This window comes from Paraburkholderia sprentiae WSM5005 (assembly GCF_001865575.2).
GTDB lineage: Bacteria > Pseudomonadota > Gammaproteobacteria > Burkholderiales > Burkholderiaceae > Paraburkholderia > Paraburkholderia sprentiae.
In genome coordinates, this window is the sequence record NZ_CP017561.2 from 3,034,253 (window position 1) to 3,090,435 (window position 56,183).

Genomic DNA, 56,183 nt, shown 5'->3' on the forward strand with positions numbered 1-56,183 from the left:
GTTCGCGCATTGCTCGACGCATCTGCATTACCTCGTGCGTCGCTGGCCGTTTTCGACCGCGCATCTGGTCGACGCGGACGTGTCGATCGATTTCGCCAAATACACGACGCCCGAAGACCGCGTCGCGGTGATCGCGACCAAGCCGCTGACCGACAACGAAGTGTGGACCGCGTTCGAGCCCGGCGATCTGCTGATGTTCCAGCATGGCGACGTGATCGGCCGCGCCAATATCCCGGTGCCGCAGTCGGTGCTCGACAAGTTGCGCAATCCGGCGCTCGACGCATCGGCGTCGGCTACGACGATCGCGGCGTCGAGCGGCGCGCACGCGGTGAGCACCAGCGGAACCACGCTTTCAGCCGACAGCGAAACCGATCTCGAAGCCGCCGATGACGCGGCAGCGTTCGGGTCGTAACCCGCAGCCGTCACCTACGCCGCAAAAAAAAACCGCTCACACTGAGCGGCTTTTTTTCGTCCCGCGCGGGCCCCGAAACGAGGCCTGCGCGCCAACCCTCAGTGCAGAATCTTCGCGAGAAAATCCTTCGCGCGATCCGACTTCGGATTCGCGAAGAAGTCTTCCTTGCGGTCGTCTTCGACGATCAAACCCTTGTCCATGAAAATCACGCGATGCGCGACCTTCTTCGCGAAGCCCATTTCGTGCGTCACGCACATCATCGTCATGCCTTCCTGCGCGAGTTCGACCATCACGTCGAGCACTTCGTTGATCATCTCCGGATCGAGCGCCGAGGTCGGCTCGTCGAACAGCATCGCGATCGGGTCCATGGACAGCGCGCGCGCAATCGCCACGCGCTGCTGCTGACCACCGGACAACTGCGCCGGATACTTGTCCGCATGCGCGCGCAAACCCACGCGCTCGAGCAGCTTGAAGCCCTTCGCGGTCGCCTCGTCGTTCGAGCGGCCGAGCACCTTCACCTGCGCGAGCGTCAGGTTCTGCACGATCGACAGATGCGGGAACAGCTCGAAGTGCTGGAACACCATGCCGACCTTCGAGCGCAGCTTCGACAGATTGGTTTTCTTGTCGGTCAGCGACTGGCCGTTGATGACGATCTCGCCTTTCTGGAACGGCTCCAGTCCGTTGACGGTCTTGATCAGCGTGGACTTGCCCGAACCGGACGGCCCGCACACCACGACCACTTCGCCCTTTTTGACTTCCGTCGTGCAGTCGGTCAGCACCTGGAACTGGCCGTACCACTTCGAAACATTCTTGATAGAGATCATCTTGCGACCTTTTTCTGAAGACCTTTGACGAGGCTCGACGCGATCACGCAGATCACGAAATAACACGCGCCCGCGAACAGTACCATCTCGACGTTCGTGCCGTCACGATCGCCAATATTCGTGGCCGTGCGGAAGAAATCGGCGAGGCTGATCACGTAGACGAGCGATGTGTCCTGAAACAGCACGATACCTTGCGTGAGCAGCAGCGGCACCATCGCGCGGAACGCCTGCGGCAGCACGATCAGGCGCATCGCCTGCCCATAGGTCATGCCGAGCGCGAACGACGCGTTGACCTGGCCGCGCGGCACCGCCTGAATGCCGGCACGGATGATCTCGGAATAATACGCGGCCTCGAACAGCGAGAACGCGACCATCGCCGAGGCGAGCCGGATGTCGATGTCGGCCGACAGACCGAGCACGCTTTGCAGCACCTGCGGCACGATCAGGAAGAACCACAGCAGCACCATCACGAGCGGGATCGAACGGAAGAGCGTCACGTAGCCCTTCGCGAACCATTCGAGCGGCTTGATCGACAACAGTCGAAACAGCGCGAGAATGGTGCCCCAGATGATGCCGAACACGATTGCGATCAGCGTGATCTTGAACGTGATGATCGCGCCGGTCCATAGCGTAGGCAGCGCGCCCGGAATACCGCTCCAGTCGAAATGATGCATCACTTGCCTCCGATATAGCCGGGCAGCCGGGTCTTCGCTTCGACCCAGCGCATCAGTTGCATCACGATCAGATTGATCAGCATGTAGGCGACCGTAACCGCGATGAACGACTCGTAAGTTTGCGACGTGTAGTCGACGAGCTGACGCGCCTGCGCGGACAGATCGAGCAGACCGATCGTCGAGGCGACCGCGGAGTTCTTGAAGATGTTCAGAAACTCGGAGGTGAGCGGCGGCACGATGATCCGGTACGCGACCGGCAGCAGCACGTAGCGATACGTCTGCCATTGCGTGAAGCCCACCGCGAGACCGGCTGCGCGCTGGCCGCGCGGCAACGCGTTGATGCCCGAGCGCACCTGCTCGCATACGCGCGCGGCGGTGAAGAGCCCAAGACACACGATCGACGACGAGAAGAATTGCGCGCCCGGCGGCAATTGCTTGAACCAGTTGCCGATCGACACAGGCAGCAGCTCCGGTATCACGAGATACCAGATGAAGAACTGCACGATCAGCGGAATGTTGCGGAAAACCGCGACGTAGACGGTGCCGACGGCCGACGCCCATTTGTTCGGCACCGTGCGCAGCACACCGAACAGCGAGCCGACGACGAGCGCGATCACCCATGCCGACAACGACACGGTGACCGTCACCCACAGCCCCGACAGCAGCCAGCCCAGGTAGGTGGTCGGCTCGCCCGTGGAGACGGGACTCAGCAGAATGCCCCAGTTCCAGTGATATGACATGACCAAGACTCCGGCAAAAAGAAACGGAAGAAGCGCGTGGCCCCTTCCGTTCCGTTCAGCGTTTCGAAAGTGTCGAAAAAGCAGCTACGTTAGTCGATTGCCTTGTCGTTGGGATTCTTGAACAGCGCACGCATGTCGTCGCTCATCGGGAAGTTCAGGTTCAGGCCCTTCGGCGGGATCGGCGATTCGAACCAGCGCTTATAGATCTGTTCGCCTTCGCCCGACGTCTGCACCTTCGCGATCGCGTCGTCGGCGACCTTCTTGAAGTCGGGGTCGTTCTTGCGCAGCATGCAGCCGTACGCCTCACGCGATTGCGGCGTGCCGACGATCACGAAATCGCCCGGATTGTTCGACTTCGCGCGCTCGCCGGCGAGCAACGCGTCGTCCATCATGAATGCGGCGGCGCGGCCCGTCGACAGCGTCAGGAACGACTCGCCGTGATCCTTCGCGCTGATGATGTTCATGCCCATGTTCTTGTCCTGATTCATCTTGCGAAGCAGGCGTTCGGACGTGGTGCCGGCGGTCGTCACGACGGTCTTGCCCTTGAGGTCGGGGAAGTCCTTGATGCCGGAGTCTTTCTTGGTCATCAGGCGCGTGCCGATCATGAAGATGGTGTTCGTGAAGGCGGCCTGTTGCTGGCGCTCGAGGTTGTTCGTGGTGGAGCCGCACTCGATGTCGACCGTGCCGTTCTGCACGAGCGGAATGCGGTTCTGCGACGTGACCGGCACGAGCTTCACCTTCAGGTTCGGCATGTTCAGCTTCTGCTTGACGGCCTCGACCACCTTCATCGCGTAATCCTGCGAGTAGCCGATCACGTTCTGCTTCTCGTCGTAATAGGAAAACGGAATCGACGATTCGCGATGACCCAGCGAAATGACGCCCGTATCCTTGATCTTCTTCAGCGTGCCCGAGTCTTGCGCGTGCGCGCCAACCGTAAATAGTCCGAGAGTCGCGAGCAGCAGCGCAGCTTTTTTAATCTTCATCTTGATCTCCTTGGCAAGAACCGGCGCCAGTGTAACAAAGTAATTTTTCTGAAAGTATCGCTATTAACCATTCTGTTGCGCGTACGCCGCGATGGATCGCGGCGCCGTCGTGCAGCCGTTTCGCATATGAGAAGGCGGGCGGCATCGATAGGATGCCGCCCGCCGGTCAAACACGCCGTCTTGTGGACCGCGCTGATGCACAAAATGGCGGCGATTGTGCCTCCCGGCCCGCAAACCGGGCCGCGCAACCGCCGTTTGAAACAAGATAGGACAGAGTCGATCAGGGATATAAGCCGCGCATCTCGCGCGCTTGCAGAATCCGCTTACACGCGACGATGAACGCCGCGGTGCGCACCGACACGTTCTGCTCGCTCGACACCTGCCACACCGCCGCGAACGCTTCGCGCATCACACGCTCGAGGCGCTCGTTGATCTCGTCCTCGGTCCAGAAGAAGCTCGAGAAGTCCTGCACCCATTCGAAATATGACACCGTCACACCGCCCGCGTTTGCGACCACGTCCGGAATCACCAGGATGCCGCGGTCGTGCAGGATGTCGTCGGCCGCCGTGGTGGTCGGGCCGTTCGCGCCCTCGACGATGATCTTCGTCCTGATCTTGCCGGCGTTCTTTTCGGTGATCTGGTTTTCCAGCGCCGCCGGAATCAGAATGTCCGATTCGACCGTCCAGAACTCTTCGGTGGCGATCGCGTCGGCTTCGGCAAAGCCGCCGACGCCGCCCGTCTTCGCGACGTGAGCGAGCAACGCGACCGCGTCGATGCCGGTGGACTTGTACAGCGAGCCGGTGTGGTCCTGCACCGCGACAACCTTCGCGCCCGCTTCCTGGAACAGACGCGCGGCGATGCCGCCGACGTTGCCGAAGCCCTGCACCGCGATACGCGCGCCTTCGATGTCGAAGCCGATGCGCCGAGCCGCTTCGCAGCCCACCACGAATACGCCGCGGCCGGTCGCCTCGCGACGGCCGAGCGAGCCGCCCAGCGTGATCGGCTTGCCAGTCACGACGCCGGTGGCCGTCTGGCCCTGATTCATCGAGTACGTGTCCATCATCCACGCCATGATCTGCTCGTTCGTGTTCACGTCCGGCGCGGGGATGTCGGTATTCGGTCCGATGATGATGCCGATTTCGCTCGTATAGCGGCGCGTCACGCGCTCGAGCTCGCCGCGTGACAGCGTGCGAGGATCGACGCGGATGCCGCCCTTCGCGCCGCCGTACGGCACGTTCACCGCCGCGTTCTTCACCGACATCCACGCCGACAGCGCCATCACTTCGGAGAGCGTAACGTCCTGGTGATAACGCACGCCGCCCTTGCCCGGACCGCGCGACACGTTGTGCTGCACGCGATAGCCCTCGAAGTGGGCGACCGTGCCGTTATCGAGTTCGATCGGCACATCCACGATCAGAATGCGCTTCGGGCGCTTCAGGGTTTCGAGCCAGCGCGACAGCGAACCGAGATACGGCGCGACCCGGTCGACCTGGCGCAGATAGTTGCCCCAGGGGCCGAGGTCTTCGCGATTGAGGTAGGAGGGAACGGACTGCAACGTTGAGGCGGCTTGAACCGATTCTGCGGCGTGTTGCTGGGATGACATGAACGCTCCGGCGTTTGATCGAATACGGGCATTGTGGAAAAACGCCGTATCGAAATCCAATGCCGTTTCCTTATCCCGTTATGTTTTTCTTGCATAACGTTCGGAAAGCTGCAAATTCGCGTCGTCAGGCGGCGCCCTGCCTGAGCTCCTCCGACACCACGTCCCATAACTGCCGCACGAGGATCTGGCGCGCGTCGTCGCTTTTCGCGGCGAGCTTGTCGCGATACAGGCGAATCTCCATGCTGAGCGTTAGCTGGCCTTCGGGCGTGCCCCGCGTCGCGCGATCGAGGCGGATCAGCCGGCCTTCGGCTACCGCGTCTTCGACCGCGCTATGCGGCAGGAACGCGACGCCGTGACCGGCGAGCGCCATCGCCTTGAGCCCCTCGGCCATGTCGGTTTCGTAGAGCCGGTCCAGGTATAGGCGCTGCGGCGCGTTCGCGAGAATCACCTCGGTCATGCGCCCGAGGTACGCGTTCGGCGTGTACGACAGATACGGCGCGGGCGCATCGGCCGAGCCCGGCAGCGTATGGCGCGGCCTGCCCGCGCGGGCCGGCGCCGAGAACGGGCTGATCGGCTCGTGGCCGAGCGTCAGCATGTCGTAGCGTGCCGGGTCGAGCGCGACCGGGTGGCTCGGATGGTGATAGCCCATCATCAGATCGCAGCCGCCTTCCACCAGCGAGAGCGCCGCGTCATGCACGTTCAGCGCGCGCAGCCGGGTATGGATCGGGCCCATCTGCGCCTCGATGCGCTGCAGCCAGCGCGGAAAGTACGTCAGCGACAGCGTGTGCGGGACCGCGAATTCGATGGTCGCCTGCGGCGTCGCCGTGTGGCCGCGCAGCAACGCGCGCGCCTCGTGGAATTGCGACAGCATCGCGAGCGCCTGCTCGTTGAACACCTGACCGGCGGCCGTGAGCCGCGTCGGATAAACAGAACGATCGATCAGTTCCGTGCCGAGCCACGCTTCGAGCGCCTGGATGCGGCGCGAGAAGGCAGGCTGCGTGACGTGGCGCAATTCGGCCGAGCGGCTGAAGCTACGCGTTTCCGCGAGCGAAATGAAGTCTTCGAGCCATTTCAGTTCCATGCGATTGCGCTTGCCGGCGAGAGGGAGGAAGTCTGCATTCTAGCGGCGCGAGGCGTGGCCGGCGCATCCGGGCGGCCGCCTCGGATCGCGGTGGTAAAATCCACGGTTCCCTCCGTTTCCGATCCGCTCGCTGAGCGCTCAACGCCTCAACCCGGTCCTCACCATGTCCGACACCCGCCCCGACACTCTGTTCGCGCTGAACGCGCTCTCCCCGCTCGACGGCCGCTATGCCGCCAAAACCGAAGCCCTGCGCGACTGGCTCTCGGAAGCCGCCTTCATGCGCAATCGCGTGACGGTCGAAGTCCACTGGCTGATCGCGCTGTCGCGCGCCGGCTTCGCCGAAGTGCCGCGCTTCTCCGACGCGTCCGAGCAGTTCCTGCTGCAATTGGCCGAGCGCTTCACCGCGCACGACGCCGCGCGCATCAAGGAAATCGAGCGCGTGACGAACCACGACGTGAAGGCGGTCGAGTACTGGCTGAAGGAATCGGTCAAGGGTCAGCAAGAACTGGAGCGCGCGAGCGAGTTCATCCACTTCGCGTGCACGTCCGAAGACATCAACAACACCTCGCACGGGCTGATGCTGGCCGGCGCGCGGGAACACGTGATCCTGCCGGCGCTGCGCTCGGTGCATCAACGCCTCGTCGCGCTCGCGCACGCGCAGGCCGCCCAGCCGCTGCTGTCGCGCACGCACGGTCAGCCGGCCAGCCCGACCACGCTCGGCAAGGAACTCGCCAACGTCGCCGCGCGTCTCGCGCGCGCGATCGAGCGTATCGCGAAGGTCGAGCTGCTCGGCAAGATGAACGGCGCGGTCGGCAACTTCAACGCGCACCTATCCGCGTATCCGGAATTCGACTGGGAAGCGTTCTCGAAGGACGTCGTCGAAAACCGTCTGAAGCTCACGTTCAATCCGTACACGATCCAGATCGAGCCGCACGACTACATGGCCGAGCTGTTCGACGCGATCTCGCGCGCGAACACGATCCTGCTGGACCTGGACCGCGACGTGTGGGGCTACATCTCGCTCGGCTACTTCAAGCAGCGCACGAAGGCCGGCGAGATCGGCTCGTCGACGATGCCGCACAAGGTCAACCCGATCGACTTCGAAAACTCCGAAGGCAACCTCGGCCTCGCGAACGCGACGCTGCGTCACCTCGCCGACAAGTTGCCGGTATCGCGCTGGCAGCGCGACCTGACCGACTCGACGGTGCTGCGCAACATCGGCGTCGCGTTCGGCTACTCGCTGCTCGCGTACGACTCGCTGATCCGCGGCCTCGACAAGCTCGAAGTGAACGCGCAGCGTCTGAACGACGACCTCGACAACTGCTGGGAAGTGCTGGCCGAGCCGGTGCAGACCGTGATGCGCCGTTACGGCATCGAGAATCCGTATGAGCAGCTGAAGGAGCTGACGCGCGGCAAGGGCATCACGCGCGAGGCACTGCGGAGCTTCATCGGCGGCCTGGCGATTCCGCAGGACGCGAAGGACCGCCTGCTCGCGATGACGCCTGGCTCGTACATCGGCAAGGCCGTCGAGCTGGCGAAGCGGATCGGCTGATCGGCTGGCCCAGTTTCAGCGCGCAAAAAAGCCGCTCCGGGGAGCGGCTTTTTTTTCGTCCCGCGGTCGAGGCCGGAACGCGGAGAAATTAAAGCATCAGCGCGCTTCGACCTGCGCGAGCACCTGGTCGACGATCTGTTCCGGCGTCAGCTCGATGCTGACCGTGACCGCCTCATCGTCACCGGGCTCCTCGAGCGTATCGAGCTGGCTTTGCAGCAGCGACGGATCGAAGAAATGCCCGGTGCGATGCCCGAGACGCTCGGCGAGCACCTCGCGCGAACCCTTCAGGTAGACGAAGCACACGTCCTTGTCGCCGTCGCGCAGTACATCGCGATACGAGCGCTTCAGCGACGAGCACGTGAATACCGCCGTCTCGCCCGCCTTCTGCTTTTCCTCGATCGCCGCGCGGATCGTCTTCAGCCACGGCCAGCGGTCCTCGTCGGTGAGCGGGATGCCGTGGTGCATCTTCTCCTTGTTCGCCGCGCTATGGAACGCGTCGCCGTCGGTGAACGCGCAATGCAGGCGCTCGGCCAGCATTTCGCCAATCCTCGTCTTGCCGGCGCCCGACACGCCCATTGCGATCAGAATCATTTGAAACTCCTTACAGGACCGCCGCGAGTGCGAAGGTCAGGCCCAGCCCCATCAGCGAGATGATGGTTTCGAGGAGCGACCACGTCTTGAAGGTCTGCCCCACCGTCATACCGAAATATTCCTTGATCAGCCAGAAGCCGCCGTCGTTCACGTGCGAGAAGATCAGCGAGCCCGAGCCGGTCGCGAGCACCATCAGTTCCGGCTTCACCTGCACCGCGCCCGCAGCCGCGATCGGCGCGACGATGCCGCAGGCGGTCGTCATCGCGACGGTGGCCGAACCGGTCGCGAGACGGATCATCGCCGCGACGAGCCAGCCGAACAGCAGCGGCGAAAGATGCACCGCGGTCGCCACGTTGGTGATTTCCTTCGAAATGCCGCTATCCATCAGCACGCGGCCAAAACCGCCGCCCGCACCGACGATCAGTGTAATGCCGGCGATCGGCGCCAGACATTCGCCGCAGAACTTCTGGATCTGCTCGCGCGTAAAGCCGCGGCTCGCGCCGAAGGTCCAGAAGCTGACCAGCACGGCCGTCAGCAGAGCGACGTCGGTATTGCCGAAGAAGCGCAGCAGATCGTTCGGCACGGTCTTCGGCGCGAACACCAGGTCGGCCCAGCTGCCGACCAGCATCAGCACCACCGGCAACAGGATCGTCGCCAGCGTGATGCCGAAGCCCGGCAGTTCGCGCTTCGGTGCGGCGACCTTCGCGGCGTGACCACTTTGCACGCCGTTGGCGTCCTTGACGTCGCTACCCAGAAACTGCGCGGCCAGCGCATTTTCCGTCGGCAACTGGATATGGCGGCTCACCAGCAGCGCGAACAGCGGACCGGCGACGATCGCGCACGGCACGCCGACGATCAGACCGTAGGCGATCGTCTTGCCGATATCCGCGTGATACGCCTGCACGGCCAGCAGCGCGGCCGGGTGCGGCGGAATCAGCCCGTGCACGACGGACAGACCCGCGACCATCGGCAGCCCGACCAGCAGCAGCGACTTGTTGGTGCGCCTGGCGACGTTGAACGCGATCGGAATCAGCAGCACGAAGCCGACTTCGAAGAACACCGGCAAGCCGACGATGATCGCTACGACCATCATCGCCCAGTGAATGTGCTTCTCGCCGAACCAGTTGATCAGCGTGGTCGCGACGCGTTCGGCGCCGCCCGATTCGGCCATCATCTTGCCGAGCATCGTGCCGAGACCGACCACGACGGCAATGTGCCCCAGCGTGTTGCCGTTACCGGTTTCGAACGATTTGACGATGGTCTGCATCGGCATGCCGGCCACGAGGCCCAGCAGCAATGAGACGATGATCAGGACGAGAAACGGATAGACCTTTAAGCGCGTGATCATGAAGATCAGCAACGCGATCGCGATTAACGCGTAGACCAGCAGCATGCTGCCGTGGGCAGATTCCATGAAGCCTCTCCTTTGGTTTATTGATTTCAGAGTGCGGATGCGGCCGCCACCTCGTCTCACGGCAACCTGCGCGATGCCTGACAATCCGGCTAGCCGCGCGGACGCTGAATTTTACTGTCTGTTTCCCGAAAACGCGCGCAAGTCCAGCACGCATACCCAGTAAAAAAGGAGCCTCGGCGCGACAGCCTGATGCGGCTGTATCGACGAGACTCCTTTTATCCGGTTAATTGACCGATACGCGCAAGCGGCGTTTAGTGCACGGGCGCCGCCAGTTGGCTCGCGGCGCGCGCGAGGCGCGTGACCTCGTCCCAGTTCTGCGCGGCGAGCGCGGACTTCGGCGTGAGCCACGAACCGCCGACGCAGACCACGTTCGGCAGCGACAGGAAATGCGGCGCGCTCTCCGCCGTAATGCCGCCGGTCGGGCAGAACTTCAGCGCGGGGAACGGCCCGTGGAACGCCTGCAACATCGGCACGCCGCCCGCCTGCTGAGCCGGGAAGAACTTGACGATCTCGTAGCCGAGTTCGAGCGCGAGGATGATGTCCGACGGCGTCATCACGCCGGGCAACAGCGGCAGACCCGCGTCCTGCGCGGCCTGGTGCATGTCCTTGGTCAGACCCGGCGACACGCCGAATTGCGCGCCCGCCTTCTTCGCTTGCGCGCAATGCTCGGGCTTCGTGATCGTGCCGACACCGACCACGATGTCGTCGGCGAGCTCGCACGCGCGCTCGATCGCGCCGAGACCCGCCGGCGTGCGCAGCGTGATTTCGAGCACCTTCACGCCGCCCGCGTGCAACGCACGCGACACGTGTTCGCCCTGTTCGACCGTTTCAAACGCGAGCACCGGAATCACCGGGCCGAGGCGCACGATATCGCTTACTGATTTTGACGTCATGGTCAGACTCCTTGTTTTTGCAGCGCCGCGCCGGCTTGCGCGGTGCTCGCGTGATGGTCGCTGTGTTGATGGCCGTGCTTGTGGTGGCTGCCGTGGCCGTGCTGACCGTCAGCCGCGCCGCCCTCGCCGACCAGCTTGCCGAACACCGATGCGCCCTGCTCCGCCGGCGCCGCCGCCGCACGGAACACGCCGAACAGCTCGCGGCCGAAGCCGACTTCGTTATCAGCCTGATGCAGCGACTCCGCATGCGCACGCGCGGCCCATTCGGCCTCGTCGATCTCGACGTCGAGCACGCCGGCTTCGGCGTCGATCACCAGCATGTCGCCGCTGCGGATCTTGCCGATCGGGCCTTGCAGCAACGCTTCCGGCGACAGATGAATCACCGCCGGCACCTTGCCCGACGCGCCCGACATGCGGCCGTCGGTCACCAGCGCGACGTGAAAACCCTGATCCTGCAACACGCCGAGCAGCGGCGTCAAACGATGCAACTCGGGCATGCCGTTGGCACGCGCGCCCTGGAAGCGCACCACCGCGATGAAGTCGCGCTTGAGCTCGCCCTTGTCGAACGCTTCCTGCACCGCTTCCTGTGAATCGAACACGATGGCCGGCGCCTTCACCTTGCGATGCTGCGCCGCCACCGCCGAAATCTTGATCACGCCGCGGCCGAGCTTGCCCTGCATCAGACGCAGGCCGCCGTCCGGCTGGAACGGTTCCTTGATGCCGCGCAGCACCGCGGTGTCCGCGCTCGCCTCGACGCCCGCGACCCATTGCAGCTTGCCGTCGAGCAGCTTCGGCTCCTCGGTGTAGCGCTTCAGGCCCTTGCCCGCGACCGTGTTCACGTCTTCATGCAGCAGACCGCCTTCGAGCAGATTGCGCACGAGGAACGCGACGCCGCCCGCCGCGTGGAAGTGGTTCACGTCGGCCTTGCCGTTCGGATAGATCTTCGCGAGCAGCGGCACCGCTTGGGAGAGCGCATCGAAGTCGTCCCAGTCGATCACGATGCCGGCCGCGCGCGCGATCGCGACCAGATGCAGCGTGTGATTGGTCGAGCCGCCGGTGGCCAGCAGCGCGACGATGCCGTTGACGATCGCCCGTTCGTCGACCACATGGCCGATCGGCATGTAGTGGCCGCGCTCGACCGTCAGATCGAGCACGCGGCGCGCGGCCTGCGCGGTCAGCGCGTCGCGCAGCGGCGTATGCGGATGCACGAAGGCGGAGCCGGGCAGATGCAGACCCATCACTTCCATCAGCATCTGGTTGCTGTTCGCGGTGCCGTAGAACGTGCAGGTGCCGTGGCTGTGATAGGCGGCCGCTTCCGCTTCGAGCAGCGCGTCGCGGCCGCACTGGCCGGTCGCGAACTGCTGGCGCGTCTTGGCTTTGTCGTCGTTCGACAGGCCGCTCGCCATCGGGCCGGCCGGCACGAAGATGGTCGGCAGGTGGCCGAACTGCAGCGCGCCGATCAGCAGGCCCGGCACGATCTTGTCGCAGATGCCGAGGCACAGCGCCGCGTCGAACATGTTGTGCGTGAGCGCGACGGCCGTGCTCATCGCGATCACTTCGCGCGAGAACAGCGACAGCTCCATGCCCGCGTTGCCCTGCGTGACGCCGTCGCACATCGCCGGCACGCCGCCCGCGAATTGCGCGACGCCACCGTTTTCGCGTGCGGCCTGCTTGATGATGTCCGGGTAGTTTTTGTACGGCGCGTGCGCCGACAGCATCTCGTTGTACGACGACACAATGCCGATGTTCGGCTCGCGGATCTGCTTGATCACGAGCTTGTCGTTGCCTTCGAGGCCGGCGAAACCGTGAGCGAGATTCGCGCAGGACAACGCGCCGCGTGCAGGGAAGCGTCCCTGCGCATGCTGGATACGGGCCAGATACGCTTCACGCGTGGGCCTGCTGCGCTCGATCACGCGTTGCGTGACCTTCAACAATTGCGAATGCGGGGAAACCATCGGAGCTCCTTCGTCGCTGGGGGCGGGCGCATGCATGACGCCAGGCGGGTATTGCGGGTTGGGTTATCGAACGACGCCATCTTAGTAGAAAAACTACACGCCAGCAACGATGAGTTCTGCTGCGGCGCCGCATCGCCTGGAGCGTCGAATCGCCCTACCGGCGGCGCTTCAACGCTTTGCATCGAAAACCCAGGGAATACACTTATGCACCGATATGTAGTTTTTGTACCTAGCTTTTGTGCGCCAACGACCAATCGGATATAGTCCACACGTTCTTCAGCATAGTGCGAGTTTTCCGATGATGCTGTCTCAAGTGGAAGAGATGCGCGACCAGTTGCGCCCGTCCGAGCGCAAGCTGGCCGATTACGTGATCGAGGCGCCGCGCGAGGTGCTCGATCTGTCGATGACCGAAGTCGCCGCGCGCGCGGGCGTGAGTCAGCCGACCATCGCGCGCTTCTGTCGCGCGCTCGGCTTTTCCGGCTTTCGTGAATTCAAGATCCGTCTCGCGCAGGGCATCGCCAGCGAAGTGCCCGCCGTCTATCGCGACGTGCGGCCCGACGAGCCGACGCCGGGCGTCGCCGCGAAAGTGCTCGACCGGACGATCGGCGCGCTGATTCAGGTGCGCAACAATCTGTCGTCGGATAGCGTCGCGGCCGCGATCGACATACTCGCGCAGGCGAGGCGCATCGAGTTCTATGGCGCGGGCGGCTCGGGCATCGCCGCGCTCGACGTGCAGCACAAGTTCTTTCGCCTCGGCATGCCGAGCGTCGCGTATTCGGACCCGCATACGTTTCTGATGTCGGCCGCGTTGCTCGGGCCGGGGGACGTGGTCGTCGCGATCTCCAATACGGGCCGCACGCGCGACATCATCGATGCCGCGAAGGCCGCGCTGAACGCGGGCGCCAAGGTGATCGCGATCACGCACGGCAACTCGCCGCTCGCGCGGCTCGCAACCGTGGGCCTGTTTGCGAACGTCGACGAAGACACCGACATTTTTTCGCCGATGACCTCGCGCGTATCGCATCTGGCGATCGGCGACATTCTGGCGGTCGGCGTCGCGCTGAGCCGCGGGCCCGAACTCGTGGAGAAGCTCGCGCAGACGAAGGAAGTGATTCACCGGCGGCGGGTGGATTCGCAGGGGTGATACGTGCGCCGCGCTGAACGGCGTCAGCGGCTCAGAACGGCTTGATCACCACCAGCGCAACCGCCGCGAGCATACCGAGCACCGGCAGCTCGTTGAACATCCGATACCACTTGTCCGACCGGCGATTCTCACCGCGCTCGAACCTGCGCAGCAGTACGCCGCAATACGCGTGATAGACGACGAGCAGCACGACCACGCCGACCTTCGCGTGAATCCAGCCCTGCCCGCTGCCGATGCCGATCACGAGCCACAACCACAGGCCGCACGCGATCGCGGGCACGGCGATGAAGCTCATGAAGCGGAACAGCTTGCGCGCCATCAGCAGCAGACGCGCCGTCGCGGCGGGTTCCGTTTCCATCGCCAGATTGACGAAGATGCGCGGCAGATAGAACAGGCCGGCAAACCAGGAAGCAATCAACACGATGTGAAACGTCTTTACCCAGAGCATCGGCGGGTCCTTGTGGTCCTTGTTGTTGTGGTGGTGGTTGCAGTGCTTCGAAGCGTGGTTATTGACGGCCTTCGCCGTGACCGAGCACGACGTACTTCAGCGACGTCAGCCCTTCGAGGCCGACCGGGCCGCGCGCGTGCAGCTTGTCGTTTGAAATGCCGATCTCGGCGCCCAGGCCGAACTCGAAGCCGTCAGCGAAACGCGTCGACGCGTTGACCATCACGCTTGCCGAATCGACTTCGCGCAGGAAGCGCATCGCGCGGTCGTGGTCTTCGGTAACGATCGCGTCGGTATGCTGCGAGCTGTACGTGTTGATGTGCTCGATCGCCGCGTCGATGCCGTCGACCAGCTTGATCGCGAGCACCGGCGCGAGATATTCGGTGCGCCAGTCTTCCTCGGTCGCGTCGACGAGCGGACCGACGCCCGCATCGGCCAGCACCGCGCGCGCCGCCGCATCGACGCGCAGTTCGACATCCTTGCCGCGATACAGCTTGCCCAGCGGCGGCAGCACTTCAGCCGCGATGCCGCGCGCGACCAGCAGCGTTTCCATCGTGTTGCAGGTGCCGTAGCGGTGCGTCTTCGCGTTGTCGCAGACGTTGAGCGCCTTCGCCAGATCCGCGCGATCGTCGACGTAGACGTGGCAGATGCCGTCGAGGTGCTTGATCATCGGCACGCGCGCTTCGTTCATCAGACGCTCGATCAGGCTCTTGCCGCCGCGCGGCACGATCACGTCGACGTATTCGGCCATCGTGATCAGCTTGCCGACCGCCGCGCGGTCCGACGTCGCGACCACCTGCACCGCGTCCTGCGGCAGACCGGCCGCTTCGAGGCCCTCGCCGATCAGCTTCGCGAGCGCGGTATTGCATTCGAGCGCTTCCGAGCCGCCGCGCAAAATGGTCGCGTTGCCGGACTTCAGGCACAGCGCGGCCGCGTCGATCGTCACGTTCGGGCGCGATTCGTAGATGATGCCGATCACCCCCAGCGGCACTCGCATCTGGCCGACCTGGATGCCGCTCGGCCGATACTTCAGATTGCTGATTTCGCCGATCGGATCGGCCAGCGCCGCGACCTGGCGCAGGCCTTCGACCATCGTTTTCAGCGCCTTGTCCGAGAGCGTCAACCGGTCGATGAACGCCGCGTCGTGGCCCTTGCCGCGAGCGCGTTCGAGGTCACGCGCGTTGGCCGCCTTCAGCAGATCGGCATCGCGCTCGATCGCCTCGGCGACGGCCGCAAGCGCCGCATTCTTCGCGGCGCTCGACGCACGCGCCATCGCGCGCGAAGCCTGGCGGGCGCGCTGGCCGAGGTCGGTCATGTACTGGTCGATATCCATGGTCATTCTCGTGATGCCCGGCACGTTGGCGTGCGGTGGTCGGGCCGGATTAGCGAAAGATCGAACGATTGTAAGTCGGGTACCGGGGCTTTGCTCGCGCGCGGACAGCGGGTGCGCTGTGCTGTCGCCGGTTCGCCAAAGCGTTCGTTGAGCGTGTGGCACGCGAAACGCGGCGGTCTGCAAGGCGACTGACGGTTGCTATGCGGATGCCGGCATCAGCTGCTGTGTGGACACTGACGCGCGAGCGCATCGCTGCCCCAGCTCGCCCGCGCCCAGCTGCTTCAGACGGGCCGCCGCGCCGGCGCCGCAGTGGGCTCCCGAGGTCGCGGCGGCGGCACGGGCGACGCTGCCGACGGCTTCGGCGCGGCCACCGCCATGGCGAGTTCGAACAGGCCGTCCCACGGATCGGGCGGCGGATCATGGCGATGATTGCCCGGCGTGCCGCCCGACAGCCCCTTCACCTGGCGGTCGAGCCGCGCCGCCAGCGCCAGCGCCTTCTCAAGCGCGGCTTCACTGACACGCGACAGCGCCGGCCCGATCAGCCGTTCGCGCGGACCCCACACGCGGTTCTCGCGCGTGAGCATGGCGAGCGGCTTGCCGGCCGCGACGCCGCGCTTGATCCGCAGTAGCGTCCGTACTTCCTCGACGATCGCCCACAGCACGAGCACCGCGGCCTCTCCTTCACCGCGCAGTCCGTCGAGCATGCGCGCGAGACGGCCTACATCGCCCGCGAGCATCGCCTCGTTGAGCTTGAAAACGTCGTAACGCGCGACGTTGAGCACCGCGTCTTGCACCTGATCGAAGCTGAGCGAGCCGGCTGGATACAGCAGCCCGAGCTTCTGGATTTCCTGATGCGCGGCGAGCAGATTGCCCTCGACGCGCTCGGCGATGAACGCGAGCGCACGCCGGCCTTCCTCGCCAGCGGCGACGCGCTGACCTTGGGCCGCGAGCCGCTGCCCGACCCAGTTCGGCAGCTGCGCGCGCTCGACCGGATCGATTTTGAGCGCGACGCCGGCGTCGGCCAGCGCGGTGAACCATGCCGACTTCTGCGTGGCCGCATCGAGGCGCGGCAGCGTGATCATCGTCAGCACGTCGTCGTTGACGGCGGACGCGAGCGCCTTCAGCGCATCGGCGCCTTCCTTGCCGGGCTTGCCCGACGGAATGCGCAACTCGACCAACTGACGGTCGCCGAACAATGACATGGACTGGCTCGCGCCGAGCAGCGAACTCCAGTCGAAACCGCGCTCCACTGTGAACACCGAGCGGTCGGTGAAACCGGCTGCGCGCGCCGCCGCGCGGATGCGGTCGCACGCTTCCTGCGCGAGCAGGTGCTCGTCGCCGAACACGACGTACAGTGCGGCGAGGCCCTTGGCGAGATGCGCTTCGAGCGCGTCAGGTCGCAGTTGCATGACTGGCGGTCGGCGGAATGGATGAGATTCGACGCATCGCGAACGGCGCGACGCTCACAGCGGCGGCGGCGGCAGCGGTGCGCGCGGCGCGACGGCCGGCACGGCCTCAGCCGGCGTCGGATGCAGCGAACGCACCACGCCGAGACGGCGGACCAACTGATCGACCGCGTCGTTTTCCATGTCGGCGAACAGGATGTCGGACTCGGCGGCCTTCGCCTGCGAGAACTGGTCGCTATAGGTCATCGCGCGATTCAGCGCGATCACGCTGCCCGGAATCAACACGGTGCCGTCCTTGCCGGTCAGCGTGTAGGCCATCTGCAGGTTCAGCTGATACTCGGCCACGACGCCCAGCGAATTCAGCGTCAACGTGCTGATGTTGCGGTTCTGCGTGATCTGCAGAATCGCGTCGGCATTGGCAAGCGAGCTGACCACCACGGTGTCGCTGCCGCCCTGCACGATGCGCGTGAAGCGCGCGACGGCTGCGGGCGAGCCGCCCGCCACATAGAGGCGCTTGAATGCGTAGTCCTGCTGGCCGCGCAGCTTGAAGCCACAGGCCGATAACATCATTACGCTGCAAGCGAGCGTCAAAAACGATCTGCGAGTCACATTCGCTCCCGGTTCGCAGTGGATTCGCGGTGCCGACGAACGCCGCCGGGCGGGCGGCGCTCCATCTGCCGGATGAAGGCTCGGAACGTCAAACGACCACGTTCACAAGACGGCCCGGCACCACGATGATCTTCTTCGGCGCCTTGCCTTCGCTGAACTTCGCGACCATTTCGTGCGCGGCCGCTTGCTGCTCGATCGCTTCGCGAGACGCGTCCTTCGCGACCGTGATTGCGCCGCGCATTTTGCCGTTCACCTGCAGCACGAGTTCGATTTCGGCCTGTTCGAGCGCCTTCTCGTCGACCTTCGGCCACGGCGCGTCGAGCAGCGGGCCGAATTCGTCCGCGTAGCCGAGTTCCCGCCACAGCTGGAAAGTCAGATGCGGCACGACCGGGTACAGCACGCGCAGCATCACGCCGTAGGTTTCGCGCAGCACGGCGCTCTGCGCGCCCTTCGCGCCGTCGAGCGCGTTGAGCATCTTCATCGCGGCCGACACCACCGTGTTGTACTGCAGACGCTGATAGTCGAAGTCAGCCTGCTTCAGCACGCTGTAGATTTCGCGACGCAGCGCTTTGTCGGCGTCGTTGAGCCGAGCGGCGTCGAACTGGCCGCCCGCGCGCAGCGCGGCTTCGTTCGTGTAGCCGAAATTCCAGACGCGACGCAGGAAGCGGCTCGCGCCTTCGACGCCGGAACCCGACCACTCGAGCTGCTGCTCGGGCGGTGCCGCGAACATCACGAACAGACGCGCAGTGTCCGCGCCATGCTGATCGATCAGCATTTGCGGGTCGACGCCGTTGTTCTTCGATTTCGACATCTTCTCGACGCCGCCGAGCACGACCGGCTGGCCGTCCGCGTTCAGTACCGCGCCGACCGGACGGCCCTTGTCGTCGAACGACACGGTCACGTCAGCCGGGTTGTACCAGGTCTTCTTGCCCGCTTCGTTTTCGCGGTAGTAAGTTTCGTTGAGCACCATGCCCTGCGTGAGCAGGTTTTTCGCCGGCTCGCCGAATTTCACGAGACCGAGGTCGCGCATCACCTTCGCCCAGAAGCGCGAGTACAGCAGGTGCAGGATCGCGTGCTCGATACCGCCGATGTATTGATCCATCGGCGCCCAGTAGTCGGTGCGCTCGTCGACCATCGTCTTTGCATCCGGCGACGCATAGCGGTAGAAGTACCACGACGAATCGACGAAGGTGTCCATCGTGTCGGTTTCGCGCTTCGCCGCGCCGCCGCAGCTCGGGCACGTGCAGTTCAGGAACGCCTCGGACTTCGCGAGCGGGTTGCCCGTGCCGTCCGGCACGAGGTCTTCCGGCAACACGACCGGCAGATCCTTTTCCGGCACCGGCACGTCGCCGCATTTCGGGCAGTGGATGATCGGAATCGGCGTACCCCAATAACGCTGGCGCGACACGCCCCAGTCACGCAGGCGCCACGTGATCTGCTTGTCGCCGAGACCGAGTTCCTTAAGATCGGCTGCGATGCGGTCGACCGCTTCGTCGTACGCGAGGCCGTTGTATTTGCCGCTGTTCACCAGCGTGCCGGTCTTCTCGCCGTACCACTCCGCCCACGCTTCGGTCGAAAATGCCTTGCCTTCGACCGCCACCACCTGCTTGACCGGCAGACCGTACTTTTTCACGAACGCGAAGTCGCGCTCGTCGTGCGCCGGCACGCCCATCACCGCGCCTTCGCCATAGCTCATCAGCACGTAGTTGCCGATCCACACCTCGACCTTCTCGCCCGTCAGCGGATGCGTGACATAGAAGCCGGTGGCCATGCCTTTCTTTTCCATCGTCGCGACGTCGGCTTCCGCGACGCCGCCGCGCTTGCATTCGTCGATGAAGGCCTGCAGTTCCGGCTTGCCTTGCGCAAGACGCGTGGCGAGCGGATGCTCGGCGGCGATCGCGCAGAACGTGACGCCCATGATCGTGTCGGCGCGGGTCGTGAACACACGCAGCAGCTTCTGTTCGCCGTCGATTTCGTACGGAAAGCCGAAGTTCACGCCGAAGCTCTTGCCGATCCAGTTCTGCTGCATGATCTTCACGCGCTCGGGCCAGCCGAGGCCTTCGAGATCGTTCAGCAGTTCATCCGCGTACTGCGTGATGCGCATGTAGTACATCGGGATTTCGCGCTTTTCGACCAGCGCGCCAGAGCGCCAGCCGCGCCCGTCGATGACCTGCTCGTTCGCGAGCACGGTCTGGTCGACCGGGTCCCAGTTCACGGTGCCGGTTTTCTTGTACGCGATGCCCTTTTCGAGCATCTTCAGAAACAGCCACTGGTTCCACTTGTAGTAGTCGGGACTGCAGGTCGCGACTTCGCGCGACCAGTCGATCGCGAGGCCCATCGACTGCATCTGCTTCTTCATGTAAGCGATGTTGTCGTAGGTCCACTGCGCGGGCGGCACGTTGTTGGCCATCGCGGCGTTTTCCGCCGGCATGCCGAATGCATCCCAACCCATAGGCATCAGCACGTTGTAGCCGTTCATCCGCAGATAGCGGTACATCACGTCGTTGATGGTGTAGTTGCGCACGTGCCCCATGTGCAGCTTGCCCGACGGATACGGCAGCATCGAGACGCAGTAGAACTTGGGCTTTTCGGTGGTTTCCGTCGTCTTATAGGCGTCGATGGCGCGCCATTGCCCTTGCGCGGCGGCTTCGACGTCGAAGGGAACGTATTTTTCGTGCATGGTGTGATGGGATCGCTAGGTTCGGTGCTTTCGCACCGGCCCGGTGCTCTGCAGAATGTCGTTGCTCGTTTCCCCTTCGGCGGGGAAAGGGCTGATTATACCGTTCGCGGACGGGTGCGCCGCGCGGCGTGGGTGCGGCGCTGGGTAGGCCGGATCCGTGAACGCGGTGCGCGCTCCGTGACGCTCAGTGCTGCGCGGCGGGCGGCGGCGGGTCCGTCACGAAGCCGATCCGCTCGAGCCCCGCCTGCTGCGCGGCGCCCATCACCTGTGCGATCACTTCATAGCGTGTGGAGCGCTCCGCGCGCAGCTGGATGTCGGGCTGGTCCGCCTGCTTGCCGGCTTCGGCGAACTGCGCGCGCATCTGCGCGAGCGTGATCGGCTTGCCGTTCCAGTAGAGCCGGCCGGCGCCGTCGATGGAAAGCGAAATGGTTCGCGGGGTCTGGCGCGCGGGCGCCGCCGCGACCTTCGGCAGATCGAGCCGGATCGCGTGCGAGAACAGCGGCGCGGTAATGATAAAAATGACCAGCAGCACCAGCATCACGTCGATCAACGGCGTCATGTTGATTTCGGCCATCGGCGCGGCCGTCTGCTTTTTCTCGAGTCCGCCGAATGCCATGTCGCCCTCCTTGCGTCCGAGCTTGCCTGTGCGATGCGCGGTGTGCCGCGTGTCCGGGGTGTGTGGCGTTTCAGCGATGCGGCTCGTGCGCCGCCTGCTGCGCGCGCGGCGGCGTCGGCGCGTGCTCGGCCGGGGCACAAACGTACGCATGCAGATCGTGCGCGAAGCCGTCCAGTTCCTCGGTCAATTGCCGCACGAGGCGGCCCAGCACGTTGTACGCGAGCACCGCCGGAATCGCGACCACCAGACCGAATGCCGTCATGATCAGCGCCTCGCCGACCGGGCCCGCGACGTTCTCGATCTGCGCCTGCCCGCTCGCCGCGATGCTGCCGAGCGCGTGATAGATACCCCACACGGTGCCGAGCAGACCGACGAAAGGCGCGGTGCTGCCAACCGACGCAAGCAGCACCTGACCGAACTCGAGCCGCCGCTGCGACGCATTGAGCGCCTGACGCAGCGCGCGCAGCACCCGTTCACTGCGCTCGACGCGCGCGAGCAGCGCGCCCGGAATGTCGACCTCGGCCGCATTGAGCGCCGCCTCGGCGAGCGGCGCGAACACGCGCTCGCGGTCGGTCCGGTGCAGTATGGCGACGCCTTCGGCGAGCGTCGGCGCCTGCCAGAAGCGCGCGATCGCCCGCGCGGACTGGCGTTTCGCGCGCGTCAGAACCCAGCTCTTGACGATCAGAAAGCACCAGCTCGCAATCGACATGGCCAGCAGCACATAGGCGACGCCATGCGTGATCGCGTCGCTCGTTTGCAGGTAATGGATGATGCCGCTGCTGCCTGCCATCTGACCTCGCCGTGGGAAAGTGACTTCGGGCGGACGGGCTCGGGATGCGCGGCCCGCCTATGCGCCACGGGCTCCGCTCAACGCAGGCCGAGCACGTCCTGCATGTCGAAGAAGCCGTTGTCGTGGCCTTCGAGGAAGCGTACAGCACGAAGCGCACCTTGTGCATATGACAGCCGGCTCGCCGATTTGTGCGTGATCTCGATGCGCTCGCCGATGCCCGCGAACAGCACCGTATGATCGCCGACGATATCGCCGCCGCGAATCGCCGAGAAGCCGATCGTCGACGGATCGCGCTCTCCGGTCACGCCTTCGCGGCCGTAGACCGCGCAGTCGTCGAGATTGCGGCCGAGCGCGTTGGCGATCACTTCGCCCATCGTCAGCGCAGTGCCGGACGGCGCGTCGACCTTGTGACGATGATGCGCCTCGATGATCTCGATGTCGTAGCCGGTCGAGAAGTGCCGCGCCGCGTATTCGAGCAGCTTCAGCGTGACGTTCACGCCGACGCTCATGTTCGACGCGAACACGACGCCGATCTTCTGCGCCGCCGCGCGCAATTGCGCTTTTTGCGCGTTGTCGAAGCCGGTCGTGCCGATCACCATTTTCACGCTGTGGCGCTGCGCCGCTTCGAGGTGCGCGAGTGTCGCGTCGGGGCGCGTAAAGTCGATCAGGTAGTCGGATTCGGCGAACACCCGCTCGATGTCGTCGGACAGCAGCACGCCTGTCTCTTTGCCGAGGAACGCGCCGGCGTCCTGACCGAGCTGCGCCGCGCCCGTGCGGCAGAGCGCGCCGGACAGCGTCGAGTCGGCATCGTTGAGGACGGTTTCGATCAGCATGCGGCCCATACGGCCCGACGCGCCTGCAATGGCAATTTTCATGACGATGAGGATTCGAAAAGAGTCAACGGGGATGGAGCCGGCAAACTCGGCCCGGCGAATGCACCGGCCAGTGTGCCAGGGAACGCGCCCCGTCGATATAGGGACAAGCGGCGGCAGACGGCAAGATTCGGCGGTGGAACCGGCCGGCTCGCTCCCGAAGCGGATGCGGCGGCCACTGGGGCTGGCTCTCGCTCAGGCGCTGACTGATGCCCGCTGCGGCGGCCCGTTCAAGCGGCCCAAGCAGCGCATTTCCGGCCCCGCCTGCCACCGGACCAACACACATCCGGCGGGCGCCGCACACGTGGCGCGCAGCCCGCCTCACAACACGCACAGGCTGATCAGTTGCCCGTTCCCGACGTCGACGGTGAAGCGTTCGGCGTCGGGCTGCCGCTGCTTTGCGAGCCCGTCGGTCCAACCGGGTTGCTCTCGTTGTCCGCGGCCGGCGGCGGCGGGCGTTTGAACTGGAACTGCGGCTGGCCACCGGACGTCGGACCTTGCGTCGGAATCCCGCCGGCGTTCGCTCTCGGCACGCCCGAACGAACGGACGGCGCGCCGTTCGGGGTTGGCGCAGCGCTCGTCGCGCGATTGGCGGCCTGCGCGGCTTCCGCGTTGGCGTCCCTGGACGGCGTGGCGGCCTGCTGAGCGCCTTCGACCGACGGCGAGCGCGTCGTATCCACCGCGGCCGGTGCCGCCGCGGTAGCGGCTGCGCTGGCGGCGGCTGCGTCGCTCGCCGCCACGGCGTTGGCGGCTTCGGCGGCGCTCGCCGCGCGCGGCGGCGTCGCGTTCGGGCGACGGCCACTGCGGTCGCCGTCGATTTCGGCCAGCAATTCGAGATTGGTCGGCAGATCCTCGCCGCCCGTCCAGTGGGTCACGGTGTCACCCGAGAAGAACACGACGAAGTCGCGCTGCTGAACGATCGAGGTGCTGCCGCGCTTGAAATAGAACACGTAATCCCAGCGATCCGCGTGGAACATGTCGGTCAACAACGGCGTGCCGAGCACTTGACGCACCTGCGCGCGCGTCATGCCGACCTTCATCTGATCGGCCATTTCCTGCGATACGAAGTTCCCTTGCACCACCGTAATCCGATACGGCGTAATGCGTTGGGCAACGCGCTGAGTCAGGCTGTCGTACGTGGAACATCCGGCAAGAACCGCGACAGTCGCAACAGCGATCAAGGTACCCCGCATGCGGCTCCCCCCGTAGATCAATTGAGATTTAGAAATCATTTCACTCACCGTGCGGGCCCGCTTGCGGGCCGCGCTCATTCCATCGAAAATGACCTGAACGGCAAAACACATTACTATGAGAGCCCAGCATTGTACTCTAGGGATCCCTTGTCATGACCAATCCAACCGATCTCAAGAATATCGGGCTCAAGGCGACCCTTCCGCGCCTCAAAATCCTTGAGATTTTCCAGCACAGCCCGGTGCGTCACCTGACCGCCGAAGACGTGTACCGCAACCTCCTGCACGAGGAACTCGATATCGGCCTCGCCACTGTGTATCGCGTGCTGACGCAATTCGAGCAGGCCGGCCTGCTGTCGCGCAGCAATTTCGAATCGGGCAAGGCGGTGTTCGAGCTGAACGAGGGGACGCACCACGACCATCTCGTGTGCCTCGATTGCGGGCTGGTCGAAGAGTTTTTCGACCCGGAAATCGAAAGCCGCCAGCAGTCCATCGCCAAGGCACGCGGCTTCAAGCTGCAGGAACACGCGCTAGCGCTGTATGGGGCGTGCACGAAGGAGAATTGCCCGCATCGCAAGCACTGATGCGTCGCGGGTCGCATGGGAGCATGCGGCCAGGCGAGTCGGAAAAGACCCGGCCGATGCGGATCGGCCGGTTTTTATTCAGGCGGCCGCGAGCACCGCTATCCAATCAACTCCACGCTCGGTTCGAACGCGAGCCGCCACGGCTCGGCCAACTGCAATTCGTCGCAATTCGGCGCGTCGCCGCCGCGATCGACGACGATGAAATCGCTGAGCTGATCCAGCGCCAGCAGCGGATGGTGCCAGACTCCTTTCGCATAATTGACGCCCTGCCACGCGTCGGTCCAAAACGCGCGCATCCGCGCCGGATCGAACTCGCCGGCCGGCGCGACCACCACCAGATAGCGGCCCGCGCGCAAGGGAATGAAAGCCTGACTGCCGAGCGGATGCCGCTCCATCATCGTGATTTCGACCGGCAGCGCGCGCGGCTGCGCGCGAAACAGGTTGACCAGCGGCCGCCCGCCCTGCTCTATCACGTCGACGTGCGCGAGGTCGTGATAACGCTCGGTCGTTGCGCCGTTGATCGGAAAATGACGCGCGCCGTCGAGTTCGATCACGTCGCCGAACGGCGCGAACGCCGCGCGCGTCAGGCGTTCCATCTGCAGACTCTTCATGCGTGCCGCTCCATTACGTTGCTTGCGTTAAACGATCTCGCCCCACAGACGCAGGCGCGACACGCCGCCGTCCGGGAAGATGTTGAAGCGCACGTGCGTGACCGGCCCGAGCGCGCCGATGTCGTCCGTGAACGTGTGCACATGGTCCATCTGCAGCTTCTGTTCGCCGAGCAGCACCGGCCAGAACATCGCCTGCGTGACGAGGGAATCGTCGGTGCCGCCGGTCACCGAGGCCGCCTGCAGCGAGCAGCGGTCCGGGAAGTTGCCCTTGAAGTGCGCGGTGTCCACTTCGATCTTGCGGATCACGCCGGGGCGCGCCAGCGCGACGATCGCCCAGTCGTTACCCGGCTCGCGACGCCGCCGCGTTTCCCAGCCGTCGCCCATGTTCACGCCTCGGCCCGGCATCAGCATCTGCGAGGCCGGACCGAAATGCTGGTTGTTCGCGGCGACGAGGTACGCGCCGTTTTCGATCGCGGCGAGGTCGAAGAGCGTACCGCGCTCGACGCGGCTCCAATCGCGTTGCGGCTGGCCGTACACGCGCAGTCGCGCGAGCCCGCCGTCCGGGTACAGATTCACGCGCAGATGGGTGACCGGGCGCGCGTCTTTCACCTCGACGTAGTGATGCTGGTTGCCCTGTAGCGTCGTGGCCGGCACGAGCGGCTGCCAGTCGGCATGATCGGGCGGCAGGTCGGCCTCGCTATGACAGGCGTCGATCGACGCCGCCGGCGGGAAGTTGCCGGTGAAGTGGCTCGTATCGAGATCGACGCCATGCACGACGCCCGGCCGCGCGAGACGGATCACGCAATAATCGTGGCCGGTGGTGCGCTTGCGACGCGTTTCCCAGCCATCCATCCACTTGCCGTGGTCGTCGTATTTGCCGGCGATGAACACCGCCGGCTGCGGGTCGAGCATGCGCTCTTTCGGCGCGAAGAATTCGTCGCTGGCGAACAGGGCTTGCGCGCCGAGGCGCGGATCGGCGAGGTTCATGTAGCGGCGCGTGAAGGCGGGAGCGTTCGGGTCGAGGATCGGATTGGCCATGATGTCGGTCAGTGTCGAAGAGTCGGAAACAGCCGGTCGCGCCTTGGCATCCGCCGGCCCGCGAAAGGATTGTGGATCTGCCGGAAGCGCTGCCGGTCGGTCCAGTCAGACCAGACCGGCACGTCGCTGTCAGACTGCCGGCGCGGGTTCGGCCGCATCGGGCTCGACGAGTGTGTCGTCGACGACGGGCACGTAGCGCAGCGACGCGTCGCGATTGAGCACGCGATGCGCGCGCGCCCTGTCGATATCGTTTTCCCACACCGCGACCACCACCGTCGCGACGCAGTTGCCGATCAGATTGGTCAGCGCGCGGGCGATGCCGACGAACCAGTCGACCGGCAGAATCAGCACGAGACCGAGCACCGGTATGGCAGGAATAGCGGAGAGCGTCGCCGCGAGAATCACGATCGCCGAGCCCGGGATGCCGTGCGCGCCTTTCGACGTCACCAGCGACACCAGCACGACGACGATCAGGTCATGGATCGACAGCGGCGTGTTGGTCGCCTGCGCGATGAACAGGACCGCGAGCGTCAGGTAGATCGAGAAGCCGTCGAGGTTGAACGAGTAGCCGGTGGGAATCACGAGGCCGACCGTCGAATCCTTGACCCCCATCCATTCGAGCTTGCGCATGACCTGCGGCAGCACGGCGTCGGACGACGCGGTGCCGAGCACGATCGACAGTTCCTCGCGCAGATAGCGGATCAGCTTGAAAATGCTGAAGCCGGCGAGCCGCATCACCGCGCCGAGCATGACCACGACGAACACCACGCAGCTCGCGTAGAACACCAGCACGAGCATGCCGAGCTGCTTCAGCGACTCGATGCCGTAGGTGCCGGTCGTGAACGCGATTGCGCCGAGCACGCCGAGCGGCGCTAGCTTGATGATGAAGCCCATCACGCGAAAGAACACCTGCGACAGTTCATCGATCAGCCCGCTCACGCGCTGCGCGCGCTTGCCGAGCAGCGACAGCGCCGCGCCGAACAGCACCGAGAACACGAGGATCTGCAGGATGTCGCCGGTCGCGAACGCATTGAACGCCGTCTCGGGGATGATCTTCAGCAGGAAGCCCGCGGTGTCCTTCAGGCTCTTCGCGTGCTCGGTATAGCTCGCGAGCGACGCCGCATCGAGTGAGTTCAGGTTCACGTTCATGCCTGCGCCAGGACGCGTCGCGTAAGCGAGCAGCGCGCCGATCACGAGCGCGATCGTCGTCATCGCCTCGAAGTAGACCACCGCCTTCAGCCCGACGCGGCCGACCTTGCGCAGGTCGCCCGCATGCGCCATGCCGCTCACCACCACGCAGAACACGATTGGCCCGATCACCATCTTGATCAGTTTCAGAAAGCCGTCGCCGAGCGGCCGCAGCGACTGCGCGAAATGCGGAAACACAGCACCGAGCACGATGCCCACCACGAGCGCTATCACGACCCGGCCAAATAGCGAATTGAAGAATTTCAGCACGGCTTCCTCCTGCGGATGGTTGTCCCAGTGATATCTGTTCAGACTGGTCCGACCAGCACTGTTATGGCGAATAGTAGGAAGCCGATATAGTCACGTCAAGGATTCGTCGAACAGTGTTTACCCGTTGTTTTTGCTGCGATTTCGGGCCAGATTCGGGATTCGGGTGCCACGCGGCACGTGTCCCCTTGCGCACGTATTAGAATTGCGGTCAGACCACGCTAACGAGTGAGCCGTCATGAAAAACGTCCCGCACACCGTCACCGACGCGGCCATCGCGACCATCCGCGAACGGATCGAAACGGGCGTCTATCCGGTGGGCAGCCTGCTGCCGGCTCAGCGCCAGCTTTCCGATGAACTGTCGATCAGCCGCGCGTCGCTGCGCGAGGCGCTCTCCACGCTCGAAGCGCTCGGCCTGCTCGTGATCCGCCCCGGCAAGGGCGTGTACGTGGAAAGCGCGCAGGCGAAAAACGCGCAGGCGTGGCGCTTCGCCGAACAGTCGTCGCTGCCCGACACCTATCAGATGCGCTACGCGCTCGAGGGCTTCGTCGCGCGCATGGCGGTACTCGCGATCAGCAACGATGACCTCGCGTGGCTCGAGGAGAACATCACCGCGATGCACAGCGCGCTCGCCTGCGAGGAACTCGACGAAGCGGCGCGGCTCGATTACGCGTTCCATATGCGCATCGTCAGCATCGCGGGCAATGCGGCGATCGAGTCGATCCTGCGCAGCAGCGCCGAGATCATGCAGGAAAGTCAGCGCATGCCGTTCTACCGGCGCGAGCGCGTGCTCTCCACGTACACCGAGCATCGCGCGATTCTCGACGCATTGAAGGCCCGCGACTCGCTCGCCGCGGGCAAGGCAATCGAGACGCACATCGCAAACGCCGCGCAGCGCGCGGGAGTCTATTTCCCGACGCCATAGGCCGTAAAAGCCGCGGACAAAAAAAGCCGCTTCGAGAAGCGGCTTATTCATGCAGCGTGAAACCCGCAGCTTACTTCGCGTTCGCGAGCGCCACAGCCGTGTCCAGCATGCGGTTCGAGAAGCCCCACTCGTTGTCGTACCAGCTCGACACCTTCACGAGGCGGCCCGACACCTTGGTCAGCGTCGCGTCGAACGTCGACGAAGCCGGATTGTGGTTGAAGTCGATCGACACGAGCGGTGCGTCGTTGTAGCCGAGGATACCCTTCAGCGCGCCTTGCGACGCTTCCTTCATGATTGCGTTGACTTCGTCGACCGTCGTGTCGCGCGCGGCGATGAAGGACAGGTCGACGACCGACACGTTGATCGTCGGGACGCGGATTGCGTAGCCGTCGAGCTTGCCGTTCAGTTCCGGCAGCACGAGGCCAACCGCCGATGCCGCACCGGTCTTGGTCGGAATCTGGCTATGCGTAGCCGAACGCGCGCGGCGCAGGTCTTCGTGGTACACGTCGGTCAGAACCTGGTCGTTCGTGTACGCGTGGATCGTCGTCATCAGGCCGTTGACGAGACCGATCTTGTCGTTCAGCGGCTTCACCAGCGGTGCGAGGCAGTTGGTCGTGCACGATGCGTTCGAGATGACGGTGTCCGACGCCTTCAGCACGTTGTGGTTCACGCCGTAGACGATGGTCGCGTCGACGTCCTTGCCGCCCGGCGCCGAGATGATGACCTTTTTCGCGCCGCCCTTGATGTGCGCGCTCGCCTTTTCCTTCGTCGTGAAAAAGCCCGTGCACTCCATCACGACGTCGACACCGAGCTCGCCCCACGGCAGTTCTGCCGGGTTGCGGTTTGCCAGAACGCGGATCTTGTCGCCGTTCACGACCAGGTAGTCGCCGTCCACCGACACCTCGCCCGGGAACTTGCCGTGCGCGGTGTCGTACTGCGTCAGGTGGGCGTTGGTCTTCGCATCGCCCAGATCGTTGATGGCGACGATTTGGATATCGTGCTTCTTGCCGTTTTCATAGAAGGCGCGCAGGGTATTGCGGCCGATCCGGCCGTAGCCGTTGATTGCGACGCGAATCGTCATGATTTATCTCCTGATGGCTAAAAAATCCATTTACGTTCGGCTGGTCCGACATCCGGTTCGGTGCGCCGCCGCGCAGCCACGAGGGGCGCGACGGCAACGCGACGCAACCATCAGCCGAGCGCGGCCTTGACCGTCGCCACGACGTGCTCGACGGTGAAACCGAAATGCTTGAACAGCACACCTGCCGGGGCCGATTCGCCGAACGTGTCGATGCCGACCACGCCGCCTTCCAGACCCACGTATTTGCGCCAGAAATCCGACACGCCCGCTTCGATCGCGACGCGGCGCACACCATGCGGCAGCACGCGTTCGCGGTATTCGGCGTCCTGCTTGTCGAACACGGTCGTCGACGGAATCGATACGACGCGTGCCGCGATGCCTTCGCGCGCGAGCGGCTCGACGGCCTTCATCGCCAGTTCGACTTCCGAGCCCGTCGCGATCAGGATGATCTTGCGCGCGACGATTTCTTCATCCCACTCGCGCAGCACATAACCGCCTTTCTCGATATTAGCGATCTGCGCGTCGGTGCGCTCGTTGAACGCCAGGTTCTGGCGGCTGAAGATCAGGCACGACGGACCTTCATGCTCGATTGCATGGGTCCAGGCCACCGCCGTTTCGACCGTGTCGGCCGGGCGCCACGTTTGCAGATTCGGGATCAGGCGCAGGCTCGCGACGTGTTCGATCGACTGGTGGGTCGGGCCGTCTTCACCGAGACCGATGGAGTCGTGCGTGAATACGAAGATCGACTGCGACTTCATCAGCGCGGCGACGCGCAGTGCGTTGCGGCTGTAGTCGGAGAACGTCAGGAAGGTGCCGCCGAATGCCTTGAAGCCGCCATGCAGCGCGACGCCGTTGATCGCGGCGCTCATGCCGAATTCGCGCACGCCGTAGTTGACGTAGTTGCCGGCAGCACGGCCTTCGGCGTTCACGCGCACGGGCTTCGAGGCCTTCCAGTTGGTCAGGTTCGAGCCGGTCAGGTCGGCAGAACCGCCGAGCAGCTCGGGCAGCACGGCCGACAGAGCTTCGATGGCCTGCTGCGATGCCTTACGCGTCGCGACGGTTTCCGCGCGTTCGTTCGCACCGGCGATGATCGCGCGGGCCTTGTCCTTCCAGTCGGCCGGCAGTTGCTTCGCGCTGCGGCGCTTGAATTCGGCTGCTTCCTGCGGATACTTCGCCGCGTAGGCCGCAAACGCCTGGTCCCAGTCCGCTTCAAAGCGCGCACCCGCTTGCGTCGCGTCCCATGCCGCGTAGACTTCCTGCGGAATCACGAACGGCTCCCACTTCCAGCCGATCGCTTCGCGCGTCGCCGCGATTTCCTTGTCGCCGAGCGGCGCACCGTGCGAATCGTGCGAGCCCGCCTTGGTCGGCGCGCCTTCGCCGATCACGGTCTTGCAGCAGATCAGCGTCGGTTTGTCCGACTGCTTCGCCTGTTTGATCGCCGCGTCGACCGCGTCGACGTCGTGGCCGACCACGTTCGGGATCACGTTCCAGCCGTACGCTTCGAAGCGCTTCGGCGTGTCGTCGTGGAACCAGTGCACCACTTCGCCGTCGATCGAGATGCCGTTGTCGTCGTAGAACGCGATCAGCTTGTTCAGCTTCAGCACGCCCGCCAGCGAGCACGCTTCGTGCGAGATGCCTTCCATCAGGCAGCCATCGCCGACGAACACGTACGTGTGGTGATCGACGATCTTCGCATCAGGCTTGTTGAATTCAGTGGCGAGCAGCGACTCGGCGAGCGCCATGCCGACCGCGTTCGCGAGACCCTGGCCGAGCGGGCCGGTGGTCGTCTCGACGCCCGGCGTGATGCCGTATTCCGGGTGACCCGGCGTCTTCGAATGGAGCTGGCGGAAATTCTTCAGCTCTTCCATCGGCAGATCGTAGCCGGTGAGATGCAGCAGCGAATACAGCAGCATCGAGCCGTGACCGTTCGACAGGACGAAGCGGTCGCGATCGGCCCATTGCGGGTTCTTCGGGTTATGGCGCAGATGACGCGACCACAGGGCGACGCCGATTTCGGCCATGCCCATCGGCATGCCGGGGTGGCCGGAGTTCGCCTTTTGAACAGCGTCCATGGACAACGCACGGATTGCGTTAGCCATCAGGGAGGTGGGTGCGGGAGACGGGGTCGTCATGTCGAGTCCGGAGACAAAGTCAGAAAGCGGGGCGCGCTTGTGGCCCGGAAGCTCGGCGGTCACTTCGCTACGGCGCACGATGCGGCGCCAGGAGACGCGAAACGGGCAGAGCAAGCGGACAAGGCTGAAAGCGTCACATTCTAGCAGAAGGCTAACCTCTAACCGGCCGGAAAGCCGCCTGCCTGCGTGGTTCAACGCACACCGCCATGCCACGGCATTTACAATTCGAGCAGCTGTTTTCGCCACGCTGCCGATCGAGCCCGTCCGCCGTGAATGCCCCGCTGCTATTCCAGCCTTGTCCCGACGCCGTCTACGGCTTTCCTCACGCGCGCCTCGTCGAGCGGGTCAAGTCGCGCTATCAGACGATCGAGATCTGGGACACGCCGCAGCTGGGCGCCCTGTTCACGCTCGACGGCCGGCCGATGAGCTCCGCTGGCGACGAGTTCATCTACCACGAATGCATGGTGCATCCGGCCGCGCTCACGCACCCGGCGCCGCGCACGGCGCTGGTGCTCGGCGGTGGCGATGGCGGGGCCGCGAGGCAATTGCTCAGGCATCCGGGCATCGAACGGATCGTCGTGGCGGAACTCGATGCCGAGGTCGTGCGGCTCACGCGCGAATATTTGCCGCACGTGCATGGCGGCTCCTTCGACGATCCACGCGTCGAGCTGGTGATCGGCGATGCGGCAGATTATGTCGCGGCGGCGGGCCGCGCGACGCACAGTGCAGCGAGCGTCCCGGCCGCGCAGTTCGACCTCGTCGTCTTCGACCTGACGCCACCCGATTCGCCGGCGGCCGGCCTGTACACGCCGGCCTTCTACGCGCAATTAAAGCGCGTGCTGCGCGCGGACGCATTGCTGTCGCTGCATCTCGGCTCGCCGTACCACCACGCGCCGCGCATCGCCGCGCTGCTCGACGATCTGCGCGCCGCGTTCGCACGGGTGCGCACACTGAGCACCTTCGTGCCGCTCCACGGCTCGCTGTGGATGATGGCGATCGCCAGCGACACGCTCGACCCCGCCGCGCTCCCCGCCGACGCGCTCGCCGGGCGTCTGGCCGCGCGCGGCATCGATTCGCTGCGTCATTACGAACCAGACCTGCACGCTGGGCTATTCTCGGCAGCGCGATCGGTGCGCGATAAACTGAGCCCGTTGACGAAGTATTCAACTTGAAGCGTGGACCGCTCGAGCGAATCGGTTCGAGCGATGCCGGCATGCCGCGCCCGACCGAAACCCGCGACAGTGGCGCCGCCGCTCGACAAGATCCGGAGAATTCCATGACCGCCCCCCGCCCCGCCGGTGTGCCCTGGCTGACCCCCTATCTGACGGTGCGCGACGCGCGCGCGTCGACAGCTTTCTTTTCGGCGGCGTTCGGCTTCCAGGTGCGCGACAGCGTGCAGGACGACGGTGTCGTGATGCACGTCGAGATGACCTATCAAGGCCAGTTGATCGTCATGTTCGCCCCCGAAGGCGCGTTCGGCTCGACCGCGCAGACGCCGAAAAGCGCGGGCACGATCGCGCCGCAATCGTTCTATGTCTATGTCGAAGACGTCGACGCCGTGTATGCTCGCGCGCTCGCCGCCGGCGCGAAGTCGCTGAGCGAGCCCCAGGACCAGTTCTGGGGCGACCGCTTCGCGCAAGTCGAGGATATCGACGGCTATCGCTGGGCGCTTGCGCACCACCTTTCGTGAATTCAAGAGTCTTTCGTCGATGCCCCGTTTTTGTGTTGATACGCCGCTTCACTCCGACGCCGTGATCGCGTTGCCCGACGACGTGGTGCGCCACGTGGCCGTGCTGCGTTTGCAGCCTGGCGATTCACTCGTGCTGTTCAACGGCCGGGGCGGCGAATACGGCGCCGAGCTCGTCGAGGTCGAGCGCCGTTCGGCTCGCGCGAAAATCGGCGAATTTCGCGCGATCGAAACGGAGCCGCCGTATCGGCTGACGCTCGCCCAAGGCATTGCCGGCGGCGACAAGATGGACTGGCTGATCGAGAAGGCGGTCGAACTCGGCGCTTCGGGCTTCGTGCCGCTCGCGACCGCGCGCTGCGTCGTGCGGCTCGCCGGCGAGCGCGCGCAGCGGCGGCAGCAGCACTGGCAGGGCGTGGTGCGGGCGTCGTGCGAACAGTGCGGGCGTAATCGTCTGCCGGAGGTGATGCCGGTGCGCGAACTTGGCGCGTGGCTCGACACGCTGTCGCGCGAGCCGGCGCCCGACGAGTTGCGCCTGTTGCTGTCACCGCGCGCGAACATCGGCTTCGCAGCCTTGCCCGAGGCGCCGCCGCAGGGTGACGTGACGCTGCTGATCGGCCCCGAAGGGGGACTGTCCGCCGATGAGGAAGCCGCCGCCGTCGAACAGGGCTTCACGGCCGTAGGCTTGGGCCCGCGTGTGCTGCGCACCGAAACCGCGGGCATCGCGATGCTGGCAGCGCTGGCGTCGCGCTGGGGCGGTTGGTAAGCGGGAGCTTGCCCAAGGAGCCCGCGCAAAGCAAAGGCCCGCCAGTTTGGCGGCCCTTTGCTGTTTTTACCGCGACGTTACTGCCAGATTCGCGTAAAGCGCCTGAGCAGGAAAATCCGCCGAAGGCTCAAGTCAAGCGAACGAGTAAAACACCCGGAACGCAACCTTGCGCTCGGCCCAGAATTCGGCCGCTTCACGGAACACGTCGAGCAGCGTCTCGCGCGCTTCCTTGTCGAATTTTTGCGCGATCGGCAGGTGTTCGAGCACGATCACGAAGCCGGGCTGTGCGCCGGCCTTGTGCACGAGGTCAGTCAGGCAATCGTAGAGCGCGTCGTAGTTCTTGCCGAAATGCTTGGGAAACAGGAACGACGTCGCGATCGTCTCGAGCACTTCCTGCTTCGAGGCCGCGTTCGCGCAGTACGCATACAGGAAGTGCTGGCCGAGCTGGTTGGCCTCGTCGGCGAGATCCTGCACGCGGAACGCGCGGATCGACTGCACGATATTCGGCCGCACCGTCCTGAAAAGGCTCATGGGCTCCTCGTTCGATGAAACCACCGTGCCAGCCTCGCTTTGATTGTCGCGACCCTGCTCGCCGGCGCGCATCTTCATGACGCGTTGGAACAAATTGCCGTCGCCGGCCGCGAAAAGATCCGTCGCGACTCCGGAATCGTGCGCGTAGATGTTGTCGCTCATGCCGTTCATCCCGATGTCATTCAACAATACGATTAAAACTGGTGTAATGGTCGTCCGAGTAATAACAGTTGTCGGTTCGCTCGAGCGGACCTCCACAGACGATGCGACGCGCCCCGCGATTTCCCGCGTGAGACGTGGGGACAGTGTATTCGTGGTAATAGCCGCGCCGATGGGCGGGCAGCACCCGCTCGTAGTTGCCGAATACGATGCCGTCCTTCTGATAGGGGTAAGGCCCGCCCGCGGCAATGAGGTTCAACGTATCGACCGCCTCGCGCGGCAATTGCGCCAGCGCGATGGTACCTACCTGCGCTTGCGCCCCAGCGGGCCCCGAGTAGTTTCTCGCCAGCGCCTCGGGTGCGGAACTGGACAACGCGCAGAGCGTGGCGGCACCGATCAGCACGCCTTTCATCCGCAACCAGTTGCGTGCCATGTATCAGGTTTCCCGCTGTCAGATCACGAGTTTGACGACCATGAAAGTCGTAAGGGTATCGCTAATAGCCTTTGGAATCAACGTTCGAGGGACCGACGACATCCAGTTCGGCGTCACGGAAAGCTCGTGGTCGGGACTTTGACGACATTTAACAAAATGTTTAGCGCAGACGGGCTAAACTTAGCTCGATCGTGACCGCACCCGTTGCGCAGGCGGTGCAAGCGGCCGCTGGCCGACGCGTTCGATTGCGGTTGTTGAAGCCTGGAGCTACTCAGCCGAAAGGCTGTTTCATTGCCATTTTTCGGGGCGGCGATCCCCAGCTTGCCCCGAGGGCGTGCCCATTGCGGGCACGCCTTTTTTTTAGCGCACGCCGGTCCGAGAACCGGCGCCAGGTCTATTGCGGCCCGAAGCGATGCATAGTTAGCGGGTGGCGCTGACGTCCGCAACCAGCAGCGCGGCCATATTGACGATGCGGCGCACCGTGGCCGACGGCGTCAGCACGTGCACCGGCCTGCCCGCGCCGAGCAGGATCGGACCGATCGCGATGTTGTTGCCGGCCGCCGTCTTCAGCAGGTTGTACGAGATGTTGGCCGCGTCGATGTTTGGCAGCACCAGCAGGTTCGCGTCGCCTTCGAGCGTCGAATCAGGCAGCACCTCGCGGCGCAGGTTAGCGTCGAGCGCGACGTCGCCGTGCATTTCGCCGTCAACTTGCAGCTCCGGCGCGCGTTGGCGCAGGATGTCCAGCGTATCGCGCATCTTCTGCGCGGTCGGCGCATTGCTCGAACCGAAGTTCGAATGCGACACCAGCGCCACCTTCGGCTCGATGCCGAACCGGCGCACTTCCTCGGCTGCCATGATCGTTATCTCGGCCAGCTCGTCCGGCGTCGGGTCGACGTTCACGTGCGTATCGACGAGGAAAATCTGCCGATTCGGCAGCACCAGTCCGTTCATTGCAGCGTAGACCTTCGCGCCCGGCTTCTTGCCAATTACCTGGTCGATGAAGTGCAGGTGGCGGTGCGTCGTGCTGACCGTGCCGCAGATCATGCCGTCCGCCTCGCCCTTTTTGACCATCATGGAGCCGATCAGCGTGGTGCGGCGGCGCATCTCGAGCTTGGCCATCTGCGTGGTGATGCCCCTGCGCGACATCATCTTCGCGTATTCCTGCCAGAACTCGCGATAGCGTTCGTCATGGTCGGTGTTGACGACCGTGTAGTCCTGCCCCGCGACGAGCCGCAGGCCATAGCGCGCGATACGCTGCTCGATGACCGCCGGCCGGCCGATCAGGATCGGCTTGGCGAGCTTTTCGTCGACGACGATCTGGATCGCGCGCAGCACGCGTTCTTCTTCGCCTTCCGCGAACACGATGCGCTTCTTTTCCGGCTCGACGCTGCGCGCGAGCTGGAAAATCGGCTTCATCGTCGTGCCGCTGTGGTAGACGAACTGCTGCAGATGCTGCGCGTACGCGTCCATGTCCTCGATCGGACGCTCGGCGACGCCGCAGTCCATCGCTGCCTTCGCCACCGCGGGCGCGACCTTGACGATCAGACGCGGATCGAAAGGTTTGGGAATCAGGTATTCCGGTCCGAACGACAGATCCTGGATGCCGTACGCGGTCGCGACGATGTCGCTCTGCTCCTGGCGCGCCAGCTCGGCGATCGCGTTGACCGCGGCGATTTCCATCTCGCGCGTGACCGTCGTCGCGCCGGCGTCCAGCGCGCCGCGGAACAGGAACGGGAACACGAGTACGTTGTTCACCTGGTTCGGGTAGTCGGTGCGGCCCGTGCACAACACCGCGTCCGGACGCACTTCGAGCGCGAGTTCCGGCAGGATTTCCGGCGTCGGATTCGCGAGCGCGAGAATCAGCGGCTTGGCGGCCATCTGCTTGACCATGTCCTGCTTGAGCACGCCACCGGCCGACAGGCCGAGGAAAATGTCCGCGCCGTTGATGACCTCGGCGAGCGAGCGCGCGTTCGTTTCCCGCGCGAAACGCTCCTTGTCCGGGTCCATCAGTTCCATGCGGCCCTTGTAGACGACGCCCGCGAGGTCGGTCACCGTGATGTTTTCCAGCGGCAGGCCGATGTCGACGAGCAGGTCCAGACACGCGAGCGCCGCCGCGCCCGCGCCGGACGCGACCAGCTTGACTTCCTTGATGTCCTTGCCGACGACCTTCAGGCCGTTGGTGATTGCGGCCGCGACGACGATCGCGGTCCCGTGCTGGTCGTCGTGGAACACCGGAATCTTCATGCGCTTGCGGCATTCGCGTTCGACGATGAAGCAGTCCGGCGCCTTGATGTCTTCGAGGTTGATGCCGCCGAAGGTCGGCTCGAGCGCGGCGATCACCTCGACGAGCTTGTGCGGATCGGTTTCGTTGATCTCGATATCGAACACGTCGATGCCGGCGAACTTCTTGAACAGCACGGCTTTGCCTTCCATGACCGGCTTCGACGCGAGCGGCCCGATGTTGCCGAGACCCAGCACCGCAGTGCCGTTCGTGACGACGCCGACGAGGTTGCTGCGCGCGGTGAAGCGCGCGGCGTTCAGCGGGTTTTCGACGATTTCCTCGCACGCGAACGCGACACCCGGCGAATAAGCCAGCGCGAGGTCGCGCTGGTTGAGCATCTGCTTGGTCGGGGCGATCGCGATCTTGCCGGGAGTCGGGAACTCGTGGTAATCGAGAGCGGCTTCGCGGAGTTTGGTATTGACGGGATTCGACATAAGGCGGGCTTCGAAGTGCAGATTAGAATAGATGTTCGACGGCATTGTAGCCCCAATTGCCTACGCAATTCCTTCAATACGGGTACAACAGCCGCGACTGAAACAGCGTGAAAGCGCGTTGCGCCCCCGCGCTCGATCCCCTTGCTGCGCGCTATTCGTACCAACGTTCTCCGCTCATCGTCCGCCATCATGCTTTCCGAGTTTTCGCTGATCGACCGCTTCTTCGCCCGCCGCGCCGCCGCGCTGCGGCCGCCCAACCCGGCAGGCGATACGCTCGGCATCGGCGATGATTGCGCGTTGCTGGCGCCGCGCGCGGGCGAGATGCTGGCGATATCGACGGACATGCTGGTCGAGGGCCGTCATTTCTTCGCCGACATCGATCCCCATGCGCTCGGCCACAAAGCGCTCGCCGTCAATCTGTCGGACCTCGCCGCGATGGGCGCGCAGCCGCAGGCGTTCACACTCGCCTTTTCCCTGCCGAAAGCCGACGAAGCCTGGCTTTGCGGCTTCAGCGAAGGCCTGTTCACGCTTGCCGAGCGATACGGTTGCGAGCTGATCGGCGGCGATACGACGGGCGGGCCGCTCAACCTGTGCATCACGGTGTTCGGCAGCGTACCGCCGCAAACGGCATTGCGCCGCGATACCGCGCAACCCGGCGACGACATCTGGGTCTCCGGCACGCTAGGCGACGCGCGAGCCGGGCTCGGCCTGCAACGCGGCGAATGGTCCGCCGACGCGAACGACATCGCGACGTTCCGCCAGGCGCTCGAACGCCCCGAGCCGCGCGTCGCGCTCGGCCTCGCGCTGCGCGGCATCGCACATGCAGCGCTCGACCTGTCGGACGGGCTCGCCGGCGATCTGCTGCATATCCTCGAGCGCTCGTCGGTGGGCGCGAGCGTCGACGTCGATGCGGTGCCGCGCTCGGCCGCGCTGCGCCGCCTCCCGCACGACGTTCAGCAGCGCTGCACGCTCGCGGGCGGCGACGACTACGAGCTGTGCTTCACGGCGCCCGTCGCCGCTCGCGCCGCGGTCGAGGCCGCCGCGCACAAGGCGTCCGTGCCGGTCACCCGCATCGGTACAATAAGCGCACTGGCGGCGGCCACCGACCGCCCGGCCATCGCCTGGCGCAATGCCACCGGTGCGCCGCTCACCGTGACGTTGCAAGGTTTCGATCACTTTCATGCAGAATGACCCCTCGCTCGGTCCCGCCGACGACTTCCTCGGCGGCGAGCCACCTCAGACGCCCCGACCGCGCGCGCCGAAGCCTGCTCCGCCGCGCCGCGCGAGCGCGCGTTTCATGCTGTCGCATCCGGTCCACATCCTGTCGCTCGGCTTTGGCAGCGGGCTGTCGCCCGTCGCGCCGGGCACGATCGGCACGCTGTTCGCGTGGGCCTCGTTCGCGCTACTGAGCCGCTATCTGACTGTTATCGAGTGGGGCGTCCTGATCGCCGTCGGCTTTCTCGGTGGCATCGCGCTGTGCGGCTTTACCGCGAAGCGGCTCGGCGTCGAGGATCCTTCGGCGATCGTGTGGGACGAGATCGCCGCGTTCTGGCTCGTGCTGCTGATGGTCACACCTGCCACGCTCACAGGCCAGATGTGGGCGTTCCTGATTTTCCGCTTTTTCGACATGGTGAAGCCTCCACCGATCGGCTACTTCGACCGCCGGCTCAAAGGCGGCTTTGGCATCATGTTCGATGACCTGGTCGCCGCATTTTTTACGCTGCTCGTGATTGCGCTGTGGCGGATGTCGGTGTGAGCCCCGCCTCATCATCGTTCGAGTGCCGTTCGCCGCGCCTCACGGCCGGCTTCGTTTTCCGGATTGACTGACCCCATGGCTACCGATTCCGTCGTTCACCAGCTTGCGATCCGCGTGAGCAATCGTCTGCGCGACGAGCGCCTGATGCTCGTCACCGCCGAGTCTTGCACGGGCGGCATGGTCGCGACCGCGATCACCGACATCTCAGGCAGCAGCGGCTGGTTCGAGCGCGGCTTCGTCACGTATTCGAATCAGGCGAAGAGCGAAATGATCGGTGTGCCGGCCGACCTGATCGACAAGCACGGCGCGGTCAGCGAACCGGTCGCACACGCGATGGCCGAGGGTGCGCTGCGCAACAGCCGCGCCCAGGTGTCGCTGTCGATCACCGGCGTCGCCGGACCCGGCGGCGGCACGGAAGCGAAGCCGGTCGGCATGGTGTCGTTCGGCTGGAGCAACCGTCTGCATACGGCGGTGGAGACGAAGATATTCAAGGGCGATCGCGCGCAGATCCGCGCACAGGCCGCGGCGCACGCGCTGCGCGGCCTGCTCGCGCTGCTCGACGAGCGCGAGCATTGAGCGGCGCCTGACTTTCACTGGAGGCGGCTATGCCGGAATCGCGCGAGATTGCAGATCAACTGATCCGCCGCTTCGATTTGAAGCCGCATCCTGAAGGCGGCTTTTTCGCGGAGACCTACCGCTCGAGCACGCGCGTGCTGCGCGCCGGCGAACCACGCGCGGCTGATGACACACGCTCGGCCTCGACCGCGATCTACTACCTGTTATGCGACGGCGCGCATTCAGCGTGGCATCGGATCCGTTCCGACGAGGTGTGGCATTTCTACGCCGGCGAGCCACTGCTGGTCCACGTGCTGGATGAAAGCGATGTCAGCGGTGCACTCGTCACGCACCGGCTCGGCAATCCGCTCACGCATGCCGATACGGTGTGTCAGGCGGTCGTGCCGGCCGGCTCGTGGTTCGCGGCGGAGTGCGCCGATCCGGCATCGTTCGCGCTGGTCGGCTGCACGGTCGCGCCGGGCTTCGAATTCAGCGAGTTCGAGCTCGCGGATGTGGACGCGTTGAAGGCGCGGCATCCGCGCCACGCGCAGTTGATCGGGCGGCTGCGACCGGCGCATTGACGCGCCGGGCCGCCCGCCGCGGGATCGCCCGCCGCGGGATCGCCCGCCGCGGGATCGCCCGCCGCGGGATCGCCCGCCGCGGGATCGCCCGCCGGTTCAACGAAACGCGTTGATCCGGTCGCGCGTGTCCTTCGCGGCTTGTCCGGCCGCTTGCGCGAAATCCTCGCCCTTACCGGCGTAGATGATTGCGCGCGACGAGTTGATCAGCATGCCCGTGCCGTTCGCTGTCCGGCCGGCGCTGACGGTGGTCTGCACATCGCCGCCTTGCGCGCCGATGCCCGGAATCAGCAGCGGCATGTCGCCGACGATCCCACGCACCATTTCGATTTCCTTTGGAAACGTCGCGCCGACCACCAGCCCGAGCTGGCCGCTTGCATTCCACTTCTGCGCAGCCAGTTGCGCGACGACCTGGTACAACGGCCGGCCCCCGGTCTCGAGGAATTGCAGATCGGAACCGCCGGCGTTGGAGGTGCGGCACAGCACGATCACGCCCTTGCCCGGATGCTCGAGATACGGCTCGATCGAATCGAAACCCATGTACGGATTGACCGTCACCGCGTCGGCCTGGTAGCGCTCGAACGCCTCGCGCGCGTACTGCTCGGCCGTGCTGCCGATATCGCCGCGCTTCGCGTCGAGAATCACCGGCAGCCCCGGATGGTTCGCGTGAATGTGGGCGATCAGCTGCTCGAGCTGGTCCTCCGCGCGATGCGCGGCGAAGTAGGCAATCTGCGGCTTGAACGACGACGCGTACGGCGCGGTCGCATCGACGATCGTGCGGCAGAACTCGAAGATCGCGTCGGCGCGGCCCGCGAGCGCGCCCGGGAATCGGCTGGGCTCGGGATCGAGGCCAACGCACAGCAGCGAATTGGTGCGCTGCCAGGCGTCGTTGAGTGTCTGGATGAAAGGGGACATGGTGGGTCTCGCGGCAAGCCGGTAATCGGAGAAGGCGCGTATTTTACCTGTGCCGCGATCGCCGTCCGTCGATAGCGGCCCCGCGCCGCCGCGCGCCGCATTTGCAGTAGCCGCGCCCAGCGCCGTACTGCTGGCGGCCGCTTCGGCTACTGTCTGCGCCGCGCGCCGCGCCCGCCCGGCATCGAGCGCAGCCCGGTACGCTCGACCGTAAAGCGGAACGTGCGCGTCAACCGTTCGCCGCGCTTAAGCAGGGTCATGCCGTTTTGGCTCGCGCCGCCGGCGAGGTTCATCGCGTTGATCGGATGGTCGACCGGTTCGAAACAGAAGAAGTCTTCGCCGGGCGGCGTGTACAGCACGTAATAGTCGGTGTCGGCGGCGATGTTCAGCGACAGCCGGCGCTTCGGCCACACCACGGCGGCCTGGCCGCTCCAGCCGGTGAACGCGTGATTGACGATCGTCTCCGGCAGCGGATAGGCGACGCCGAACTGCCAGGCGGGCGGCGCCTGCACGTGACGCACCGGCAGCCAGTCGTCGCCCGACAGCCACAGGCCGCCGGCCGCCGCCGACAGCTCGGTGTCCGCATCGCGCACGAAGAACGGATGCAGGCCGAGCCCGAACGGCAGCGTCTCGCGGCCAGCGTTTTCGATTTCGAGCGCGACGACGAGCGTCGGGCCGTCGAGCGTGTAGGTTTGCGTCGCGCGAAACGCGTACGGCTTGCCGTCGTGGCGATCGAGTGCGAGCCGCACCTGCTCGCGGTCCGCTTCGAGCACCTGCCATTGCGCGAGCCAGCCGTCGCCGTGAATCGGCAGCGGCTCGTCGGCGCGGTTGCGCGGCACCTCGACGCGCCGCCCGGCCACGCTGAAATGGCCGCCGCCGATGCGGTTCGAGTACGGCAGCAGCGGATAGCAGGCGAGCTGGTTCGGTTGCGTGTCGACACCGACGTGGCGGCAGCGCCGGAAGATCGGCGTCAGCGCGCCGTCGTCGCGCCAGTCGAAGCGGGTCACGCCACCGCCGAGCGTCGGCGCGACATCGAGACGCAATTGCGAGTTGGCGAGCGTGATGCACGCGACGTCGCCGGCGCTGCCTTCGCCGAGGGCCACCGCCGATGTGCTCGGGCCCGCCAGCACAGGGCTGGCCGCCGCGGCAAGCCGGGAGCGTCGCGTTTGAGAGGTTGTGGATGAGGCTGAAACGAGATTCGCAACAGTCATATCTGGCTCCATCGAGAGGCGTGGGACGTTGCCGTCAGGATTGACGGGTGTGGCGGGCGATTTTTTCTGACGAAGTCGCCTCGAGTCCGAACTGCATGCTGCCGATTCGTTGCCGGCCGGTCGCGGGCGGGTCGCTCGCAGACCGACACTGCCACATCGGCTTCTGCTTCACCTTCAGGATCGCGCCCCGGCGCGCGGCCGGGGCTGCGTCATTCTGCGCTAGATAGGTGCGCCCTGGAACAGCGGCTCGGCCACACCGCGCCGCGCGAGCGTCGCGACGAACACGCCGCCCGCGAGGGTATCGGCCGCGCGGGCCGTCGCATCGAGCTCGGCGTACGCGCTCGTGATGTACAGCGTATCGAGCTCCGTTTCGACCTGTGCGCTGCCGGCGACCCGGCCGAGAGCGGCACCGCCGATCGCGACGCAGCTCGGCTGGGTGGTCGGCACGTCGATGCGCTCGGTTTCCACGCCGTCGGGACCGTAGCGCACCACGCGCGCGCCGCCCCACTGCGCGTTCCACAGTCCCCCGTCGCTGTCGACGGTCGAGCCGTCGGGGATGCCGTTCGCATCGCTCAGGCGAGTGAACAGGCGATCGTTGGCGATGCCGCCGTCCGCGCGATAGTCGCACGCGCGGATTTCACGCGTCGGCGAATCGCAGTAGTACATCGTCGCGCCGTCGGGACTGAAGGCGATGCTGTTCGAAATCGCCGGCGCTGGCAACGGTAGGCGTTCGAGCGACAGATCGTGATTCAACCGGTAAAAGCCCGCGACCGCCTCGCGTTGCCCGCTTTCGTCCTTGGTGCCGAACACGAAGCGCCCTTGCCGATCGCAGCGGCCGTCGTTCACGCGTGTATTCATGCCGGGCTCGACGTCGACGATGCGCTGTGTGCTGCCGGTCTGCAGATCGAAAAACGCGAGATGCGACGCGAGCCCGAGCAGCAGATAGCGCGGGTTCGCGCACAGCGCGAAAGTGGCGAGCCGCTCCGGCATGTCGAACGAATCGCTGCGGCCGTCGGCCGGATCGTAGCGCCACAGCCGCGCGCCTTCGATGTCGGTCCAGTAGAAGCGGCCGCTCCGCGCACACCAGGTCGCGCCTTCGCCGAGCTCGCATTGTGCGTCGAGCAGCAGCGTGGCCCGCTGCACGCGCGGCTTGGCACTCACGCCCAGCCTCCGTCGACGATGATGTCCTGCGCGGTGATCATGCGGCTGTCGTCGGCGGCGAGGAACAGCGCCATGCGCGCGAGGTCCGCCGGCATCAGCTCGGCGTCGATGCACTGGCCTTCCTTGATCTGGCGACGGCCGGTGTCATCGAGCCACAGGCGCAGTTGCTTGTCGGTCATCACCCAGCCCGGCACCAGCGTGTTGACGCGGATATTGAAGTGGCCGAGGTCGCGCGCGAGCCCGCGCGTCAGCCCCTGCACCGCCGACTTCGACATCACGTACACCGGATAGCCGCCGTTCTTCAGCATCCAGCTGATCGAGCCGAGGTTGATGATCGAGCCGCTGCGCGCGGCCTTCATGTCCTCCATCACGGCCTGCGCCGCGAAGAACTGATGGCGGATGTTGACCGCGATGCCCGCGTCGAACGACTCGCGCGTCACCTCGCCGATCTGATGGCGCTTGTCGTTCGCCGCGTTGTTGATCAGCACCTGGATGGGACCGAGCGCCGACTTCACGTCGGCGATCGCGTTTTGCAGCGCGTCGACGTCGGTCAGATCGCAGGTCAGAAAGAGCGGCTTGTGCTTCGAATCGCCGAGCTGGTCGGCGAGGGCTTCGCCCGCGCTCGCGTCGATGTCGAAGAACGCGACGCGCGCGCCCTGCGCCGCGAAGTGCTCGACGAACGATGCGCCAATGCCGGTCGCACCGCCCGTGATCAGCACCGTACGATCGACGAGACTCGGATAGCGCGCGTACGCGGTGTCAGCGAGACTGGCGTTTGCATTGGCCGGAGACGACATCGTTCGATTCCTTTATGTGCTTGGATGTGCTTGGGATGGTGAAAGCGACTCAATCGCGCGAGCCGCGGTTCTTCAACTGGTCGAGCAGCACGGCCGCGAGCAGGATCGCGCCGCGCACCAGGTACTGATAGAACGCGTCGATGTTCAAGAGGTTCATCACGTTCTCGACCGTGCCCATGATCAGCACGCCGATCACGACGCCGGAGATCGTCGCGCGGCCGCCCAGCAGCGACACGCCGCCGAGCACGCACGCGGAGATCACGTTCAGCTCGAAGCCTTCGGCGGCGTTCGGCTGACCCGAGGTGATGCGCGAAGCGAGAATCACGCCGGCGAGCGCAGTGACGGCGCCCTGGATCAGGAAGATGAAGACGCGCGTGCGCTCCACGTTGATACCGGCGAGCCGCGACGCTTCCGGATTACCGCCGATCGCTAGCGTATTGCGGCCGTACACGGTCTGGTTCAGCATCACGCCGAATACGATGAAGCAGATCAGCGTGACCCAGATCGGCAGCGACACGCCGAAGAAGGTCAGGCCGCCGAGCGCAATGAACGTATCCGACGACACGCCGACCGCCTGCCCATGCGACACGATGAAGCCGAGGCCGCGGACGATTTCCATCGTCGCGAGCGTCGTGATCAGCGCATTGATGCGCAGATAAGCGATCACCGCGCCGTTGACGAAGCCGATCACCGCGCCCGCCGCGACCGCCGCGACGATCGCGATCAGCGTGCTGTTGGTCGCGTTGAGCACCATCGCGCACAGCACGCCGGCGAACGCGACGGTCGAGCCGACCGACAGGTCGAAGTCGCGCGACGCGAGACAGAACATCATCGTGCACGCGACCATGCCGATCTGCGAAATCGACAGCGCGAGGCCGAGCATGTTCTCGATCGAGAAGAAATGATCGACGGTCAGCGACATCGTGACGAACATCACGATGAAGATCACGATCAGGCTGTATTCGGTGATCTGCTGCCACCATTTGGCCTTGTCGCTGGCCTGCGGAATCAGCGCGTCGGCCGCGCTCTTGGCGGTCTGCTGCGCGAGGTTTTCTCTGGCTTGCATGTTCAATACTCCTCCCCGTTCCCCACGGGTTGCGGACTCACGTCCAGATAAGGTTCAGGCCGCGCGCGACGCGCTCTGGTTGGCGGCGGCGGCATTCCCATTTGCGTTCGGGTTTGCGTTCGGGTTTGCGCTATCAGGCAGCGCGGTCGAGCTTTGCGGCAGCGCGAGGCTCAGCACCGACTGCTCGGTCGCGTCCTTGCGCGCGAGCTCGCCGGAAATGCGGCCTTGGCGCATCACGACGATCCGGTCCGACACGCCGAGCACTTCGGGCAATTCCGACGAAATCATCACGATCGCGCAGCCGCGCTCCGCGAGCTGATAGATCACGTTATAGATCTCGTGCTTCGCGCCGACGTCGATGCCGCGCGTCGGTTCGTCGAGAATCACGACTTTCAGGTCGGGCTCGGCGAGCCAGCGCGACAGAATCGCCTTCTGCTGGTTGCCGCCGGACAGGAAGCGGATCTTCTGCCGGCGATGCGGCGTCTTGATCTTCAGCAGCTTGATGAAACGGTCCGCCGTCTGCGCCTCCTTCTTGCGATCGAGAAACACGCCCGCGCGCAGATAGTGCCGGCGGCAACTGATGTTGATGTTCTCCGCGACGCTCGCCATCGCGACGATGCCCTCTTCCTTGCGATCCTCGGGGCAGAGCACGATGCCGTGTCTGATCGCCTCGCCCGCGCTGCGCACCTTGATCGGCTTGCCGTCGAGCGTGAGTTCGCCGCTCTTTTTATGCTCGGCGCCGTACACCAGATGCATCAGTTCGCTGCGGCCCGCGCCAACCAGTCCGAAGAAGCCGACGATCTCGCCGCGCCGCACCTCGAAGCTCGCCGGCTGGGCGAGCGGATGACCTTCGATCGCCTTCGCCGAGAAGCGCACCTCGCCGAGCGGCCGCGCCGAATAGCTGTAGATGTCCGAAATTTCGCGCCCGACCATCTCGCTGACGATCGTGTCGCGCGACACGCCTTCGAGCGTAGGATGCGACGCGACCTTGCGGCCGTCGCGGAAGATCGTGCACGCGTCACAGAGCTCGTAGATCTCGTCCATGCGATGCGAGATGTAGATCATCGCGCGGTTGTCGGCGCGCAAATCGCGCACCAGCTTGAACAGCACCTCGGTCTCGCGATGCGACAGCGAGCTGGTCGGCTCGTCGAGCGCGATCACACGCGCGTTGCGCATCAGCGCCTTGCAGATTTCGACCATCTGCCGCTGCGCGATCGATAGCTTACGCAGCTTCGCGTTCGGATCGAGCGCGACGCCCATCGCTTCGAGCCGCTCGCGCACGAAGCGCTTAGCCTCGCGCTTGTTGACCCAGCCCAGCGCATTGGGCAACTGGCCGAGCAGCAGATTCTCCGCGACCGTGAGGTCGGGCACGTACTGCAGTTCCTGGTGAATCACCGCGATGCCGGCATTGATCGACGCCGCCGCGCTCGGAAAGCGCACCTCTTTGCCGTCGATCATCATGTGGCCCGAATCGGGCTGATACTCGCCGCCGAGGATTTTCAGCAGCGTCGATTTCCCGGCGCCGTTTTCGCCCATCAGGCCATGCACCTGCCCGACGTTGACGTCGAAGGACACACCGTCGAGCGCACGCACGCCTGGAAAAACCTTGCCGATATTGTCAAAACGTAGCGTCGCTGACACTTCGCCTCCTTCTTCATGTTGACCGCACGCGTATCGCGCGCGGTCCGTCTGTCTACCGCAGATCTTCTCTCGCCGCCGGCGTGCCGGCGGCGTACTTCATGCGACCGCAAACACCGCGCTTACTTCGACGCGAGGCCCATCTTCTCGCGCACTTCGCCGACGTTGTCGCGCGTCGCCAGCATGCCGGTCGTCAGCGTCAGCAGCGGCGGTTCCTTGCCCTGCGTGATCCACGCGTACATCAGTTCCGAGGTTTCCTCGCCGTGGCGTTTCGGGCTGATGATCACGGTGCCGTAGAAGCCCGTCGGCTGCGGCTTCTTGAACTCGTTCATCGCGGACTCCGAACCGCCGATGCCGATGCCGATCATGTTGTCGGCCTTGAAGCCACGGCCTTCCGCCGCGCGCACCGCGCCGAGCACGCCTTCGTCGTTCAGCGCGTAAGCGACCCAGTGCTTGAACTGCGGGTTCTTCGTCAGCGCGATGTTGGCGGCGTTGAACGCGTTTTCCGTGTCGGTCTTCGCCTGCGGCGCGGTGATGATGTTCGCTTTCGGGAAGCCCGCGGCGACCAGCGCGTCGGTTGCGCCGGTGGTGCGGTCATGCGCGGTCGGCAACTGCTCGTAAGTCACGTCGATCGCACCGACGTCCTTCATGTCCCAGCCGCGTTTCTTGATTTCAGCCGCGATGCCGTCGCCGACCTGCTTGCCGATGTTATACGCCGAGATGCCCATGTGCGGCACCGCTTCGATCGGCTTGCCCGCGCCGTCGACGAGACGGTCGTCGACCGTCATCATCTTCAGCCCGTCGGCCTTCGCCTTTGCGACGATGCCCGGCCCGAGCTTGACGTCGGGCGTGCAGATCACGAAGCCCTGCGCTTTCTGCGCGGCGAGGTTATCGATTGCGCTCATCACCTTCTCGCCCGACGGCGCGCCGATCTTCACGAGCGTGAAGCCCTTCTGCTTGGCGGCCATCTCGGCGAACTTCCATTCGTCCTGGAACCAAGGTTCTTCCGGCTGCTTGACGAGGAAGCCGATCTTGACCGAATCGGCGGCCTGGACGACCGGTGCGTTGAAGAGCACACCCGCCGCTGCCGCTGCCAGCGTGAGGAAAATTCTGCGTTTCATGATGCGTGTCTCCTGACTAATTGATAACGAGAAGGTAATCGGCCGCGTCTTCTTGTACCGGTCTGACACACGCGGCCAGCGCGTCGTCCGGTGTTCTGTGCGTCTCTTTGCGATGCGAATTCAGTCGTGATACAGCGCCGAGCGTCCTCCGTCGACGGTGATGCAGCTCGCGTTGATGAACGGCGCCTCGTCCGATGCGAGGAACACCGCGGTCATCGCGACCTCCTCCGGGCGGCCGATGCGCTTCATCGGTTGAAGATCGAGCGTCGCCTGCTTCGCGGCGGCCGGATCGGGCTGTTCGTTCCACCAGTCGTGCGTCAGCTGGGTCTCGATGTAGCCGGGCGCGATCGCGTTAACACGCACGTTGCGCGGCGCGTACTCGATGCCGAGCGCGCGCGTGAGGCCAATCACGCCGTGCTTGGCGACCGGGTACGGAAAGCAGCCCGGAATGATCTTGAACGCGTGCGTCGACGCGATGTTCAGGATGCTGCCCGCGCCGCGCTCGACCATGCCCGGCAGCACCGCGCGACAGCCGTTCCACACGCCGTCGAGATCGACCGCGAAGCAGCGCCGCCAGTCGGCATCGGTCATCGTCAGCGGATCGCAGAACACGTTGATGCCCGCGTTGTTGACGAGGATGTCCAGCGCGCCGAACGCGCGTTCACCTTCGCTCACCGCATGCTGCACCGACGCGGATTGCGTCACGTCGGTGTGCACCGCGAGCACCCGCGCGCCGGCGCCAATTTCTGCCTCGATCTGCGCGGCCCTGCGTCGAGCCATGTCGAGGTCGAGTTCCGCCAGCACAACGGCCGCGCCCTCGCGCGCGAACGCGAGCGCGATCGCCGCGCCGATGCCGCGCCCAGCGCCGGTGACGAGAGCGGCTTTGCCGGCGAGCCGGTTCATTTCTTCGCGCCCGCGCGGGCGATCCGCAAACCGTTGATGAACGCCTTCGCATGCGACGCGGTCACCGCCGCGCTCTGGCCCGGCTTGTACAGCGCCGAGCCAAGGCCGAAACCGTTCGCGCCGGCGCTGAGGAACGGCCCCATGTTGTCCGGCGTGATGCCGCCGACCGGCACGAGCGGCACCTGCGCGGCGATCACCGCGCGCCATGCCTTGACGACCTGGCAGCCTAGCTGCTCGGCAGGGAACATCTTCAGCACGTCCGCGCCGTTCTTCAGCGCGATGAACGCTTCGGTCGGCGTCGCGACGCCGGGCGCGCAGGCAAGGCCCCGCGCCTTCGCGGCGATGACGACTTCGGGATCGCTGTGCGGCATCACGATGAGCTCGCCGCCCGCCGACTTCACGTCGTCGACGAACAGCGGATGCAGCACCGTGCCCGCGCCGACGATCGCGTCGGCCGGCAACACCTTGCGGATCGCCGAGATGCTGTCGAACGGCTGCGGCGAATTGAGCGGCACTTCGACGATGCGAAAACCCGCTTCGTACAGGGCCCGACCGTGATCGGCCGCGTCGGCCGGTGTGACGCCGCGCATGATCGCAATCAGCGGACAGGCTTCGAACGCGGCGATCAGACCCGCGTGCGGCATGTACGGTGCGGGCAGATTGATGTGTGGTTGCATGTCGGTTCCTTGTTTCCTGAACGTCGTGAGAGGCCGCCGACGCCGCTCAGCGTGCGTGCGCCGGCTGGGCGGACGGCCGCACGAGCCCCGCTTCGACGGCGACGCGCCACAGGCCGCGCTCGGTCGCGTGTTTGACCGGCTCCGCGCGCAGACAGCCGAATTGCGCGAGCGCGAGGCGGTAGCGCTCGCACAGCACGTCGTTGCCGATCAGCCGCAGACTCTGCTGCGCGAGCGAGCTGCCTTGCTGCGCGAGTACCGCTTCGAGGCCAGCGAGTTCGTGCCCGATCAACAGGCCCGACAGATAGTCGGGCTGCGCCTCGCTCGACAGCTCGCCGGTCAAGCCGAGCGTGCGCGTGCTGAACACGGTCGCGAGCACGCCTGCCTGGCCCTTCTGGCGCGCGATGTTCACGCCCCGCAAAAATGCCTCGGTATCCGGACGATCGGGCGTGACCATGGTGCGGCCGAGAATGGTGTGCTCGCGCAGCGCGGCGAACACCTCGCCGGTCATGAACGTGTGAAAACGCTCGATGCGCCCTGCCAGCACGACCGCCCATTTCGCATGCGTGCCGGGCAAGCCGATCAGCGAGCGGGCATTGCCGTCCACGGAGTGGGTGTTTTGGCTGCCACTCGCGTCCGCGCCGAGCGCGCCGAAAATCTGCGTTTCCTCGCCGCGCATCACGTTCGGCAACTCGCCCCGCTGCAACACGCCCGGCACGATGTTCAGCGTCGCGCCGCTCGCGGTCTGCACGCGCACGATACCGGCCACCAGCGCATCGGCGTTCGCGGGCGTATCGACATACGGCGCTTCGAGCCAGCCCTGCGCGCTGCCGACCATCCCCGCCGCAATCACCGGCACGCCGCGCGCGTGTTCGAGCCATGCGCCGCAGGCGTCGTCGAACGCGGCGTCGAAACCGCCGTCGGCCGCGCTACGCGGCAGATTCATGATGCCGGCCGTCGATGCGCGCGTCGCCAACACGCGACCGTGCGCGTCGAACAGATAGGCGCGCAGCGACGTGGTGCCCCAGTCGAGCGCGATCAGCGCGGCATGCGTGAAATCGACGGCGGCGATATCCGTGTCGTCGGCCGCCTCCGGCTTCACGCCCGTGTCGGGCGCGGTGGGCGCCTGGTGGTTCGCCAGCGTGGCGGTGCCCGCTTGTTTCATCGCTTGATCCTGCGCGTGGCCGGTTGCGGTGCGCGCCAACCGAGTTCTTCCGAAATCGCGCGCGCCTCGCGCTGCACGACCGGAATCAGTTCGTCCATCCGTTCGAGCGACATATAGGGAATCGTGCTCGCCACCGACAGCGCCGCGACGATCGCGCCCGACGCGTCGCGCACCGGCGCCGCGACGCAGCGGATCGCCGCTTCGTTTTCCTCGAGGTCGAACGTGTAGCCGCCGGCCGCGTAGCTGGTCATGCGCTGCAGGAAGGTCGGCGCGTCGGGGCGGTTGTCCGGCGTGAAGCTCACACCCGCGAGTGCGCGGCGCGACGCGTCGAACAGCGACTGCCACGCGTCCGGCGCGAGGTCGAGCATCATCGCCTTGCCGATGCCGGTCGACGCGAGCGGCATCCGATGGCCGACGCGCGAGCGCATTTCGAGGCCGCGCGTGCCGGGGATCTTGTCGATGTACAGCACGTCGTCGCCGTCGCGCACGCCGAGGTGAATGGTGTCGAGCGTCTGCTCGGCAAGCGACTCCAGATGGGGACGCGCGACCGCCGTGAGCGGCATCTGTTCGAGCGCGATCGTGCCGAGCTCGATCAGCTTCGGCCCGAGCAGATAGCCGCCCTGCACCTGGCGCAGATAGCGCGCCTGCACGAGGCTGCTGACGAGCCGGTGCGTGGTGCTGCGCGTCGTGCCGAGCGCGGCGCCGAAGCTGCGCAGATCCCGCACGCCGGCTGCGGCCGCCTCGAGAATCGCGAGGCCGCGCAACAGCGTCTGCGTGCCGGCCTGCTGGGGCGTGACGTCTCGCAGCGTGACCGGCAGCCCGAGTCCGTCGGCGCTCGCCACCGGGCGCGACGCCCTCGCGGTAGCGGACGCACTCGCGGCGACATTGGCGGTGACGGCTGAAGCGTCGCGCGGCGCGGAGTTCAGCACGGAATTCGAGGCGCTGTTCGACCCCGGCGCGGCCTCGGCCGCGCTGGCGGCGTGAGTGGGCATCGCTTTGTTCATGGCGATTCGCTTTCGGATGGTTTCTGCGCTTAGCGCGCGGGGTCGGATAACAGCGCGCGAAAGCGTGCGGCGCCGCGTTCGCGCGGCTGCTCTGATTGGCTGCCAGACATGGTTGGTCTCGTCTCCGGTTTTTTCTGTCGCGGTCGCGGTGTCGGCGCGCTGGCGCGCCGACTCGCGATGCATGTTGGTCTGGATTGTAGGGCGACTTTCCAGAATCACCAATATGTGAATGTTGAGTCCAGATATTGAGATTTTAGCGACGCAAAAAAGCCCGCGGAAGGCGGGCTTCGGAACGGGCCAACGGTATCGAGGACTCAGTTCAATCCGGCAATTCGGCCGCTCCCATACGCCGCGCGATCACCCGCGCGCGTTGCGCGAGATACGCCGAATTCCGGTGTTCATCGAAATATCTGGGGCGCGGCAGCATCACCGCGAGCCGCGCCGACTGCGCGGCCGTGAGCTTGCTCGCCGACGTCTTGAAGTAGTACTGCGCGGCCGCCTCGGCACCGTACACGCCGTTGCCCCATTCGACCGAGTTCAGATAAATCTCGAAGATGCGCTGCTTGTCCATCAGCGTTTCGAGCATCCACGTAATGATCAGCTCCTGGCCCTTGCGGATATAGCTTTTCTCACGCGACAGAAACAGGTTGCGCGCAAGCTGCTGCGAGATCGTCGAGCCGCCGCGCACGATCCGGCCCTGCGCCTTGTTGCGCTCCCATGCCTGCAGGATCGCGTCGGTTTCATAGCCCTTGTTGTTGACGAAGTTCGCGTCCTCGGACGCGATGATCGCGCGCTTCAGATTGCGCGAAATCTGGTCGTACGGCACCCACGTGCGCTGCACCGACAGGTCCGGCCGGTCCTGCGACAGACGCCACGCGTCCGAGCGCATGAACGCGGTCGAGCGCGGATTGACGAGGTTCCAGACTGCGATCTGCGCGAAGTAGTACGCCTGCGTCGCGAACCAGGCGATGGCCACGACCGCGATCAGCCAGGCGAGCCAGCGCAGCGGGCCGGCCTGGCCGCGCGAACCGCTGGCGCGCCGCGTCGCTGTCATGGTGCGTGCTGTCCGCGCGCTGCCGTTACGCGAGCGACGGCGCGCTCAGCAGCGCGCGCAATTCGGCGAGCACCGGCGCGCCGTCGGGACGCACGCCGCGCCACACATGGAACGATTCGGCGGCTTGCTCGACCAGCATGCCGAGGCCGTCGGCGCCGCGCGCGCCGAGCTTCGCCGCGTGCTGCATGAAGACGGTCGGATGCGCGCCGTACATCATGTCGTAAGCGAGCGTGCCGCTGCCGAATGCGCGGTCGTCGCACTCGGGCAACGAGGCGTCGAGACTGCCTGCAGTCGCGTTGACGATCACGTCGTACTGGCCCGCTTCGATCGCGTGGGCGTTGCCGCCCGTCAGACGGCAGTGCGCGTCGCGCGCGGCCTGCGCGAACTGGTCGACCAGCGCCTCGGCCTTCTGCGCCGTGCGATTGACGATCGTCAGCGTATGCGGCGCCCGCTCGAGCATTGGCAACACGACACCACGCGCGGCGCCGCCCGCGCCGAGCAGCAGGATGCGCGCGGCTTTCAGCGGCACGCCGAGATTCACCTCGATATCGCGCACGAGGCCGAAGCCATCCGTGTTGTCGCCGTAGACGCCGTCAGCGTCGACACGCAGCGTGTTCACCGCGCCGGCCGCCGCGGCGCGCGGCGACAGCGTGTTCGCGAACGCGTGCGCGTCGAGCTTGAACGGCACTGTCACGTTCAGGCCGCGCCCGCCCGCTTCGATGAACGCACGCACGTGCGGCACGAACGCGTCGACGGGCGCGAGCAGATGACCATAGTCGACCGGCTCGCCGGTTTGCGCGGCGAAACGGCCGTGAATGAACGGCGATTTGCTATGCCCGACTGGGTTGCCGACGACTGCGTAGCGGTCGCGCGTCCGGTTGCCGCTCATCGTCCCGGCTCCGTGATGTGTTGGTCGTTGTCGGCGGGGTTCGCGGCGTCGTTGCCGTCGCCGCTCGGCGCGGATTCTTCAGCGCTGGGGGTGTCGTTGGGATGGGAGCCGTCGGCTTCGGCTTGGGCTTCCGCTTCGCTTTCGGCGCTGTCATCCGATGCGTCGAGCAGCGCTTCGTCGCCCTCGTCCTCGCCTTCTTCGGCTTCGGCGCCGCTCGTCACGGTCGGCGCATCGAGTACGTGCAACAGACGCACCGAGGCTTCGATCGTCAGCTCATCGATCGACATCACTTCCATCTGCAAACGCGTGCCGCGCGCGTGCACGCCGAGGCCGGGCACGTGCAGCAGCAATGGAATTTCCTCGAGACGCACCAGATCGCCCTTCACCACCGACGCGACCACCTGCTTGCGGTTTTCCTGCGTGAGCCAGCGCAGACACCAGAAGTACTCCATGCGACGCTGGTAGTCGGCGTATGCGGTGTAGGTGTCGTCGAAGCCTTGCACGACCGCGAACAGATCGGCGTCCTTCGGCTTGAACGGCGCGGCGAGCTTGGCGGTCACGCCATGCTGCACGCACGCGATCAGTTGCCACTGATTCACGAGGTCGACGTAGCGACGCAGCGGCGACGTGCTCCACGCGTACTGCGGAACGCCGAGCCCTTCGTGCGGCGCGGCGTTGGTCTGCATGCGCGTGCGCTTCGGGCCGCTCGGCGCGCCGAACGCGCGCTGCGTGCGATAGATGCCCGGCACGCCGTGGTCGTGCAGGAACGCGCCCCACGACGAGTTCGCGAGAATCGCCAGTTCCGCGACGATCGTGTCGAGCGGCGAGCCGCGCCGGCGCGGCGTGATCGTGATGTGCTCGCCGTCGACGTAGAAATTGAAGTCGGAATTGCGCTGCACTTCGCGGCGCAGGCCGTAGCCGGCGCGCGCGGTCTGGCGCTTTTCGAACAGCGCCTGCGCGAACGGCCACAGCACGGCGATATCGTCCTTGTGCGGATACTCGCCGGTGCCTTCGGCAAGCGCTTCTTCGGTGACGATTCCGTCGAGCGTGTTGTGGCGCAGGTTGTTCTTCACGAACACGCGCTCGGCGCGCGTTTCGCTCGCGACGATCTCCTGCGTGTCGCGATTGACGATCACGTACAGCGACAGCGCCGGTCGATACCCGCCTTCGGCGAGCGTGAAGGTTTCGACGACGCTGTCGGGCAACATCGTGATCTTGTCGCCGGGCATATAGACCGTCGACAAACGCGCGCGCGCGATTGCATCGACCTCGTCGCCGCGCTCGATGCCGAGCGCCGGCGCGGCGATGTGCACGCCGATACGCACGCGGCCGTCGGCCAGGTGCTCGACCGAGAACGCGTCGTCGATTTCGGTCGTGGTGACGTCGTCGATCGAGAATGCTTCGATGGCGGCCTGCGGCAAATCGTCGGGCACGTTCGCGGCCGCGACGGGCGGGAAGCCGGTGCCGTGCGGGAAGAACTCCGAGAGGAATTTCGCCTCGTGCAGCGCGCGCGGCGACGCGATCGCGCCGCATTCGAGCATCAGCCGCGCCTGCGAGATGCCGCGCGCGGCCGCGGCGCCCTCGAGCGCCTTGTATTCGATGGTGTTCTTGTCGGGCTTCGTCAGCAGCGCGAGGGCCTTGCCGCCGGCGAACGCTTCCGGCAGACGGCCTGCCTTCAGCTCTTCCTCGTACTGCGCCTGCACGAGCGCCTGCTGACGCTTGCGCTCGAGGCCCGCGAGCGCCATCTTCAGCTGCTCTTGCGGCGCGCGCTGGTACAT

General features: G+C 65.4%; 53 protein-coding genes (2 of these 53 running past the window's edge). 12 read left to right on the forward strand and 41 right to left on the reverse strand.

Annotated elements, in window-relative coordinates; translation table 11 throughout:
- Positions 1 to 412: the end of a class II glutamine amidotransferase gene (locus BJG93_RS13775; protein ID WP_082194661.1), read on the forward strand. Its footprint begins 548 nt before the window's first position; 412 of the gene's 960 nt are visible here — the last part of the coding sequence; the start codon falls outside the window, past its left edge; its stop codon occupies positions 410 to 412.
- A 98-nt stretch (positions 413 to 510) separates the two neighbouring features.
- On the opposite strand, the gene BJG93_RS13780 is transcribed toward BJG93_RS13775, so the two are convergent.
- The 6 genes from BJG93_RS13780 to BJG93_RS13805 form a co-directional block, all read right to left on the reverse strand.
- Positions 511 to 1,236, reverse strand: a complete 726-nt coding sequence (locus BJG93_RS13780) for an amino acid ABC transporter ATP-binding protein (protein WP_027198824.1) — start codon at positions 1,234 to 1,236, stop codon at positions 511 to 513.
- Positions 1,233 to 1,910, reverse strand: coding sequence for a glutamate/aspartate ABC transporter permease GltK (gene gltK, locus BJG93_RS13785; protein ID WP_027198825.1), 678 nt, complete (start codon positions 1,908 to 1,910; stop codon positions 1,233 to 1,235). The genes BJG93_RS13780 and gltK overlap by 4 nt, the downstream gene beginning before the upstream one ends.
- Positions 1,910 to 2,650: an amino acid ABC transporter permease gene (locus BJG93_RS13790; protein ID WP_027198826.1), complete on the reverse strand. Its 741-nt coding sequence runs from the start codon at positions 2,648 to 2,650 to the stop codon at positions 1,910 to 1,912. Before BJG93_RS13790 ends, gltK begins: the two co-directional genes overlap by 1 nt.
- An 89-nt stretch (positions 2,651 to 2,739) precedes the next feature.
- Positions 2,740 to 3,633, reverse strand: a complete 894-nt coding sequence (locus tag BJG93_RS13795) for a glutamate/aspartate ABC transporter substrate-binding protein (protein ID WP_027198827.1) — start codon at positions 3,631 to 3,633, stop codon at positions 2,740 to 2,742.
- 280 nt (positions 3,634 to 3,913) lie between these two features.
- Positions 3,914 to 5,236 carry a Glu/Leu/Phe/Val family dehydrogenase gene (locus BJG93_RS13800; RefSeq protein ID WP_027198828.1) on the reverse strand — a complete coding sequence of 441 codons (1,323 nt, stop codon included), beginning with the start codon at positions 5,234 to 5,236 and terminating at the stop codon, positions 3,914 to 3,916.
- Between the two features lie 124 nt (positions 5,237 to 5,360).
- Positions 5,361 to 6,317, reverse strand: a complete 957-nt coding sequence (locus BJG93_RS13805; RefSeq protein WP_027198829.1) for a LysR family transcriptional regulator — start codon at positions 6,315 to 6,317, stop codon at positions 5,361 to 5,363.
- Between the two features lie 163 nt (positions 6,318 to 6,480).
- On the opposite strand from BJG93_RS13805, the gene purB reads away from it, so the two are divergent.
- Entirely contained in the window at positions 6,481 to 7,869 is a 1,389-nt protein-coding gene (gene purB, locus BJG93_RS13810; protein ID WP_027198830.1) for an adenylosuccinate lyase, read from the forward strand.
- Positions 7,870 to 7,965: 96 nt separating this feature from the next.
- On the opposite strand, the gene BJG93_RS13815 is transcribed toward purB, so the two are convergent.
- The 4 genes from BJG93_RS13815 to edd form a co-directional block, all read right to left on the reverse strand.
- Positions 7,966 to 8,460 carry a gluconokinase gene (locus BJG93_RS13815; protein ID WP_027198831.1) on the reverse strand — a complete coding sequence of 165 codons (495 nt, stop codon included), beginning with the start codon at positions 8,458 to 8,460 and terminating at the stop codon, positions 7,966 to 7,968.
- A gap of 10 nt (positions 8,461 to 8,470) precedes the next feature.
- The gene (locus BJG93_RS13820; protein ID WP_027198832.1) at positions 8,471 to 9,874 is read right to left on the reverse strand and encodes a GntT/GntP/DsdX family permease; all 1,404 of its coding nucleotides are present in this window, start codon (positions 9,872 to 9,874) and stop codon (positions 8,471 to 8,473) included.
- Positions 9,875 to 10,125: 251 nt separating this feature from the next.
- Complete coding sequence (gene eda / locus BJG93_RS13825; protein ID WP_027198833.1) at positions 10,126 to 10,767, reverse strand: bifunctional 4-hydroxy-2-oxoglutarate aldolase/2-dehydro-3-deoxy-phosphogluconate aldolase; 642 nt, start codon at positions 10,765 to 10,767, stop codon at positions 10,126 to 10,128.
- 2 nt (positions 10,768 to 10,769) lie between these two features.
- The gene (edd, locus tag BJG93_RS13830) at positions 10,770 to 12,722 is read right to left on the reverse strand and encodes a phosphogluconate dehydratase (protein ID WP_027198834.1); all 1,953 of its coding nucleotides are present in this window, start codon (positions 12,720 to 12,722) and stop codon (positions 10,770 to 10,772) included.
- A gap of 298 nt (positions 12,723 to 13,020) precedes the next feature.
- On the opposite strand from edd, the gene BJG93_RS13835 reads away from it, so the two are divergent.
- Complete coding sequence (locus tag BJG93_RS13835) at positions 13,021 to 13,866, forward strand: MurR/RpiR family transcriptional regulator (RefSeq protein ID WP_027198835.1); 846 nt, start codon at positions 13,021 to 13,023, stop codon at positions 13,864 to 13,866.
- A 31-nt stretch (positions 13,867 to 13,897) separates the two neighbouring features.
- On the opposite strand, the gene BJG93_RS13840 is transcribed toward BJG93_RS13835, so the two are convergent.
- The 9 genes from BJG93_RS13840 to bamE form a co-directional block, all read right to left on the reverse strand.
- Positions 13,898 to 14,314 carry a CopD family protein gene (locus tag BJG93_RS13840; protein ID WP_027198836.1) on the reverse strand — a complete coding sequence of 139 codons (417 nt, stop codon included), beginning with the start codon at positions 14,312 to 14,314 and terminating at the stop codon, positions 13,898 to 13,900.
- Between the two features lie 58 nt (positions 14,315 to 14,372).
- Entirely contained in the window at positions 14,373 to 15,644 is a 1,272-nt protein-coding gene (locus BJG93_RS13845; RefSeq protein ID WP_027198837.1) for a glutamate-5-semialdehyde dehydrogenase, read from the reverse strand.
- A gap of 281 nt (positions 15,645 to 15,925) precedes the next feature.
- Positions 15,926 to 17,053, reverse strand: coding sequence for a DNA polymerase III subunit delta (holA, locus tag BJG93_RS13850; RefSeq protein ID WP_027198838.1), 1,128 nt, complete (start codon positions 17,051 to 17,053; stop codon positions 15,926 to 15,928).
- 54 nt (positions 17,054 to 17,107) lie between these two features.
- Positions 17,108 to 17,659 (reverse strand): LPS-assembly lipoprotein LptE, encoded by a 552-nt coding sequence (locus BJG93_RS13855; protein WP_027198839.1) that lies wholly within the window; start codon positions 17,657 to 17,659, stop codon positions 17,108 to 17,110.
- Positions 17,660 to 17,747: 88 nt separating this feature from the next.
- Positions 17,748 to 20,339 carry a leucine--tRNA ligase gene (gene leuS / locus BJG93_RS13860; protein WP_027198840.1) on the reverse strand — a complete coding sequence of 864 codons (2,592 nt, stop codon included), beginning with the start codon at positions 20,337 to 20,339 and terminating at the stop codon, positions 17,748 to 17,750.
- 184 nt (positions 20,340 to 20,523) lie between these two features.
- Positions 20,524 to 20,955, reverse strand: a complete 432-nt coding sequence (locus tag BJG93_RS13865; RefSeq protein WP_027198841.1) for an ExbD/TolR family protein — start codon at positions 20,953 to 20,955, stop codon at positions 20,524 to 20,526.
- A 70-nt stretch (positions 20,956 to 21,025) separates the two neighbouring features.
- Positions 21,026 to 21,745 (reverse strand): MotA/TolQ/ExbB proton channel family protein, encoded by a 720-nt coding sequence (locus BJG93_RS13870; RefSeq protein WP_027198842.1) that lies wholly within the window; start codon positions 21,743 to 21,745, stop codon positions 21,026 to 21,028.
- A 77-nt stretch (positions 21,746 to 21,822) separates the two neighbouring features.
- The gene (gene dapB, locus BJG93_RS13875; RefSeq protein WP_027198843.1) at positions 21,823 to 22,620 is read right to left on the reverse strand and encodes a 4-hydroxy-tetrahydrodipicolinate reductase; all 798 of its coding nucleotides are present in this window, start codon (positions 22,618 to 22,620) and stop codon (positions 21,823 to 21,825) included.
- Positions 22,621 to 22,958: 338 nt separating this feature from the next.
- A complete protein-coding gene (gene bamE, locus BJG93_RS13880; protein ID WP_027198844.1) occupies positions 22,959 to 23,810 on the reverse strand; it encodes an outer membrane protein assembly factor BamE in 852 nt (283 codons plus the stop codon).
- Between the two features lie 152 nt (positions 23,811 to 23,962).
- On the opposite strand from bamE, the gene fur reads away from it, so the two are divergent.
- Positions 23,963 to 24,391, forward strand: coding sequence for a ferric iron uptake transcriptional regulator (gene fur / locus BJG93_RS13885; RefSeq protein WP_027198845.1), 429 nt, complete (start codon positions 23,963 to 23,965; stop codon positions 24,389 to 24,391).
- 98 nt (positions 24,392 to 24,489) lie between these two features.
- Here the strand turns inward: fur and BJG93_RS13890 are convergent, their stop codons facing one another.
- The 3 genes from BJG93_RS13890 to BJG93_RS13900 all read right to left on the reverse strand — a co-directional run bounded on the left by BJG93_RS13890 (position 24,490) and on the right by BJG93_RS13900 (position 27,498).
- Complete coding sequence (locus BJG93_RS13890; RefSeq protein ID WP_027198846.1) at positions 24,490 to 25,002, reverse strand: ureidoglycolate lyase; 513 nt, start codon at positions 25,000 to 25,002, stop codon at positions 24,490 to 24,492.
- Between the two features lie 27 nt (positions 25,003 to 25,029).
- On the reverse strand, positions 25,030 to 26,040 hold the full coding sequence (alc, locus tag BJG93_RS13895) for an allantoicase (RefSeq protein ID WP_027198847.1): 1,011 nt from the start codon (positions 26,038 to 26,040) through the stop codon (positions 25,030 to 25,032).
- Positions 26,041 to 26,169: 129 nt separating this feature from the next.
- Positions 26,170 to 27,498 (reverse strand): C4-dicarboxylate transporter DctA, encoded by a 1,329-nt coding sequence (locus BJG93_RS13900; protein ID WP_027198848.1) that lies wholly within the window; start codon positions 27,496 to 27,498, stop codon positions 26,170 to 26,172.
- A gap of 235 nt (positions 27,499 to 27,733) precedes the next feature.
- Here BJG93_RS13900 and BJG93_RS13905 point away from each other — a divergent pair, with 235 nt between their 5' ends.
- Positions 27,734 to 28,420: a FadR/GntR family transcriptional regulator gene (locus tag BJG93_RS13905; protein WP_027198849.1), complete on the forward strand. Its 687-nt coding sequence runs from the start codon at positions 27,734 to 27,736 to the stop codon at positions 28,418 to 28,420.
- A 70-nt stretch (positions 28,421 to 28,490) separates the two neighbouring features.
- On the opposite strand, the gene gap is transcribed toward BJG93_RS13905, so the two are convergent.
- Together gap and tkt are read right to left on the reverse strand one after the other, a co-directional pair.
- Entirely contained in the window at positions 28,491 to 29,501 is a 1,011-nt protein-coding gene (gene gap, locus BJG93_RS13910; protein WP_027198850.1) for a type I glyceraldehyde-3-phosphate dehydrogenase, read from the reverse strand.
- 110 nt (positions 29,502 to 29,611) lie between these two features.
- Entirely contained in the window at positions 29,612 to 31,633 is a 2,022-nt protein-coding gene (gene tkt, locus BJG93_RS13915) for a transketolase (RefSeq protein WP_027198851.1), read from the reverse strand.
- A 269-nt stretch (positions 31,634 to 31,902) separates the two neighbouring features.
- Between tkt and speE the strand changes: the two genes are divergently transcribed.
- From speE to BJG93_RS13930, 3 genes are all read left to right on the forward strand, one after another.
- Entirely contained in the window at positions 31,903 to 32,805 is a 903-nt protein-coding gene (gene speE / locus BJG93_RS13920) for a polyamine aminopropyltransferase (RefSeq protein ID WP_027198852.1), read from the forward strand.
- Positions 32,806 to 32,909: 104 nt separating this feature from the next.
- Entirely contained in the window at positions 32,910 to 33,323 is a 414-nt protein-coding gene (locus BJG93_RS13925) for a VOC family protein (protein ID WP_027198853.1), read from the forward strand.
- A gap of 19 nt (positions 33,324 to 33,342) precedes the next feature.
- Positions 33,343 to 34,083, forward strand: coding sequence for a 16S rRNA (uracil(1498)-N(3))-methyltransferase (locus BJG93_RS13930; protein ID WP_027198854.1), 741 nt, complete (start codon positions 33,343 to 33,345; stop codon positions 34,081 to 34,083).
- A 132-nt stretch (positions 34,084 to 34,215) separates the two neighbouring features.
- Here BJG93_RS13930 and BJG93_RS13935 read toward each other — a convergent pair whose 3' ends face one another.
- The 3 genes from BJG93_RS13935 to BJG93_RS13945 form a co-directional block, all read right to left on the reverse strand.
- Positions 34,216 to 34,776, reverse strand: coding sequence for a barstar family protein (locus BJG93_RS13935; RefSeq protein ID WP_027198855.1), 561 nt, complete (start codon positions 34,774 to 34,776; stop codon positions 34,216 to 34,218).
- A 16-nt stretch (positions 34,777 to 34,792) separates the two neighbouring features.
- The gene (locus BJG93_RS13940) at positions 34,793 to 35,206 is read right to left on the reverse strand and encodes a ribonuclease (RefSeq protein WP_027198856.1); all 414 of its coding nucleotides are present in this window, start codon (positions 35,204 to 35,206) and stop codon (positions 34,793 to 34,795) included.
- Between the two features lie 420 nt (positions 35,207 to 35,626).
- Positions 35,627 to 37,966 carry an NADP-dependent malic enzyme gene (locus tag BJG93_RS13945; RefSeq protein ID WP_027198857.1) on the reverse strand — a complete coding sequence of 780 codons (2,340 nt, stop codon included), beginning with the start codon at positions 37,964 to 37,966 and terminating at the stop codon, positions 35,627 to 35,629.
- Between the two features lie 144 nt (positions 37,967 to 38,110).
- On the opposite strand from BJG93_RS13945, the gene thiL reads away from it, so the two are divergent.
- The 4 genes from thiL (at position 38,111) to BJG93_RS13965 (ending at position 40,813) form a co-directional block, all read left to right on the forward strand.
- On the forward strand, positions 38,111 to 39,112 hold the full coding sequence (gene thiL / locus BJG93_RS13950; protein WP_027198858.1) for a thiamine-phosphate kinase: 1,002 nt from the start codon (positions 38,111 to 38,113) through the stop codon (positions 39,110 to 39,112).
- The gene (locus BJG93_RS13955) at positions 39,102 to 39,677 is read left to right on the forward strand and encodes a phosphatidylglycerophosphatase A family protein (protein WP_027198859.1); all 576 of its coding nucleotides are present in this window, start codon (positions 39,102 to 39,104) and stop codon (positions 39,675 to 39,677) included. The genes thiL and BJG93_RS13955 overlap by 11 nt, the downstream gene beginning before the upstream one ends.
- A gap of 75 nt (positions 39,678 to 39,752) precedes the next feature.
- Positions 39,753 to 40,253 carry a CinA family protein gene (locus BJG93_RS13960; protein ID WP_027198860.1) on the forward strand — a complete coding sequence of 167 codons (501 nt, stop codon included), beginning with the start codon at positions 39,753 to 39,755 and terminating at the stop codon, positions 40,251 to 40,253.
- Between the two features lie 29 nt (positions 40,254 to 40,282).
- On the forward strand, positions 40,283 to 40,813 hold the full coding sequence (locus tag BJG93_RS13965; protein WP_027198861.1) for a cupin domain-containing protein: 531 nt from the start codon (positions 40,283 to 40,285) through the stop codon (positions 40,811 to 40,813).
- A gap of 96 nt (positions 40,814 to 40,909) precedes the next feature.
- Here BJG93_RS13965 and pyrF read toward each other — a convergent pair whose 3' ends face one another.
- From pyrF to BJG93_RS14035, 14 genes are all read right to left on the reverse strand, one after another.
- Positions 40,910 to 41,725, reverse strand: a complete 816-nt coding sequence (gene pyrF, locus BJG93_RS13970; protein WP_027198862.1) for an orotidine-5'-phosphate decarboxylase — start codon at positions 41,723 to 41,725, stop codon at positions 40,910 to 40,912.
- Between the two features lie 146 nt (positions 41,726 to 41,871).
- A complete protein-coding gene (locus tag BJG93_RS13975) occupies positions 41,872 to 42,933 on the reverse strand; it encodes an aldose 1-epimerase (RefSeq protein WP_027198863.1) in 1,062 nt (353 codons plus the stop codon).
- Between the two features lie 219 nt (positions 42,934 to 43,152).
- Positions 43,153 to 44,094, reverse strand: coding sequence for an SMP-30/gluconolactonase/LRE family protein (locus BJG93_RS13980; protein ID WP_027198864.1), 942 nt, complete (start codon positions 44,092 to 44,094; stop codon positions 43,153 to 43,155).
- On the reverse strand, positions 44,091 to 44,891 hold the full coding sequence (locus tag BJG93_RS13985; RefSeq protein WP_027198865.1) for an SDR family NAD(P)-dependent oxidoreductase: 801 nt from the start codon (positions 44,889 to 44,891) through the stop codon (positions 44,091 to 44,093). Before BJG93_RS13985 ends, BJG93_RS13980 begins: the two co-directional genes overlap by 4 nt.
- Positions 44,892 to 44,940: 49 nt before the next feature.
- Positions 44,941 to 45,957, reverse strand: a complete 1,017-nt coding sequence (araH, locus tag BJG93_RS13990; RefSeq protein ID WP_027198866.1) for an L-arabinose ABC transporter permease AraH — start codon at positions 45,955 to 45,957, stop codon at positions 44,941 to 44,943.
- A 54-nt stretch (positions 45,958 to 46,011) separates the two neighbouring features.
- Positions 46,012 to 47,598 carry an L-arabinose ABC transporter ATP-binding protein AraG gene (araG, locus tag BJG93_RS13995; RefSeq protein ID WP_027198867.1) on the reverse strand — a complete coding sequence of 529 codons (1,587 nt, stop codon included), beginning with the start codon at positions 47,596 to 47,598 and terminating at the stop codon, positions 46,012 to 46,014.
- A gap of 119 nt (positions 47,599 to 47,717) precedes the next feature.
- Positions 47,718 to 48,716 (reverse strand): arabinose ABC transporter substrate-binding protein, encoded by a 999-nt coding sequence (locus BJG93_RS14000; protein WP_027198868.1) that lies wholly within the window; start codon positions 48,714 to 48,716, stop codon positions 47,718 to 47,720.
- Between the two features lie 120 nt (positions 48,717 to 48,836).
- Positions 48,837 to 49,619, reverse strand: coding sequence for an SDR family oxidoreductase (locus BJG93_RS14005; RefSeq protein ID WP_027198869.1), 783 nt, complete (start codon positions 49,617 to 49,619; stop codon positions 48,837 to 48,839).
- Positions 49,616 to 50,296 carry a 2-dehydro-3-deoxy-6-phosphogalactonate aldolase gene (locus BJG93_RS14010; protein ID WP_027198870.1) on the reverse strand — a complete coding sequence of 227 codons (681 nt, stop codon included), beginning with the start codon at positions 50,294 to 50,296 and terminating at the stop codon, positions 49,616 to 49,618. Before BJG93_RS14010 ends, BJG93_RS14005 begins: the two co-directional genes overlap by 4 nt.
- 46 nt (positions 50,297 to 50,342) lie before the next feature.
- Entirely contained in the window at positions 50,343 to 51,458 is a 1,116-nt protein-coding gene (locus BJG93_RS14015; protein WP_027198871.1) for a 2-dehydro-3-deoxygalactonokinase, read from the reverse strand.
- On the reverse strand, positions 51,455 to 52,462 hold the full coding sequence (locus BJG93_RS14020; protein WP_027198872.1) for an IclR family transcriptional regulator: 1,008 nt from the start codon (positions 52,460 to 52,462) through the stop codon (positions 51,455 to 51,457). Before BJG93_RS14020 ends, BJG93_RS14015 begins: the two co-directional genes overlap by 4 nt.
- 319 nt (positions 52,463 to 52,781) lie before the next feature.
- Positions 52,782 to 53,516 (reverse strand): monofunctional biosynthetic peptidoglycan transglycosylase, encoded by a 735-nt coding sequence (gene mtgA / locus BJG93_RS14025; RefSeq protein WP_027198873.1) that lies wholly within the window; start codon positions 53,514 to 53,516, stop codon positions 52,782 to 52,784.
- A gap of 25 nt (positions 53,517 to 53,541) precedes the next feature.
- A complete protein-coding gene (gene aroE, locus BJG93_RS14030) occupies positions 53,542 to 54,405 on the reverse strand; it encodes a shikimate dehydrogenase (protein ID WP_027198874.1) in 864 nt (287 codons plus the stop codon).
- On the reverse strand, positions 54,402 to 56,183 hold the 3' portion of the coding sequence (locus BJG93_RS14035) for a ribonuclease catalytic domain-containing protein (RefSeq protein ID WP_027198875.1). 351 nt of this gene lie beyond the right edge of the window; only the last 1,782 of its 2,133 coding nucleotides appear in the window; its start codon lies off the right edge, out of view; it ends in the stop codon at positions 54,402 to 54,404. The genes aroE and BJG93_RS14035 overlap by 4 nt, the downstream gene beginning before the upstream one ends.

Excerpts from the sequence above, each read along its gene's own strand:
- BJG93_RS13780 (WP_027198824.1), bottom strand. The coding sequence starts at position 1,236 with ATGATCTCTATCAAGAATGTTTCGAAGTGGTACGGCCAGTTCCAGGTG.
- gltK (WP_027198825.1), bottom strand. The coding sequence starts at position 1,910 with ATGCATCATTTCGACTGGAGCGGTATTCCGGGCGCGCTGCCTACGCTA.
- BJG93_RS13790 (WP_027198826.1), bottom strand. The coding sequence starts at position 2,650 with ATGTCATATCACTGGAACTGGGGCATTCTGCTGAGTCCCGTCTCCACG.
- BJG93_RS13795 (WP_027198827.1), bottom strand. The coding sequence starts at position 3,633 with ATGAAGATTAAAAAAGCTGCGCTGCTGCTCGCGACTCTCGGACTATTT.
- BJG93_RS13800 (WP_027198828.1), bottom strand. The coding sequence starts at position 5,236 with ATGTCATCCCAGCAACACGCCGCAGAATCGGTTCAAGCCGCCTCAACG.
- BJG93_RS13805 (WP_027198829.1), bottom strand. The coding sequence starts at position 6,317 with ATGGAACTGAAATGGCTCGAAGACTTCATTTCGCTCGCGGAAACGCGT.
- purB (WP_027198830.1), top strand. The coding sequence starts at position 6,481 with ATGTCCGACACCCGCCCCGACACTCTGTTCGCGCTGAACGCGCTCTCC.
- BJG93_RS13815 (WP_027198831.1), bottom strand. The coding sequence starts at position 8,460 with ATGATTCTGATCGCAATGGGCGTGTCGGGCGCCGGCAAGACGAGGATT.
- BJG93_RS13820 (WP_027198832.1), bottom strand. The coding sequence starts at position 9,874 with ATGGAATCTGCCCACGGCAGCATGCTGCTGGTCTACGCGTTAATCGCG.
- eda (WP_027198833.1), bottom strand. The coding sequence starts at position 10,767 with ATGACGTCAAAATCAGTAAGCGATATCGTGCGCCTCGGCCCGGTGATT.
- edd (WP_027198834.1), bottom strand. The coding sequence starts at position 12,722 with ATGGTTTCCCCGCATTCGCAATTGTTGAAGGTCACGCAACGCGTGATC.
- BJG93_RS13835 (WP_027198835.1), top strand. The coding sequence starts at position 13,021 with ATGATGCTGTCTCAAGTGGAAGAGATGCGCGACCAGTTGCGCCCGTCC.
- BJG93_RS13840 (WP_027198836.1), bottom strand. The coding sequence starts at position 14,314 with ATGCTCTGGGTAAAGACGTTTCACATCGTGTTGATTGCTTCCTGGTTT.
- BJG93_RS13845 (WP_027198837.1), bottom strand. The coding sequence starts at position 15,644 with ATGGATATCGACCAGTACATGACCGACCTCGGCCAGCGCGCCCGCCAG.
- holA (WP_027198838.1), bottom strand. The coding sequence starts at position 17,053 with ATGCAACTGCGACCTGACGCGCTCGAAGCGCATCTCGCCAAGGGCCTC.
- leuS (WP_027198840.1), bottom strand. The coding sequence starts at position 20,339 with ATGCACGAAAAATACGTTCCCTTCGACGTCGAAGCCGCCGCGCAAGGG.
- BJG93_RS13865 (WP_027198841.1), bottom strand. The coding sequence starts at position 20,955 with ATGGCATTCGGCGGACTCGAGAAAAAGCAGACGGCCGCGCCGATGGCC.
- BJG93_RS13870 (WP_027198842.1), bottom strand. The coding sequence starts at position 21,745 with ATGGCAGGCAGCAGCGGCATCATCCATTACCTGCAAACGAGCGACGCG.
- dapB (WP_027198843.1), bottom strand. The coding sequence starts at position 22,620 with ATGAAAATTGCCATTGCAGGCGCGTCGGGCCGTATGGGCCGCATGCTG.
- bamE (WP_027198844.1), bottom strand. The coding sequence starts at position 23,810 with ATGCGGGGTACCTTGATCGCTGTTGCGACTGTCGCGGTTCTTGCCGGA.
- fur (WP_027198845.1), top strand. The coding sequence starts at position 23,963 with ATGACCAATCCAACCGATCTCAAGAATATCGGGCTCAAGGCGACCCTT.
- BJG93_RS13890 (WP_027198846.1), bottom strand. The coding sequence starts at position 25,002 with ATGAAGAGTCTGCAGATGGAACGCCTGACGCGCGCGGCGTTCGCGCCG.
- alc (WP_027198847.1), bottom strand. The coding sequence starts at position 26,040 with ATGGCCAATCCGATCCTCGACCCGAACGCTCCCGCCTTCACGCGCCGC.
- BJG93_RS13905 (WP_027198849.1), top strand. The coding sequence starts at position 27,734 with ATGAAAAACGTCCCGCACACCGTCACCGACGCGGCCATCGCGACCATC.
- gap (WP_027198850.1), bottom strand. The coding sequence starts at position 29,501 with ATGACGATTCGCGTCGCAATCAACGGCTACGGCCGGATCGGCCGCAAT.
- tkt (WP_027198851.1), bottom strand. The coding sequence starts at position 31,633 with ATGACGACCCCGTCTCCCGCACCCACCTCCCTGATGGCTAACGCAATC.
- BJG93_RS13925 (WP_027198853.1), top strand. The coding sequence starts at position 32,910 with ATGACCGCCCCCCGCCCCGCCGGTGTGCCCTGGCTGACCCCCTATCTG.
- BJG93_RS13930 (WP_027198854.1), top strand. The coding sequence starts at position 33,343 with ATGCCCCGTTTTTGTGTTGATACGCCGCTTCACTCCGACGCCGTGATC.
- BJG93_RS13935 (WP_027198855.1), bottom strand. The coding sequence starts at position 34,776 with ATGAGCGACAACATCTACGCGCACGATTCCGGAGTCGCGACGGATCTT.
- BJG93_RS13940 (WP_027198856.1), bottom strand. The coding sequence starts at position 35,206 with ATGGCACGCAACTGGTTGCGGATGAAAGGCGTGCTGATCGGTGCCGCC.
- BJG93_RS13945 (WP_027198857.1), bottom strand. The coding sequence starts at position 37,966 with ATGCCGTCGAACATCTATTCTAATCTGCACTTCGAAGCCCGCCTTATG.
- thiL (WP_027198858.1), top strand. The coding sequence starts at position 38,111 with ATGCTTTCCGAGTTTTCGCTGATCGACCGCTTCTTCGCCCGCCGCGCC.
- BJG93_RS13955 (WP_027198859.1), top strand. The coding sequence starts at position 39,102 with ATGCAGAATGACCCCTCGCTCGGTCCCGCCGACGACTTCCTCGGCGGC.
- BJG93_RS13960 (WP_027198860.1), top strand. The coding sequence starts at position 39,753 with ATGGCTACCGATTCCGTCGTTCACCAGCTTGCGATCCGCGTGAGCAAT.
- BJG93_RS13965 (WP_027198861.1), top strand. The coding sequence starts at position 40,283 with ATGCCGGAATCGCGCGAGATTGCAGATCAACTGATCCGCCGCTTCGAT.
- pyrF (WP_027198862.1), bottom strand. The coding sequence starts at position 41,725 with ATGTCCCCTTTCATCCAGACACTCAACGACGCCTGGCAGCGCACCAAT.
- BJG93_RS13975 (WP_027198863.1), bottom strand. The coding sequence starts at position 42,933 with ATGACTGTTGCGAATCTCGTTTCAGCCTCATCCACAACCTCTCAAACG.
- BJG93_RS13985 (WP_027198865.1), bottom strand. The coding sequence starts at position 44,891 with ATGTCGTCTCCGGCCAATGCAAACGCCAGTCTCGCTGACACCGCGTAC.
- araH (WP_027198866.1), bottom strand. The coding sequence starts at position 45,957 with ATGCAAGCCAGAGAAAACCTCGCGCAGCAGACCGCCAAGAGCGCGGCC.
- BJG93_RS14000 (WP_027198868.1), bottom strand. The coding sequence starts at position 48,716 with ATGAAACGCAGAATTTTCCTCACGCTGGCAGCGGCAGCGGCGGGTGTG.
- BJG93_RS14005 (WP_027198869.1), bottom strand. The coding sequence starts at position 49,619 with ATGAACCGGCTCGCCGGCAAAGCCGCTCTCGTCACCGGCGCTGGGCGC.
- BJG93_RS14010 (WP_027198870.1), bottom strand. The coding sequence starts at position 50,296 with ATGCAACCACACATCAATCTGCCCGCACCGTACATGCCGCACGCGGGT.
- BJG93_RS14015 (WP_027198871.1), bottom strand. The coding sequence starts at position 51,458 with ATGAAACAAGCGGGCACCGCCACGCTGGCGAACCACCAGGCGCCCACC.
- BJG93_RS14020 (WP_027198872.1), bottom strand. The coding sequence starts at position 52,462 with ATGAACAAAGCGATGCCCACTCACGCCGCCAGCGCGGCCGAGGCCGCG.
- mtgA (WP_027198873.1), bottom strand. The coding sequence starts at position 53,516 with ATGACAGCGACGCGGCGCGCCAGCGGTTCGCGCGGCCAGGCCGGCCCG.
- aroE (WP_027198874.1), bottom strand. The coding sequence starts at position 54,405 with ATGAGCGGCAACCGGACGCGCGACCGCTACGCAGTCGTCGGCAACCCA.